Origin of the sequence: Rhodoferax aquaticus (genome assembly GCF_006974105.1) — a bacterium.
GTDB classification, from domain to species: Bacteria; Pseudomonadota; Gammaproteobacteria; order Burkholderiales; family Burkholderiaceae_C; genus Allorhodoferax; species Allorhodoferax aquaticus_A.
Genome location: NZ_CP036282.1, coordinates 1,307,269 through 1,364,552, shown reverse-complemented (window position 1 = coordinate 1,364,552; position 57,284 = coordinate 1,307,269). Strand labels below are relative to the sequence as shown.

Sequence of the window (57,284 nt, the reverse complement as noted above, 5' to 3'; positions counted from 1 at the left end):
CAAAATGAAGCAAATATTCATCATTTGACTTAATTTGTGATCACAAATACCATTGCGGCCAATTTAACCACCGGCCATAGCCATGAGCGACAGCATTACCCAGTTTTTGAGCGACAACCGTATCCATGAGGTGGAGTGCGTGATACCCGATATGACGGGGATTGCGCGGGGCAAGATCTTGCCTAAGGACCTGTTTTTGCAAGCGGGCGAGATGCGCCTGCCCAAGAGCGTGCTGCTCAACACCGTGAACGGCCAGCAGCCGGACAACGGCCCGTTTGTGGGCGAGACGGACCCCGACATGGTGTGTATGCCCGATGTGAGCACGGTGCGCATCGTGCCTTGGGCGGCGGAGCCCGTGGCCGTGGTGATTCACGATTGCCAAGAATTCGATGGCTCGCCGGTGCACCTGTCGCCGCGCGCGGTGCTGCGCCATGTGGTGTCTTTGTACGAGGCGCAAGGCTGGCGCCCGGTGGTGGCGCCTGAGATGGAGTTTTACCTGGTGGCCCGCCAACAAAACCCGCACGAGCCACTGCAGCCGCCCTTGGGCCGCACAGGCAAGCCCGAGGCGGGGCGGCAGTCGTACTCCATTGACGCGGTGAATGACTTTGACCCGTTTTTTATGGAGCTGTCGCAGTTTTGCGGCGTGCACCGCTTGGGAGTGGAGACGCTGATTCACGAAGCGGGTGCGGGCCAGATGGAGATTAACTTCTCGCATGGCGACCCTATGGATTTGGCCGACCGGGTGTTTTTGTTCAAGCGCACAGTGCGTGAAACGGCGCTGCGCCACGGCATTTTTGCGACCTTCATGGCCAAGCCCATGGAGCGCGAGCCCGGCAGTGCCATGCACATTCACCAAAGCATTGTGGATGCGCACACCGGCGACAACATCTTCAGCCTGGCCGATGGCTCGGCTAGCGCGCACTTTGCCCACTACATTGGCGGGCTGCAAAAGTATGTGCCCCAGGTCATGCCCATGCTGGCGCCCTATGTGAACTCATACCGGCGGCTATCGCGCTTTATGTCGGCGCCCATCAATGTGCAGTGGGGCCACGACAACCGCACCTGCGGCATACGCATACCCAAGTCATCACCGCAAGCGCGACGGGTTGAAAACCGCGTGCCCGGTGTGGATGTGAACCCCTACCTAGCCATGGCGGCCACGCTGGCCTGTGGCTACCTGGGCATGATGGAAAAAATCAAACCCTCAGACCCCATGGACAGCAGTGCTTGGAACTTGGATTACGAGCTGCCCAACCACCTGCAAGACGCCATCACGCGCATGCGCCAATGCGATGCCTTGTCCTCGGTGCTGTGGCCTGAGTTCACCACGGCGTTTTGCGCGGTTAAGGAGCTGGAATACGCCACCTACAACCGCGTCATCAGCTCGTGGGAGCGTGAGCATTTGTTGCTGTTGGTTTAAGGAGCACCACCATGTCACACACTGCTACCCGCAACGGGCTTTCTGACGCCAACTTGCAGCGCATGGCCGAGCGCGAACGCGCCCACTTCGTTGCCAACAACCCACGCTCACAAGCCTTGGCGGCGCAGGCTGCACCGCACTGGCTGTTTGGTGTGCCGCTGCACTGGATGAACGACTGGTCCACCCCCTTTGCCTTGCACGTAGCCCATGCCCACGGTGCCTTGGTCACCGATGTAGACGGCCACACCCGCGTGGATTTTTGCCTGGGCGACACCGGCGCCATGTTTGGCCACGCGCCCGCCCCGGTGGTGCACGCGGTGCAAACCCAAATGGCCAAGGGCTGCACCACCATGCTGGCCACGGCCGATGCGGCTTGGGTAGGCGCAGAGCTAGCCCGCCGTTTTGGCCTGCCCATGTGGCAAAGCGCCATGACCGCCAGCGACGCCAACCGCTTCTTGCTGCGCTGGGTGCGCGCCGCCACCGGGCGCAAAAAGTTGCTGGTGTTTAACGGCTGCTACCACGGCACGGTGGATGACGTGTTTGTGGACTTGGTCGGCGGCAAGCCGCAGCAACGCGACAGCTTGCTAGGCCAGGTGCAAGACCTCACCCAATACACCGTGGTGGTGGAGTTCAACGACCTGGCCGCGCTAGAGGCAGCGCTGGCGGCTGGCGACATTGCCTGTGTGCTGGCCGAGCCGGTGATGACCAACATTGGCATGGTGCTCCCCGAGCCCGGGTATTGGGAGGCCGCGCAAGCCCTCATACGCCAACATGGCGCCATGCTGATCTTGGACGAGACCCACACCCTGAGCAGCGGCCCCGGCGGCTATGCAGCCACCCACGGCCTGAAGCCCGATGCCTTGGTGTTCGGCAAGCCCATAGGTGGTGGTGTGCCCTGCGCGGTGTACGGCTTTAGCGCAGAGCTGGCCCAGCGCGCGATGCAAGCCAAGCGCGATGCGCCGCCCGGCCACTCGGGCATAGGCACCACGCTCACCGCCAATATGCTGGCCATGGCCGCCATGCGCGCTACCTTGGGCGAGGTAGCTACCGACACTGCCTTTGCCCACATGCTGCAACTGGCGGGCGCCATGGCAGAGGGCTTGCGCGCCAGCATTGCCCGCCACAGCCTGCCCTGGTGCGTGACGCAGGTAGGTGCGCGCTGCGAGTTTCAGTTTGCGGCGCAGCCACCGCGTAACGGCACGCAGGCGGAACACATGCTGGACTCCGAGCTAGAGCAACTGATTCACCTTGCGCTGCTCAACCGCGGTGTGATGATCACGCCGTTTCACAATATGCTGCTGGCAAGCCCCGCCACCACCATGGCCGATGTGCACAGCCTGCTGAGCGCGTTTAACGATGTGCTGGCCAAGCTAACTGCACCTTAAAGCCTTACCCTGTTTGACCCCCATGAGCCAGCCCGCCACCACCAACCAAGAGCACACTACCTACGCCACGCTGCGCCAGTGGATCACGGTGGGCAAGTTTTTGCCCGGCGAGCGGCTCAAGATTCGGGACGTCGCTGCAGACTTAGGCATTGGCGTCATGCCCGTACGCGCGGCGCTGCAGCGGTTGGCGGCCGAAGGCGCACTCAGCTACAGCCCTAACCGGGGTGTAGCTGTGCCCAAACTCACGCGGGCTGAGTTTGACGATGTGCTGCAAAACCGCTTGCTCTTGGAGGGTGAAGCGGCAGAGCGCGGTGCCCTGCGCGCCAGCGATGCCGACCGCTCTGCCCTGCAGGCGCTGCTAAGCGAGATGGAAGCAGCACTGAAGGCGGGGGACGCCAAAGGCTACCTAGACGCCAATGAAGACTTCCATGTGCGGCTGTACCAAGCCGCAGGCTCCCCCACCCTGATGGACCTGATTGAAACCGTGTGGCTCAAAGTTGGGCCGCTGTCCAACCAACTGTTTGAAGACCCGCAAGCTAGCCATGTGCTCAACGATGCGCATGTGGACTTGGTGCGTGCCCTAGAAACCCGCAATGGCGCGGCGGCGCGGCGGGCCATTGAGCGTGACTTGTTTGTAGCCGGACAGTTTTTACGCCAGCGCTGCGAGGCTTGAACGCCGGAGTCTGAGTCAGACCAAAGATTGGGGCCGCTCAATCATCTGCTGGTAGACCATGCTCTGCAGAATCATTTGGTCATTAGCGGCCAAATTGTTGAACTCCAAGCCAAAGTGCGCCAGCGATGAGCCGCCTTGGTTCAGCACCTCGTCACCAAACACGGCACGCACGGTGGCCACCAGCGACAGATGGGCTTCAATGTTGTGCAGCTTGAGTTTGAACGACAGGCGAATGCTGTCACCGGGTACTGCCAAGTTGCGCCGGGCGTCTAGCAAAGCACCGTTGGCGCTGAGGTTGGAGATCACACCGGGCAAATCATGGCCGCCTTCTTTCTCGGTGTTGACCTTGGCAATGATTTTGGTTTTGACGCGTGGCGCCTTGCGGATCACGGTGCCCTGCACTTCCTTGGGAAAGGTGATGTGCAAGTAGGGGTACGGCAGCTTGCACACCCGCTGCACATCGCACGCAAAGCCAAAGGCGTTTTGGCTAGAAAACACCCGCATGACCAACTGGTCGCCCTCGATGAGCTGCAAGCGCACGGCATTGGCAGTGGCGGGCGTGGTGACCAACATGCTCACATCAGGCACATAGCCAATCAGACGCACGGCGCAGCGCTCGACGGACAACTTGGTAGGCGGCTGGGCCTGCAAGCGGTCGCCCACCTTCAGGTTCATGGCCTCAAATGGGAACGTGGTTTTGGTGGCTTCGGCGCTGGCGTCTGCAGGCGGCAGCTCTGGCAAGGGCTCTAGTGGGACGGGGGCAGCCTGCAAGGCATCGTCAGAGTGGTCGGCAGGTTCGGGGCTCAGGCTCATTCAGTAAGGGGCGCAATGGCGTCATACGGGGTAAAGGGTGCACACATCATTAGGCCAAGCGGCAGTGGCGTCAATAGCAAGGCTCACCCTAGAGCGCTGGTGCAGCCAATGCACCACAAAGGTCGCTAGTCCCTGTGGTCGCTCTGCCCCAGCGGGTAGCGCGGACTACAGCCCCGCGAGCCTGCGCAGGCCAGGTGGGTCCACCAAATTCAGCACACGCCCAGAGCCGCTGATGAGGCGGCGCTCCCTGAGGTGGCGCAGCGCGCGCGACAAGGTCTCAGGCGCAATGCCGAGTTGCGCCGCAATAGCGCGCTTGCGCAGTTGCAGTTGCACTGCACAGTCCCCTTGTGCCGTTTCACTGGCGTTGCGCAGCAGCCATTCAGCGCAGCGGGCTTCCGCGTCTTTGGCCAAGCGACTCACTGCCATCTCAAGCTGCTGCCGGTGTGAATTCACCAGGTCACCCAGCACGCCACGCAGAGGTGGGCCATCACTGGCGAGGGTCGCGTGGAAGTCTGCCAAGGCCACACGGCGCAGCATCACCGGCCCCAGCGCTACCGCATCTACGGCGCTGGGCAGAGACAGCAGGGCTTGACTTGCGTCGAGCCACGCAGGGCCATCCACCGTGCCAAGTTGGTGCTCCAAGCTTGCGGGAACGTCTGGGTTATTGGCAGCGCGCACGGTAGGTAGTACGCCAAGCGCCACCCGCCCCGACACCACATAGACGGCATGCTGCTGCGCCTCGCCACGGCGCTGCAAAACCGCGCCAGCGGCGTAACGCTCGAGGTCTGCAAAAACAGGCGGAGTAAGGCTTCGTACCAACATGCCCCGCACTGTGCCGTGCAGGCACGGCGCTTGTTTTGATAGAGATCAAACTTCACGCAGGCCCTGCCTCGGAGCACGGCCCAGCCTTGATGCGGCGCAAACTCAGCGCATCAGAGCACCAAAATGGCCCTGAAATCATTCACGTTTGTAAAGGTCGGGCCGGTGATAAACAAAGCGCCCAAGGGGTCGAAGTAACCATAGGCATCGTTGCGGTCTAGGTAGTCATCTAGCTTCATGCCCTTGGCTTGCGCTTGCTGCAAGGTGGTGGGCGTGACAAATGCGCCTGCGTTGTCTTCCACGCCGTCAATGCCGTCCGTATCCGCCGCCAAGGCCCACACACCCGGCTGGCCTTGCAGCGCTTGGGCCAGCCCCATACAGAACTCGCCTGCGCGCCCGCCCCGCCCCTTGGCGGCACCCGGCGCGCGTGGGCGCAAGGTGACTGTAGTTTCGCCGCCGCTCAAGATCACACACGGTTTGGCAAAAGGCTGCCCGCTGCGGGCCACTGACCTCGCCAAAGCCGCGTGTACCTTGCCCACCTCGCGCGACTCACCTTCTATCTCGTCGCTCAGCACATAGGCCTGCACGCCCGCAGCGCGCGCGGCCTGCGCGGCGGCTTGCAGCGACTGCGCAGGTGTTGCCATCATGTGAACTTCGTGGCCAGCAAACACCGCGTCGCCGGGCTTGGGAGTTTCCAAGGCGCCACTGCGGAGTTGCTGTGCCAAGGCCTCGTCTATCGCAATGCCGTAGCGCTGCAATATGGCCAGCGCTTGGGCGCAGGTGCTGGGGTCAGGCACGGTGGGGCCGCTGGCAATGACGTCAGGCTCGTCACCCGGAACATCGCTAATCAGCAGTGTGACCACCCGGGCCGGGGCGCAGGCTGCTGCCAAGCGCCCACCCTTGATGCCTGAGAGGTGCTTGCGCACGCAGTTCATCTCTTGGATGGTGGCGCCGCTGGCGAGCAGGGCCTTGTTGATGCGTTGTTTGTCTTCCAAAGACACGCCGCCGCCCTCCCACTGCGCGGGCAGCGTGAGTAAGGAAGAGCCGCCGCCAGAGATCAGGCAAATCACCAAATCGTTTTCAGTCAGGCCGCGCGCAATTTCCAAGATGCGCTGGGCGGCGGCCAAGCCTGCAGCGTCGGGCACAGGGTGGGCGGCCTCCACCACTTCAATGCGACAGGGCGGCAAGTTTGCGCTGCGCGGCGGCGTGTGCTCGTAGCGTGTAACCACCAAACCCTCCAAGGGCTGGTCTTGCGGCCAAGCGGCATCCAATGCATGGGCCATGGCGCCGCCCGCTTTGCCAGCGCCCAGCACCACCGTGCGCCCCCCTTTAGCTGGTGGTTGGGGCAAATAGCTGGCAGTATGTTGCGCAGGCAAAGCCCGCTGCACTGCCACGCCGTACAAATAGGCCAAAAAGCCTTGGGGATCGGTCTGGGGATCGGCACATGGCGCTTCCAAAGCGACGGACGTGGGGTTGGAAGGGTTTGTCATGGTTGGTTATAAATTATGTTTTGTATACAATCAGTGTATGCACATTTTGGCATTTTGACAAAGACAAAAATGACAACTCTCCTGATTCACAAGGCCCGCTGCGTCGCCACGTTTGACCACGCTGACCCTACGCTTGCCACCGAGCTGCGCGACGCCAGCATTCTGATTCGGGACCACCGCATCGAGTACATAGGCCCCAGCAGCGGCCTGCCGCAAGGAGCCTTGCAAGCCGATGAGGTGATTGACGCCAGTGGCCACTTGGTCACACCGGGCTTGGTGAATACCCACCACCATATGTACCAGAGCCTGACGCGCGCCATCCCCAGTGTGCAAAACGCAGAGCTGTTTGGTTGGCTGCGCGGCCTGTACCCCATCTGGGCGGGCCTCACGCCAGAGATGGTGCATGTGAGCACCCAAATTGCTATGGCAGAGCTGCTGCTCTCGGGCTGCACCACCAGCAGCGACCACCTCTACATCTACCCCAACGGCGTGAAGTTGGACGACAGCATTCACGCCGCCCAAGACATCGGTATGCGCTTTGTGGCTACGCGCGGCAGCATGAGCGTGGGCCAAAGCAAAGGGGGCCTGCCCCCGGACCGCGTGGTGGAAGACGAAGCCTTCATCCTCAAAGACACGCAGCGCCTGATTGAAACCTTTCACACCACGGACCACGGCAGCATGGTCAACGTGGCGGTGGCACCCTGCTCGCCCTTTAGCGTGAGCCAAGACCTGATGCGCGAATCGGCCCTGCTGGCCCGCCGCTACGGTGCGCGCTTGCACACCCACTTGGCCGAAAACGACCACGACCTGGCCTACAGCCGTGAGAAGTTCAACTGCACGCCCACGCAATACGCCCAAGACCTGGGCTGGCTGGGCAGCGATGTGTGGCACGCCCACTGCGTGAAGCTCGACGACGAAGGCATCAGCCTGTTTGCCGCCACCCGCACCGGCGTGGCGCACTGCCCTTGCAGCAATATGCGCCTGGCCAGTGGTATCGCGCCGATTCGCCGCATGCTCAATGCCGGCGTACCTGTGGGTTTGGGCGTAGACGGCAGCGCCAGCAACGACGCGGCCCATATGGTCAACGAGGCACGCCAAGCCATGTTGCTGGCCCGCGTGGGCCGTGCCATGCAGCCACCAGAAACCCGCCTGCTGGCCAACGGCGAACGCAAAACCTTTTTTGGTTGCGACCTGGGCCCAGCAGAGATGACCGCACGCGATGTGCTCAGCGTGGCCACCCGCGGCGGGGCCCAAGTGCTGGGCCGCAGCGACATTGGGCACTTGGCGGTGGGCATGTGTGCGGACCTGGTGCTGTTTGACCTGAACACCCTGAGCTTTGCCGGTGGCGCGGTTCACGACCCCATTGGCAGCCTGCTGCTGTGCGCCAGCCCGCAGGCGGACTATACGGTCGTGAACGGCAAAATAGTAGTGCGCCAAGGCCAGCTGGCCACCGTGGACCTGGGGCCGCTGATGGAGCGGCACAACGCCATGGCGATGCAACTGGCGCAAGCGGCGGCGTAATCTAGGCCAGCAGGCAGCAATAACGCAGACGCTCCTAAAATGGGAGCATCTTGCGCAACATGCATGGGCGCTAGAGGCCAATTTAGTTAAATAACTATAGGCATAAGAAACAACTTAGCGTACCAGGCAGGGGCGCTTGGGATCGAACTTCCAGCCGGGGATCAGGTACTGCATGGCCATCGCGTCGTTGCGTGCGCCCAAGCCGTGCTGGAGGTAGAGCTGGTGGGCTTTTTCCACTTCAACCATGTCCAACTCCACACCCAAACCGGGCGTGGTGGGCACCGCAATTTGGCCGCCCACAATCTGCAGCGGGTCTGTGGTCAGGCGCTGGCCGTCCTGCCAGATCCAATGGGTGTCAATGGCTGTGACCTTGCCGGGTGCAGCGGCCGCGACATGGGTGAACATGGCCAGCGACACGTCAAAGTGGTTGTTGGAATGCGAGCCCCAGGTCAGGCCCCAGGTCTGGCAGACCTGCGCCACGCGCACCGAGCCCTGCATGGTCCAGAAATGCGGGTCAGCCAAGGGAATGTCCACCGACTGCAAGGCCAGCGAATGCGCCAGCTCGCGCCAGTCGGTGGCAATCATGTTGGTGGCAGTGGGCAGGCCGGTGGCGCGGCGGAACTCAGCCACGACTTCGCGGCCGGAAAACACGCCTTCGGCACCGCAGGGGTCTTCGGCGTAGGCCATCACGCCATGCAGGTCACGGCACAGGCGCACCGCGTCATTCAACAGCCAACCGCCGTTCGGGTCCAGGGTGATGCGGGCTTGGGGGAAGCGGGCATGCAGGGCGCGGATGGCCTCCACCTCTTCTTCGCCGCGCAGCACACCGCCCTTGAGCTTGAAATCCTGAAAGCCGTAGCGCGCAAAAGCGGCCTCGGCCAAACGCACCACGCCGTCGGCGTCCATGGCTTTCTCGTGGCGCAGGCGCTTCCAGTCATCTGCCTGATCCGGCTCGCTGATGTAGGGCAAGTCAGTCTTCTGGCGGTCGCCCACATAGAACAGGTAGCCCAGCACCGCGACGCTGCTGCGCTGTTGGCCGTCACCCAACAAGGCCGCCACCGGCACGCCCAGGAATTTGCCCAGCAAATCGAGCAAGGCACTTTCCACCGCGGTGACCGCATGAATCGCCACGCGCAGGTCAAAGGTCTGCAGGCCACGCCCCTCGCTATCGCGGGCGGCAAAGGCTTCGCGCATGCGGTTGAGGATGGCGTTGTAGTTGCCAATCGACTGGCCCACCACCAAGGAGGCAGCATCTTCCAGCGTCTGGCGGATCTTCTCGCCGCCGGGCACTTCGCCCACACCGGTGTTGCCGCTGCTGTCGGTCAGGATGACGATGTTGCGGGTAAAAAACGGTGCGTGGGCACCGCTCAGGTTCATCAGCATGCCGTCATGGCCGGCAACCGGAATGACGCGCAGAGCAGTCACCACAGGGGCGCCGCGCACAGAGGGGTTTTCAGACGAAGTCATGGTCAATCTCCATTGCGGGGCGCTCGGAATGGAAGGATGGGTGGCGCCCCTACAGATCAGTCATCATACAACTAAACCGCGTCAGCCTGCGACTTTCTCAACCGGTCTTTGCTGTTGGCCAAGTGGGTGCGCATGGCCGCGCGGGCGGCATCTGCATCTTGGTTGCGGATGGCGTTGAAGATGTATTCGTGCTCACCATGCACGCGCCGCAAGTAGGCCAGGCGCCCTTCCGGCGCGCTGCTGGCGGTGTTGATGCGCGTGCGCGGAATGATCATGGTACCCAGGTAGGTCATCAAATCCGCAAAGTGGCGGTTGCCTGTGGCCTTGGCAACTTCCATGTGAAAGCTGAAGTCAGAAGGCACGGCATCCGAGTCTTCTTCAATGGATTTTTGGAACGCATCCAGCATGGATTGCATGGCCTGCAAGTTGGCCTCGGTGCGGCGCTGCGCGGCAAGGCCAGCCGCCTCGGTTTCCAGTGAAATACGCAGTTCCAGCAGGGCAATGACGTCGGCGACGGTGGCAAAGTCCACATCTGCGATTTGAAAATTCGTACTACTGGGAGGCAGCAGCGCAAAGGTGCCAACGCCATGCCGCGTTTCCACCAAACGGTTGGCTTGCAAGCGGGAAATAGCCTCGCGCACCACGGTGCGGCTGACATCAAAACGCCCCATGATTTCTGTCTCCGTGGGCAGTTTGTCGCCAGGCTTGATGCCGCCTTCTCGAATACTGAGCGCCAGGCTCTCCACAACTTCATTGACCAGGCCTTTGGCCCGCCGTGGGCGTACTTCCTCGTGCTTTTCAGCCATTGCAGCAGATGCACTCGGCATCCTAGGGGTTTGCACTAGGTCCATAGAAAAATCCTTGACGCGGTCTCAACACTGGGCACAATCTAACACATCAGACAACGTATGACTGACCATTAAACTCTCATTTTCATGACAATTAAAGTACACCACACTTTGCTAATGACCGGTGCCGCAGGCGGCTTGGGCACAGCCATGCGGGACCGTTTGAAGGCCAATTGCGAGGTGTTGCGCCTCTCTGACCGCCAAGATTTTGGCCCTGCCCGTGCAGGCGAAGAGATGATGCTGGCGGATTTGGCCAATGCGCAACAAGTAGACGCCGCTGTAGACGGCGTGCAGGCCATCGTGCACTTTGGCGGCATGTCGGTCGAAGGACCGTTTGAGCCCATCCTGCAGGCCAACATTCTGGGTGTGTACAACTTATACGAAGCCGCACGCAAGCATGGGGTAAAGCGCGTGGTGTTCGCCAGTTCTAACCATGTCACGGGTTTTTACAAGCAAAGCGAGACCATCACCCTCAACCACCCTGCCCGCCCTGACAGTCTGTACGGCGTGAGCAAAGCCTTTGGTGAAGACCTCTCGCGCATGTACTTTGACCGCTATGGCATTGAAACCGCGTGCCTGCGCATCGGCTCCTCCTTTGCGGAGCCACGCGACCGCCGCATGCTGGCGAGCTGGCTCAGCTTTGACGACTTGCACCGCTTGGTCACCGCCTGCCTGACCACGCCGGTGCTCGGGCACACCGCCATCTTTGGCGTATCCGACAACGCGGTCGCTTGGTACGACAACGCCGCCGCACGCCATGTGGGCTTTGTTCCACAAGACAGCTCTACGCCGTTTCGCGAAGCCGTGTATGCACGCACGCCAGAACCCGATGTCACAGACCCGGCGGTCATTTACCAAGGCGGCGGCTTCCTGTTTCAGGGCGAGCCCATGACCGCGCATTTGGCCCAGCCCAAGAAGTCTTGAGGCACCGGGTGAATCCAACATCAACCCCTTGGCACCTTGCCAGCACCACCCGCGACACAGTGGGCGAGTGCCCTGTGTGGCATGTGGCGACCCAAGCGTTGTTTTGGGTAGACATTGAAGGCCAGCGCATCCATCGCCTCGATTGGGCGAGTCGCCAACAGGCCAGTTGGAGCGTCCCCGAGCGTGTGGGCTGTATCGCGATGAGCACCCGGGGCACGGTGATTGCCGCCATGGAATCGGGGATCTTTGAACTGGCCCTCACCGATGCGCCAACAGCACAGGTCACGCGCTTGGCAACGGTTGCACACCCCCAAGCCAATATGCGCTTCAACGACGGCCGCTGCGACGCGCAAGGCCGCTTCTGGGCGGGCACCATGGTGCAAGACATGCGCTTGGCAAGCCCCGCAGGTGGCATTTACTGTTTTGACGAAAACGGCTTGCGTGGCCCATTGCTGCAGGGCTACATCACGCCCAACGGAATGGCATTTAGCCCTGAGGGCAACACCGCCTATCTGTCTGACTCACACCCCACGCGCCTGAAGATTTGGCAGCACAGCTTCAATGGCACCGATGGAAGCTGGGGCCCTCAGGTGGAGTGGGTCAACATGGCAGAGCACCCGGGACGCCCGGATGGTGCGGCCGTGGATGCTGACGGTTGCTACTGGATTTGCGGCATTGACGCGGGCCAGCTCCACCAATTCAGCCCGCAAGGCGAGTTGCTGCAATCCATTGCGCTGCCCATGAGCAAACCCACCAAATGCGCGTTCGGTGGTCCAGAGCTACGCCACCTGTTTGTGACATCTCTGCAACCCGCAGCGCCCACCCAAGGATTCGACGCTTCGCTCGACGGTGCCCTGCTGGTGCTAGAGCCCGGCGTACAGGGCCTGCCCGAACCACTGTTTTCCCGTTTTCCCGTCCGTTAAATCAACTATTCCCCTAGAGGAGACACGCATGAAACTCGTACCCACCGTCTTGGCCGCTGCAGTGGCCGCATTGAGCTTGGCAGCCCACGCTACCGAATTCAAGTCTGCCGACATCCACAACTCGGACGACTACCCCACCGTGACCGCCGTCAAATTCATGAGTGAAGAGCTCAAGAAGACCTCGGGCGGCAAGCACAGCATCAAAGTGTTCAACAAGGGCGCTTTAGGCACCGAGAAAGAAACCATCGACCAGGTGAAGATCGGCGCGCTGGACATGGTGCGCGTCAACATCAGCCCTATGAACTCGGTGTGTGCCAAGACCAACATCCCGGTGCTGCCTTTCTTGTTCCGCTCGGTAGAACATTTGCACAAAGTGCTGGACGGCCCGATTGGGGAAGAAATCGCCAAGGACTGTGAAGCCGCAGGCTTTGTGCTGCTGGCTTACTACGACTCCGGCTCACGCTCCATTTACAGCAAGAAACCCGTGAAGTCCGTTGCCGACACCAAGGGCATGAAAATCCGCGTGCAACAGTCCGACCTGTGGGTGGCCGTGGCCGGTGCCATGGGTGCCAACCCCACCCCCATGCCCGCTGGCGAAGTGCTCACAGCCCTGAAGACGGGCTTGGTAGACGCGGCTGAGAACAACTACCCGTCTTACGGCTCCGGCTTCCGCCATTTTGAGGCCGCGAAGTACTACAACAAGACCGAGCACTCCATGGCGCCTGAGGTGCTCTTGTTCTCCAAAATCTCATGGGACAAGCTGCCTAAGGGCGAGCAAGACCAAGTGCGCGCGGCCGCCAAGGCGTCTATCGCCTTCAACCGCCAAGCCTGGGCTGCCTACGAGAAGAAAGAGTTTGAGATGGTGAAAGCCGCCGGCACAGAGATTGTGGAAGTGGACAAAAAGTCCTTCCAGGACGTCATGGGCCCGGTGTACGACAAGTTTGCCAATACCCCTGACCTCAAGCGCTTGGTGAAGGCCGTGCAAGACACGAAGTAAGCGGCGACCTCGCGACCTCCTGGCACAGCGCCGGGAGGCGTCCATTTTTCACTGGAGCTTTTATGTACACCCGCTTCTGTGCCACCCTGTCCAAGCTCAGTCTGATGCTTGCGGTGGCGGGCCTCATCGTGTTGATCGCCTGCGTGCAATACCAGGTCATCGGGCGCTATGTGTTCAACGACACGCCCACCTGGGCCGAGGCTTTGGCCCTGCTGCTTGTGCTCTACATCACCGCGCTGGGCGTGGCCGTGGGCGTGCGCGACGCGGGCCACATCGGCATGGATTCCATCATCAGCTTGCTCCCCGACAGCCTGCGTTTGAAGCTGGAAATCGTGATCCATGTGCTTGTGGGCATTTTCGGCGCGCTGATGGCCTACAACGGCTATATCTGGGCCGCCCTGAAGTGGAACGACCAGAAGCCCATGCTGCCCATTCCCTCCAGCATGGACTACGTACCCCTCATCATCGCCGGCGTGTTGGTGGTGCTCTTTACGATTGAACATGTGATTGCCCTCGTGCAGGGCAAGGAAGTGGTGCCGTCATGGAACTGACTATTTTGGGTGTGAGCTTCGGCTTGCTGTTGCTGATCGGCGTGCCTGTGGGCTTTGCCGTGGGCCTGTCATCGGTGGCTACCATCATTGCTGCCGGCTTACCGGTCGCCGTGGTGTTCCAGAAGATGGTGGGGGGCATGCAGGTGTTCTCCTTTCTGGCGATTCCCTTCTTCGTGTTTGCCGGTGAACTAATGCTGCATGGCGGCATTGCCCAGCGCATCGTGCGCTTTGCCAACAGCCTGGTGGGCCACGTGCGTGGTGGTTTGGGCATGTCCAACGTATTGGGATGTACCTTGTTCGGCGGTGTGGCCGGATCACCGGTGGCCGACGTGTCCGCCATGGGCTCGGTCATGATTCCCCTGATGAAAAAGGAGGGCTACGACACCGACTACGCGGTGAACGTGACCACCCACGCCTCCCTGGTGGGTGCACTGATGCCGACCAGCCACAACCTGATTCTTTACACACTGGCCACCGCTGGCATTGCGTCGGTGAGTGTGCTTGGAATGATCTTGGCCTGCGTGGTACCCGCCCTGCTGCTGACCGGCTTGAACCTGCTCGCAGCCTACGGCGTGGCCATCCAACGCGGGTACCCGACACGGGGTGCCTTCCAAGGCTGGGGAGAGGTTTTCAATAGCTTTGTCGCTGCGCTGCCGGGCTTGCTGATTGTGGGAATCATCCTGGTGGGCATCTTGTCGGGCGTGTTCACCGCCACCGAGTCGGCAGCGACTGCCGTGCTGTGGGCTCTGCTGATCACCGCAGTAGCTTACCGCTCGCTGTCTTGGAATGACTTCATCAAGTCGTGCGCCAAGGCGTGCAAGACCACGGGTGTGGTGCTGTTCCTGATCGGCATCTCAAATGCATTCGGCTACTTCCTTGCCATGTACGAAGTGCCCGAGCGCACCGGTGAGTTGATGAGCACGGTGACCCAGAACCCCTGGATGATTTTCCTGATGATCAACATCGCCTTGTTCGTGCTGGGCACTTTCCTGGACATGGCCCCCACCCTGCTGATCTGCACGCCCATCTTTCTGCCCATTGCGCAAAAGTTCGGCATGGACCCCACCCAGTTCGGCGTGGTGATTCTGATCAATTGCGCGCTGGGCCTCAACACCCCTCCGGTGGGTACCACGCAAGCCGTAGGGTGCGCAATAGGCGGTATCTCCGTGGGTGAAGTCATGCGCTCCATCCTGCCGTTCTACGGCGCCTTGCTGGCCTGCATGATGTTGGTCACCTACGTGCCAGCGTTCTCTTTGTGGCTGCCCACGATGGTCTTGGGTCACTAAGCAATATGGCAGCGCCTCTCACCATCCGCATGCATGCGGCCGACAACGTCGCCATCGTGGCCAACGATGGTGGTCTGGCCGCCGGAACCGTGCTACCCGATGGACTGATACTGGTGGACCGCGTGCCGCAAGGCCACAAGGTGGCACTAGCGGCGATTGCCAAAGGTGCTGCCGTGCTGCGCTACAACGTGGCCATTGGCTATGCGCAGAACGACATACCAGCAGGCAGCTGGGTGCACGAGCGTCTGCTGCATATGCCTGAAGCGCGCTCGCTGTCCGAGCTGCCAAAGTCCACCGCCCCGGCGTGGAATGCCGAGCCGCTGGAGGGCTACACCTTCGAGGGCTACCGCAACGCCGATGGCTCGGTGGGCACGCGCAATATTCTGGCCATTACCACCACCGTGCAGTGCGTAGCCGGTGTGGTGGACTTTGCGGTGCAGCGCATCAAGGCGGAATTGCTGCCGCGTTACCCGCACGTAGATGACGTGATTGGCCTGGAGCACGCCTATGGCTGCGGTGTGGCCATTGACGCACCCGATGCCATCATCCCCATCCGCACGCTGCGCAACATCTCCAAGAACCCCAACTTTGGGGGCGAAGTGATGGTGGTGAGCTTGGGCTGCGAAAAGCTGCAACCCGAGCGCTTGTTCCCGGCAGGCAGTATTGCTATACAAACAGTAGCTGCTCACGCAATAGGCACGGCCGCAAGTGGCCAAAATACCCCCCACAACACGCCTGAACTCGATGTGGTGTGCCTGCAAGCCGAACAGCATGTGGGCTTCATGAGCATGATTGATTCGGTGCTGGCGTCTGCGGTACCCCACCTGGAGCGCCTGAACGCCCGCCGCCGCGAAACCATTCCTGCCAGCGAGCTGGTCGTTGGCGTGCAGTGCGGCGGCAGCGACGCATTCTCTGGCGTGACCGCCAACCCGGCCGTGGGCTTTTGCACTGACCTGCTGGTGCGCGCCGGTGCCACCGTGATGTTTTCGGAAACTACCGAAGTACGAGACGCCATTGAGCAAATGACCGCCCGCGCCACCACCCCTGAGATTGCCGACGCCATGGCCCGCGAGATGGCCTGGTACGACGCCTACCTGGGCCGTGGCCAGGCGGACCGCAGTGCCAACACGACCCCCGGCAACAAGGCCGGCGGCCTCTCCAACATTGTGGAGAAAGCCATGGGCTCCATCATCAAGTCTGGCACCGCGCCTATCAGCGGTGTGCTGTCGCCCGGCGAAAAGCTGCAGCACAAAGGCTTGCACTACGCCGCCACTCCGGCCAGCGACTTTATTTGCGGCACTTTGCAGCTGGCCGCCGGCATGAACCTGCATGTGTTTACCACGGGTCGCGGCACCCCTTACGGGCTGGCCGAAGTTCCCGTCATCAAGGTGGCGACCCGCACCGATCTGGCCCGCCGCTGGCACGACCTCATGGACGTGAACGCAGGAACCATCGCCGATGGAAACGCCAGCATTGCCGACGTGGGCTGGGAGCTGTTCCACCTGATGTTGGAAGTGGCCAGCGGCCGCAAAAAAACCTGGGCTGAACACTGGAAGCTGCACAACGCACTGGTGTTGTTCAACCCCGCCCCCATTACCTGAACCGCACGGATTGCGCCCTCACTCCATCGATTGATCCAAGGCTCCACCATGACCTACCCCACCCCTTACCGCCCCTTTCCCAATCAATTCAAAATCGATCTGCTGGCAGGCAAACGACTGATCGGCTGCTGGGCATCCTTGGCCAGCCCCATCACCGCCGAGGTTCTGGGCGTGGCTGGTTTTGACTGGATTTTGCTGGACGGCGAACATTCCCCCAATGATGTGATTACCTTTGTTCCGCAGTTGATGGCACTCAAAGACAGCGTAAGTGCGCCGTTCGTTCGCCCCACTAGCAATAACGCCATTGAGATCAAGCGCCTGCTGGACGCCGGCTTTTACAACTTTCTGGTGCCCTTCGTGGAATCTGCAGACGAAGCACGCCAGGCCGTTGCCGCCACCCGTTACCCGCCCGAGGGCATGCGTGGTGTGTCGGTGGCCCAGCGCAGCAACCGCTATGGCACGGTGGCTAACTACTTTCAGGAGGCCAACCAACACATGTGCGTAGCCGTTCAGATTGAGAGCCGCCAAGCGGTGGCCGCCACGGCAGAGATTGCTGCTGTGCCGGGTGTGGACTGCATTTTTGTAGGCCCCTCCGACCTGGCGGCCGGTTACGGGCATCTGGGCAATGCCAACCATCCCGAAGTGCAAGAAGCGATTGCCAGCGTGTTCGCCCAGGCCAAGGCGCAAGGCAAGCCCACCGGCATTCTGGCGCCTGTCGAAGCGGATGCGCGCCGCTACATGGACATGGGCGCGACCTTTGTGGCGGTAGGCAGCGACCTGGGGGTGTTTCGCAATGCTACGCAGGCTTTGCGGGACCGGTACCTTAGTTAACCACTTTTGGCGGTAAGGAGACTGGGCGGCAGCGCGTTCTGCTGCGTGTCCCCCGCCCTGCGGGCTCCTCCTTGACCTTCGCAGAACGCACTGCCACCCCATCACTTCGGTTGAACTATTTCTTTCACACTTTTTCACTCCAACACTATGACTACTCTCGGATTTATCGGACTTGGCATCATGGGCGCGCCTATGGCGGGCCACCTCCTTGCCGCTGGGCACACTGTTTACTTGAACACACGCGGCGCAGTACCGGCCCAGTTGCTAGAGGCTGGCGGTCATGCCTGCGCCAGCGCCAAAGAGGTGGCGCAAAAAGCCGACATCATTTTTCTCATGCTGCCCGACACGCCAGATGTGGAGCTGGTGCTCTTTGGCGCCAACGGCGTGGCAGGTGGTTTGAGCGCTGGCAAAACGGTGGTGGACATGAGCTCCATCTCGCCCATGGAGACCAAAGCCTTTGCAGCCAAGATCAATGCGCTGGCGTGTCAGTACATGGATGCCCCGGTCTCTGGCGGCGAAGTGGGTGCCAAGGCTGCCAGCCTGACCATCATGGTGGGTGCACAAGAAGCCACGTTCAATGCCGTGCTGCCCCTGCTGCAGCTGATGGGCAAAAACATCACCCTGGTGGGTGGCAACGGAGATGGACAGACCTGCAAGGTGGCCAACCAGATCATCGTGGCGCTGAACATTGCGGCGGTGGGCGAGGCCCTACTGTTCGCCAGCAAGGCCGGTGCCGACCCCGCCAAGGTGCGCCAGGCGCTCATGGGGGGTTTTGCCGCATCGCGTATTCTGGAAGTGCATGGCGAGCGCATGGTCAAGCGCACCTTCAACCCGGGCTTTCGCATCAGCCTGCACCAAAAGGATCTCAACCTGGCCTTAAGCGGTGCCAAGGCCATGGGCCTGGCCTTGCCACAGACGGCAGGCGCTGCCCAGCTCATGCAAGTGTGTGCCGCCCATGACATGGCAGGGCTAGATCACTCTGCCTTGGTGCGTGCTTTGGAGATCATGGGCGCGCACGAAGTGGCAAAGGCTTGAGCCCAGGAGCCTCCACAGCCGGTGACGACGGGCTCCGGTGAGAGCGGGGCAACGCTTCCCTCCAAAGCGCCGCCCTCCATAATGGCGACCCCATCACAGTAAGCAAATCCGCCATGCCCACTTTAGACATCGCCCTGACCTTCTTCGCCACCTCTGTCGTACTCGGCCTCACGCCCGGACCAGACAATGTGTTTGTGCTCTTGCACTCTGCGGTGCACGGCAAGCGCGCGGGGTTTGTGGTGGTGCTGGGCTTGTGCACCGGCTTGCTGTTGCACACGGCGGCGGTAGCGCTGGGACTGGCCGCGCTGTTTGCGGCGTCTAGCAGCGCGTTTACGGTGCTCAAGCTGTGCGGCGCGGCTTACTTGGTGTACCTGGCTTGGCAAGCATGGAAGGCACCCGTGGGCCCGTTGAGCGCCCAGTCATCAGGTGCCTTAACGGACCGCCAAACCTACCTGCGCGGTGTGGTGATGAACATCACCAACCCCAAAGTCGCCATCTTTTTCTTGGCGTTTTTGCCCCAGTTTGCCAACCCTGCACAAGGCGATGTGGCATTGCAAATTTTGGCGCTGGGCGGCTTGTTCATTGCCGCAACCTTGTGCACTTTTGGCAGCATTGCCTTCTTTGCCGCCAGCTTTGGCCGTTTGCTGCAAAGCTCCACCAAAGCGCAGCAAGTGCTCAACCGCGTGGCCAGCGTGGTGTTCGTTGGCTTGGCCGTGCGTTTGGCGACGGTACAGCGTTAACTGCGGGGGGCCTGGGGTGCATCAGGCCTGCGTCCTGATGCGATCCTAACGCGCCAAGTGCTACGCTTTGCGCACGATGCAAACGCCAATGAGTACTTCCCGCTTAATCTCTTTAAACACACAGCGCTGGCTCGCAGCTCTGCTCATTTTGGGAGGTGCGACAGCCATAGGTTTCTTAGCAGACACCCACACCTCATTGACGAACCAGGCCATGGTGTACGTGTTGGCGGTAGTGTTCGCAGCCTACGCGCTGCGCTGGGAACAGTCCGTCGCTTGTGCTGTGGGTGCGGTAGGTGCGTTCAATTTCTTCTTTGTACCGCCACGTTGGACCTTCGAGGTGGCCAGCCACGACCATTTACTGACCGTGGGCGCCATGTTGCTAGTAGCCTTGCTGGTCAACCATCTAGTAGCCAAGCTACGTGATGAGACGTTTGCAGCACGCATAAACGAGACTCGGGCGCTGCAACTTCAAACGCTTGCGCAAGTGCTGTCGAACACCGAGAGCCAAGAGGAGGTGATTGCAGAGGGTATCCGTTCGCTTGACCAAGCATTTACAGGCACCAATACCCTCTTGGTTTGCACTGAGCAAGGTGAGCTTGCAATTCCCAGCGAAATAAGCGTCCATGACATGGACGGTTTGCGCTGCTGTATGCGCGAAAAGGCCGTGCTTGGCCCGGGAACGGGTCGCTGGCCCGGGTTGGACGCTTGGTTCATACCTCTGTTTGCGCACGAGACACTGCAAGGCGCTGCGCGTATAGCTCCCGCCTTAGCAGCAGATTCACCTGGCCGCGCGCATGCGCAAGCCCTGTGCGCCTTGATCGCACAGGCGCTACATAGGCTGCAAATGCAGACCACACTGCTGCAAGCAAAGACCCAGGCTGACCGACAACAAATACAAAGCACGTATGTCGCGGCTATTTCACATGACCTGCGCACCCCTTTAGCGGCTTTGGTAGGTTCGGCCAGTGCCTTGCAAACGCAGTACCACAAACTCTCACAAGCTGGAAAAGACCGCTTGCTAGAAGCCATCGTGAGGGAAGCCCGTTACCTCAACCAAGTGTCAGAAAACACGCTGCAGCTACTCCAGCTCGAAAATGCACCCAAGGCCATTCGCAAAGACTGGCAGTCTATGGAGGAAGTGGTGGGCGCAGTGCTCACACGCATTCGCGCACAAGACACCACGCGCCGCATCCACTGCACGGTTGCCCCCGGTATCCCCTTGGTACAGGCCGATGCGGTGCTGCTAGCGCAACTCATCTCCAACTTATTGGAAAACGCGCTGAAGTACAGCGACCAAACCATTGAACTCGTGGTGGCAGCCGATGCAGGCAACTTGGTGCTTTTGGTGAAAGACCGAGGCCCGTGCATTCCCCCAGAAAAGTACCAGGCTATCTTTGAGCCTTACTCGCGCAATGACCAATCGGGCCAGCGCGGCACGGGCTTGGGGCTTGCACTGTGCAAGGCTATTGCCCAAGCGCATGGTGGCACCTTGGGCTTGCGACGCAGGGCCCACACCGGCAACACCTTTGTATTCACCATGCCACTGGGTATCGCGCCAGAGATGGCGGAGGAGACGCTTGTATGAGTCTGCAGGTCTTGGTGGTCGAAGACGACCGGGAAATACGCTCGCTGATGCAAACCAGCCTCAGTCTAGAAGGCTTTGACATCCAAACGGCGGTCTCACTCAGCGAGGCACGCGCCATGGTGCAACATGCGCTGCCTGATTTGATCGTGCTCGATTTAGGGCTGCCCGATGGGGACGGTATTGCCTTGCTTCGTGAAGTGCGCAAACGCTCGAACCTGCCTATCGTCGTGGTGTCGGCTCGACACCAAGAGACCCAAAAGATAGAACTCCTGGACGCGGGTGCGGACGATTACCTCACCAAGCCATATAGTGTTGCGGAGCTTTTGGCCCGCATGCGTGTGGCCTTGCGGCATCGAGGTACCAGCCTAGCCGCCGCCGTTACCCACCATGTGGTTGATGATTTATCCATAGACCTAGCACTTCGCCAAGTACAGGCCCAAGGGCAAACTATTCATTTGACACCCACCGAATTCAAGCTTTTGGCAAGGCTGGTGCGCAGCGCTGGACGCGTGGTCACCCATCACCAACTCCTTGCGGACGTGTGGGGGACTGAGTACACCGAGCACACCCATTACCTGCGCTTGTATATGGGCCAACTGCGCGCCAAGATCGAAGCAACACCCGCTGAGCCGCGTCACCTTTTGACGGAGACGGGCGTAGGCTACCTACTTGCAACCCACTAACACTTCTGGGCGGGGCACTTATGCGTTCCTAACGCGACCCTTGGCACAGTGAGGGTGTGTGTAACAACCGTTAGAACGTATGGCAAAGCATAGTCACAGAGAAAGCATGGCAGCCCTCACCCTGGGTGCCTTAGGAGTGGTGTACGGTGACATTGGCACCAGCCCTCTGTACACCATGAAAGAGGTCTTTGGACCCAGCAGCCACATCAACCTAGACCCGGCCAACTTGATTGGCGCGGTATCGGTCATTTTCTGGGGTCTGATGATGGTGGTGACCCTGAAATACGTGCTGCTCATCTTGCGGGCCGACAACCGGGGGGAAGGCGGCATCATGGCGCTGACGGCCTTGGCTGCCAAGGCGGCAGGTGATACCGGCAAGCGCCGCACTGCGCTTTTGCTCTTAGGCGTATTCGGAGCAGCACTGTTTTATGGTGATAGTGTGATCACCCCGGCAATCTCCGTGCTCAGTGCGGTCGAGGGCTTGGAAGTGGTAACGCCGGCGTTTAAACCTTACGTGTTGCCCATCTGCGCGGCAGTGCTGATCAGTCTGTTTGCGATGCAACGCTTTGGCACAGCGGTGGTCGGCAAGATATTTGGCCCCGTCATTGGCGTGTGGTTTGTGGTGCTGGCGGTCGCTGGCATCAACCAAATCATGCAAGAGCCCGTCATTCTGACCGCACTCAACCCTTGGCACGCAGTACGTTTCTTGAGCCAACAAGGGTGGCACGTGTTTGTAGTGGTCGGCTCCATCGTGCTGGCGCTTACGGGCGCTGAGGCCTTGTACGCCGATATGGGACATTTCGGTAAGCGCCCTATTCAGTTCGCGTGGACGACATTTGTATTGCCTGCATTGGCTCTGAATTACATGGGCCAAGGCGCTTTGCTCATGCGCCAGCCTGAAGCGGTCGACAACCCCTTCTTCTACCTGTTCCCCCCAGCTTTGCTGCTGCCCGCCGTCGTGCTGGCCACGCTGGCTACGGTCATTGCATCGCAAGCCGTGATATCTGGCGCCTTTTCCATGACAAAGCAAGCGGTGCAACTCGGGCTACTCCCCAGAATGGCGGTGCATTTCACTTCGGCCAAAGAGGCGGGCCAGATTTACATGCCTGAAGTCAACTGGGTCTTGTTGGTGGCGGTTCTGCTTGCCATGGTGGGTTTTGGCAGCTCTTCTGCGATGGCCGCTGCGTACGGTATAGCGGTCACCATCACCATGTTGATCACCACGCTGCTGACCTTTTTTGTCATCCGCCAAGGATGGAAACTGCCCTTACCCGTCGCCATCGTGGCGACCACCGTATTCCTGACCTTGGATGGATTTTTGGTGATTGCCTGTTCGCTCAAATTCTTCCAAGGTGGCTGGTTCCCCCTGGTGCTGGGTTTGGGCATATTCACCATCATGGCTACATGGCGCCGAGGCCGTGAGCTGTTGATTGAAAGCATCCGCCAAGACGACCCCCAACTCTTGCCGTTCATCACCGCGTTGTCGCACGACAGCATCCATCGGGTGTCACGTACCGCGGTCTACGCTGTGGCCAACCCCAGCACCGTGCCCCAGGCCTTGATGCACAACCTCAAGCACAACCAGGTGCTGCATGAGCGCAATCTCATTGTGACGGTCGTCTTTCACGACGTGCCTTGGATTGCCTTTGACGAGCGGGTTCAACTAGAAGCGTTGGTTCCAGGGTTCTGGAAAGTACAAATCAACTACGGCTTCAAGAACACCCCAGATGTACCCAAAGCACTGGAGCTGTGCAAAGCACAAGGGCTGTCGATTAACCTCTTTGAGACCTCTTACTTCTTAAGCCGAGAAATCGTGGTGCCCACCAAAGGCCATGGCATGGGACACTGGCGTGAGTCGTTCTTTGCGCTGATGGCCCGCAACTCGGGCAGTGTCGCTGGCTTCTTTAAGTTGCCCAACAACTGTGTCGTTGAATTGGGCACGCGGGTACAAATATAGGACACATTGGGACGTCGGTACAGCGCTAAGCGCCCTCTGCACACAAAGCTAAAAGGCGCTGCGCGGCGACGTTGGGGGGTGCGTCCAATGGCGCGTGCCTGCGAATCAAATAGTGGGCGAGTGGGTTAGGCACATCAAAACCCTCCAACACCACGAGGCCCTCGCCTAGGCTTTGTGGGCCGTGCATCGCGCGGTTCCACAAGGCGACCCCGAGGCCATGCTGCGCAGCCTCTAGGCATTGGCCATAGTCGGAAAAGCTGCGATCCGCCTCTTTTTGTCGCCAGCGCGGCACGTAGCGCTTGGCCCAGGCACGCCAACCTGCGCTGTCCGCCACATGCAGCAGAGGCAACTTGGCCACCGCTTGCGCATTGCCAGCTATTCCGGACGTCAGCAGTCGCGCAGACACCACGGGGCAAAGCGTTTCATTGAACATTTTTTGCTCCACACCAATGCCCCAGTTGCCCAAGCCATAACGCACCACCAAGTCGGTTTCACCGTTCACCAAGTCCGCATGGCGCCAATCGGTTTGCACCTGCATGCGCAAGCGCGCCGGCGTGTCTTCAATGTGTACCAGGCGTGGAATGAGCCAGTACCGGGCAAACGACGGCGTGACCGAAATGCGCACCTCTGGCACACTGGTCTGGCGCTCTGCGCTACCTGCTAACGAATCCAATTGCGCGAGGGCATGCTCGATGCGCGCCAAGATGCGCTGCCCTACCTCATTGACCAGCACCCCTCTGGCTTGGCGTTGAAAAATCTTCTGGCCAGCCCAATTCTCCAACACATCCACCCGCCGACTGATGGCCGCGTGGGTCACCCCCAGTTCTAGCGCTGCGGCAGAGAAAGAACCTGTTTTATGGGCCATTAGACCCGCCAACAGGCTATCTATGGGCGGAAGTTTTTGGAGCGAGCTGTGCGTCATGCGTACAGCATATCGCCTGCTGAGCGCCTAGGTCAATGCGCCGCTAGCACCTACATTGGACAACCAATCAGCAGACCACAGCGGCAGCACTCAGGCTGCCAACCGTGGTGGTTTGCGTACCCATCTACACAACTCTTTTTTCTAGGCGTTTGTCATGTCATATGCAGTAGCAGTCGGTGGAGCCACCGGCAACGTAGGCCAGGAAATGGTCAGAATGCTAGAGCAGCGCAACTTCCCTGTTGCCTCGTTTGTGCCCTTGGCGTCGGCCGCATCCGTAGCTGCGGGGCGCAGTGTGCGGTTTAAAGGCGACGACGTGCCCGTGCAAGACTTGGCCTCATTTGATTTTTCTCAAACCGATTTCTTGTTTTTGTCCACCGGCGCTGCCAACTCGCGCGAGCTCAGCCCAGGAGCCGCAGCTGCAGGCTGCATCGTCATCGACAACTCGTCCGCGTTTCGCATGGCCCCGGATGTACCCCTGGTGGTGCCCGAAGTTAACGCTGCAGAACTTGATAGGCCCGAATGGCGCGCCACTGGCATATTGCCGGTGGCCAACTGTTCCACCATCCAAATGGTGGTGGCACTCAAGCCTTTGCACGATGTCGCAGGTATTCGTCGTATTGTGGTGTCTACCTACCAAGCGGCCTCAGGTGGGGGGCGCAAAGTTCTGGACAGGCTGCATGCAGAAGTCCAAGCTGGCGTGACAGACATTCAGACACTGAAAAGCCAATCCAACGCTGCCACCCTGCAGGCAACAGACAAGCCGATTGCCTTCAATGTGGTGCCCCACATCGACGTGTTCTTGGACGATGGGCGCACCAAAGAAGAGTGGAAGATGGAAGTGGAGACTCGCCGCATTCTGGGTTTGCCAAACCTTGCTGTGTCGGCCACATGCGTGCGCGTACCGGTGACCGTGGGGCACGCCGAGGCGATCAACGTGGAGTTTGAGCGCCCCATGGACGCCGAGATGGCGCGCGAGATTTTGCGCACCGCTCCCGGTATCGTGGTGGTAGACGAGCCCCGGTTGGGCGGCTACGCCACGCAGTTAGACGCAGCGGGCCAAGACGCCGTGTATGTGTCCCGCATACGCAATGACCCCAGTGCGCCCAACTGTATCAACCTCTGGGTGGTAGCAGACAATGTGCGCAAGGGCGCTGCGCTCAACGCAGTGCAAATGGCGGAAGCTTTGATCGCCCGCGGCGCAACGCCACCGCGTGGCTAAATGACAAATACCTAGCGGACAATAGCCACAGCGACCCGACCGGCGTCTCGCGCCGATGTTGGCGCTACCGCGCTTTCGCATGCAAGAAAGAAATTGATGAATATCGGAATTGTTTACTCCCTGCTGGCCTACATGATTTGGGGCTTGTTTCCGCTGTACTTTAAGCAGCTCTCCCATGTGCCCGCATTGGAAGTGGTGATGCACCGCACGGTGTGGTCACTCTTGTTTGTGATGTTGCTTTTGCTGGTACTCAAACGCTGGGCATGGATGCGCGACTTGGCACGTCAGCCCAAGGTGCTAGCAGCGTTTGCCGTCTCGGCCTTGCTGCTCTCTAGCAACTGGCTCATTTACGTGTGGGCGGTGCAAAACCAGCATGTGCAAGACGCCAGCCTAGGCTACTTCATCTTGCCTCTGGTCAACGTGGCCTTGGCGTTTATGGTGCTCAAAGAGCGGCCGCGTAGGGGCCAGTGGGTGGCGGTAGGCATTGCGACAGTTGGTGTGCTGTGGCTCACCATCCAAGGCGGCCGCCTTCCTTGGATTGCGTTGTTGCTGGCGCTAACCTTTGGGGTCTATGGCCTGCTGCGCAAGGTGGCAGTGCTGGGCCCCTTGGAGGGTCTAACGCTAGAGACCATGATGCTCACACCGATTGCCTTGGTCTACATGGGCATGGGTGTGGCGCAGGGCAACAGTGTGCTGCTGCAAGGCGACTGGGGCACCAACGCCTGGCTCATGGTGGCGGGGCCGCTCACGGCCATTCCTTTGCTGTTGTTTGCTGCAGGTGCGCGCCGCATACCCATGACCACCGTGGGCATCTTGCAATACGCCTCGCCCAGCATCTTGTTTGTGCTGAGCATGTTGGTGTTTCACGAGCCCATCCAAAGCAGCCGCTTGGTCGGCTTTGTCTTCATTTGGGGGGCCTTGGTGGTGTACACCCTAGAGAGCCTGCGCTTTAGTCGGCAGGCCGCCGCTGCAAAAAGCGCGAACGCCTAGTTCACGGACGCGCCTGATTCAAACCATTGTTTGACCAAGGTGCGCTCTGCGTCCGTGATGCCGGTGGCATTGTTCATCGGCATGATTTTGGTCACCACCACCTGCTGGTACACCGCTTGTGCGTGGCTGGCCAAAGCCTGCGGCGAATCCAAGCGCACATTCTTCATTTGCACCGCCTCACCATGGCACATATAGCAACGCTGTGCCAGCACGGGTTGCAGTTCTTTGTAGCCAATTTGGCCTGCAGCACCCGTGGAAGCTGCACTTACAGCTACTGAATTAGTAGCAGATGCACTGGGAGCTACAGGCTCAGGCTTGAGCCACACAATCACCGCCACAATGGCCACCACACCCACTGCCGCGTAAGGCCAAGGGTGGCCGTTGCGGCCAAGCTTGAAGCCATGGCGCATGACGAAGAACTGGCGAATGGCCGCGCCCGCGAACATCATCAAAATCAACACCAGCCAGTTGTGCGGATGGCTGTAGGTAAAGCTGTAGTGGTTGCTCAGCATCGCAAACAACACCGGCAAGGTGAAGTAGGTGTTGTGCACGCTGCGCTGCTTGCCGCGCTTGCCGTGGATGGGGTCAATCGGATTGCCCGCCTTGATGTCGGCTACCACCGTTTTTTGGCCGGGGATGATCCAGAAGAACACATTGGCACTCATGCTGGTGGCAATCATCGCGCCAATCAGCAAGAAGGCTGCGCGCCCCGCAAACCAGTGGCAAGCCAACCAAGCCGCCACGCACACCAGCAAGGCAACCAGCGCACCCACTATTGCGTCGCCATTTTTGCGCTGCCCGAACACGCGGCAAATGCCGTCATACGCCAGCCAAAACACCACCAAGAATGCCAAGGCCACCACGATGGCAGAAGAAGGCGCCCAGTCCATGACCGACTTGTCGATCAAATACGTCCCCGCGCTCCAGAGGTAGGACACTGTGAACAAGGAGAAGCCGGTTAACCAGGTGCTATAGCTCTCCCAATAAAACCAATGCAAATGTTTGGGTAACTGCGGGGGAGCGCCCAAGAACTTCACCGGGTGGTAAAAGCCACCACCATGCACGGCCCACAACTCGCCGCTCACGCCTTGGCGCTTGAGGTCGGGGTCTTCGGGCGGCGTGAGGCTGCTGTCCAAAAACACAAAATAGAACGAGGAGCCAATCCAAGCGATGGCAGTGATGACGTGGACCCAGCGCAGCAGCAGGTTGGCCCAGTCCAGCAGATAACTTTCCATAATTTCAACCCCAAAGGTGCGGGCCAAAATGCCCGCATGTATTGCATCCTGCTCACCACTGCGGGCGCTGTAAGCAGTATTTAGGCCACGAACACAGATGCACCTTTGGGCACCCCAGCTCCGCTGCGACCGATGGCCAAAGTGTATACAGTTTTTGTCTAAAACCCAAGCATTCGCGCCTGACTACAACTCTAAAGCGCCCCCGTGTTTACCCTAGTCAGGCCCGACCTGCAGCAGCTGCGCAGCTACTGCAATGGCAATGATTTCGGGCCGCTTGTCCTGAATGCCAGGCACACCAATCGGGCAGGTGACATGGTCTAGCTCTGCGGGGGTAAAGCCACGTGCTTCTAGCCGCTTGCGAAAAGTCGCCCACTTGGTCTTGCTACCAATCAGGCCGATGTAGGGCAAGTCCCCCTGCGCGCGTTGGCGGGCCAGACAGTCCGCCACGATGCTCAGGTCTTCGGCATGGCTAAAGCTCATGATCAGCACCCGCGAACCAGGGGCCAGATCAGCCACTGCCGCCTGCACGGGCTCGCTGTGTTCGGTGCGCACATGGGCAGGCACCGCGGCAGGAAAAATCTCGTCACGGCTGTCAATCCAATGCACCGCCATGGGCAACTGGCCCAAGACCTGCACCAAGGCCTTGCCTACGTGCCCGCCACCAAACAAAGCCACGGGTACCAAGTGGTCCGCCAAGCGCTGCGCCAGCGCGGCGCTAGCGCTTGCGCAGACACGCTCAAAGCGCAAATGCACCTCGCCACCACAACACTGCCCTAGGCTGGGGCCCAAGGCATAGCGCACCAAATTTTCTGCCGTATCGTGTGGGCGGGGCACTTGCGCAAGCAGTGTGCGGGCGTGGGCAATGGCATCCAACTCCAAATGCCCGCCCCCTACGGTTGCGACCAAGGTATCGGCAAAGACCGCCATCCACGTGCCCGCCTCTCGGGGCACCGAGCCACGGCTGGAGGCCACCGTGATGAGCACTGCGTCTTCTGTGCGCAGGCGGTCTAAGAATTCAGAAATCAAACGCACGGTGTTTACCTCGGCTTACCTTTTACACTGCGGCTATGGCTTGGAGCCACGGCAAAATCCGGGCACAGTATGCCTTTAAACACACAGTTGGACGGAACCTCTGAATGACTTTACCCACCTTGCCCGCCGGTTTGAAGCCAGAACCAAGCAAAAACCGATACGGGTCTTTGCCGCAATGGCGTGCCGCCCTGGCCTCTGCCCTTTTGGTACTGGCCAGTGGATGCGCCACACGCCCAGAGCCGCCTGCACCGCCCCCAGCCCCTGTGGCCCCCACGCCTGAGCCGCCGCCAGCGGAACCGGTCAAGCCCAGCCGCCCTAGCGTGCCAAGTGGCCCACCCTCGACTGCCAACAGCATTCTGCAGTTCCGCTCGGAAGTGGCCAACCACCTCTACCAGAACTACCAGGGCAGGATCTACAAGGGGAAAATGCCTCCACTGCTCTATGCCGTAGGTGTCACGCAAGTTGACATCGATGCGCGCGGCAACGTCAGCAACGTGCGCTGGATGCGAGCTCCATCGCACGCCCCCGAAGTGATGGCTGAGATCGAGCAAATGGTCCGCAAGTCTGCCCCATTCCCAGCACCTGTGCGCTTAGGCAACGTCACGTACACCGAAACATGGTTATGGCACAAGAGCGGGCAGTTCCAGCTGCACACGCTGAGTGAGGGGCAGTACTAAACATCCGCTTAGCGCCACACAGCAAAAAGCCCCAAGTGAATGAATCACATGGGGCTTGCATTTGGCGGAGAAGGAGGGATTCGAACCCTCGGTAGGGTCGCCCCTACGCTTGATTTCGAGTCAAGTACATTCGACCACTCTGCCACTTCTCCTGAATTCGCGTCGGTCGAAACGAAGCGTGGATTCTATCAGGCCTTGAGGGCCGCCATTCCGCCCATGTATGGGCGCAAGACTTCAGGCACGGTGACCGAGCCATCGGCGTTTTGGTAGTTCTCTAGCACCGCGACCAAAGTGCGCCCCACCGCCAGGCCAGAGCCGTTCAGGGTGTGCACCAGTTCGTTCTTGCCTTGGGCGTTTTTGAACCGCGCTTGCAGACGACGTGCTTGGAAGGCTTCCATATTGGAGACCGAGCTAATTTCACGGTAGGTATTTTGCGCGGGTAGCCACACTTCCAAGTCAAAGGTCTTGGCGGCACCAAAGCCCATGTCGCCCGTGCACAGGCTCATGACGCGGTAGGGCAAGCCCAGTTTTTGCAAAATCGCTTCCGCGTGGGTGACCATGGCGTCCAAGGCTTCGTAGCTCTTTTCGGGATGCACGATTTGCACCATTTCCACCTTGTCAAACTGGTGCTGGCGAATCAAACCACGGGTGTCGCGGCCATAGGAGCCCGCTTCAGAGCGGAAGCATGGCGTGTGCGCCGTGAGCTTGATGGGCAAATCGGCCTCAGGGGTCACCACATCGCGCACAAAGTTGGTCAGCGTTACTTCGCTGGTGGGAATCAGGTAGAGCGCAGCGTTGGCTTCTGCGCTGGCGTCAGGCCCACCGTCTTGGCCACCTTTATTGGCGGCAAAGAGGTCTTCTTCAAACTTGGGCAGTTGGCCCGTGCCGCGCAAAGTGTCTGCGTTGACGATGTAAGGGGTGTAGCACTCTTGGTAGCCGTGCTCTTGGGTTTGCACGTCGAGCATGAAGGCGCTCAAAGCGCGGTGCAGGCGGGCCATTTGCCCTTGCATCACCGTAAAGCGAGAACCTGTGAGCTTGACGCCCATGTCAAAGTCCAGCCCCAGAGGTTCGCCCACGTCCACATGGTCTTTGACCGGAAAGTCAAACGCCTTGGGGCCTTTGCCGTCGGGGCTCCAGCTGCGCACCACCACATTGCCCGTCTCGTCACTGCCTACCGGCACGGACGCGTGGGGCAAGTTAGGCACGGCCAGCAGCATGGATTCCATGTCGCCTTGAATGGCGTCCAACCGGGCGGCAGAAGCCTCCAGCTCGGCTTTCAAGCCCGCCACTTCCGCCATCGCGGCATCGGCTTCGGCGTGTAGGCCCTTGCCTTTGAGCATGCCAATTTGCTTGCTCACGGTGTTGCGCTTGGATTGCAGCTCTTCGGTGCGCGTTTGGATGGTCTTGCGCTCTGACTCCAGGGCGGTAAATGCATCCACATTCAAAAAGGCCTGAGGCGTCTTGCGGCTCTCCAAACGGGCAATCACAGTGCCCAGGTCTTTGCGCAATAGGGTAATGTCTAACATGGCGATTGGTATTCTTTGGTTTCAGGGGTAAATAGGCCTCTAGCGCCCTATTTTATTGCGCAAGCAGCTACAAAACATATAGCAGCTTGCCACGCGTTATTCGCTGGCTTGGTCGATCCGCAAGCCTTTGGGTAGCGGAAATTTTACGGTTTCCTCAATGCCGTCCATCTTGCGGACCGACACAGCGCCCAAGGCTTTGATGCGGTCGATCACGGCCTTCACCAAGATCTCAGGGGCCGAGGCTCCCGCCGTCAGGCCCACCCGGGATCGACCTTCAAACCACTCGGCTTTTAGCTCATCCGCATGGTCCACCATATAACTCTCGGTGCCCAGTTTCTTAGCCACTTCGCGCAGGCGGTTGCTGTTGGAGCTGGTGGGGCTACCCACCACGATCACGATGTCTACCTGCGGGCTCATCACCTTCACCGCGTCTTGGCGGTTCTGGGTGGCGTAGCAAATGTCTTGCATCTTGGGCTTTTTGATCAGCGGAAAGCGCGCCACCACGGCGGCCGTGATGTCTGCCGCGTCATCCACGCTCAAGGTGGTTTGGGTCACCACGGCCAGCTTTTCGGTCTGGCTCGGCTGGATGTGCGCGACGTCAGCCACGTCTTCCACCAAATGGATGCCGCTATCGAGCTGGCCCATGGTGCCCTCCACCTCGGGGTGGCCCTTGTGGCCGATCATGATGAATTCAAAGCCCTCTTTGTGCAGCTTGGCCACTTCCACGTGAACCTTGGTCACCAACGGGCAGGTGGCATCAAATATCTGGAAACCCCGGCGCTCCGCCTCGCGCTGGATAGCCTGGCTCACACCGTGGGCCGAGAACACCAGCGTGGCGCCCGGTGGCACATCGTCCAGCTCTTCGATGAAGATGGCGCCGCGCTCTTTGAGGTCGTTCACCACATAGGTGTTGTGCACGATTTCGTGGCGCACGTAGATGGGCCGGCCGAACTTGGCCAATGCTCTTTCCACGATCTCGATGGCGCGGTCCACGCCAGCACAAAAGCCGCGCGGCTCGGCCAAAATAATTTCTTGCGGCAGTATCACAGCAGTCATAGCACACCAATCAATTGAACTTCAAAGGTCACGGCTTGGCCCGCCAAGGGGTGGTTGAAGTCGAACAACACGGCCCGCTCTGCCCCTTCGCCCCGCAGTTGCAGCACCACACCCGCAAACTGGCCTTGGCCATCGGGCGTGGGGAATTGCACCACATCGCCCACGTTGTAGGTCTCCAGCGGGTCGCCCATTTGCGTGAGCACCTTGCGCGCCAGCCATTGCTGCATGTCGGGGTTGCGCTCGCCAAATGCAGCGCCGGGCGGCAGCTCAAACGTGCTGCGCGCGCCCTCCTCCATGCCCATCAAACAATTCTCCACTGCGGGTGACAGCTCGCCCGTGCCCAGGGTCAGGGTGGCAGGCTTGCCGTCAAATGTATTGATGATGTCGCCCGCAGGGCCACCCAAGCGGTAGTGCAGCGTGAGAAAGGAGCCCGGTTGAACACGGGCAAGCGTAGATGTCATAAAAGTCCCGATAAACTGGGCCCTATTGTAGAAAGCCACGAAAAGCCTTGGCAAAACCTGCCCTAGATGCCCCGGACGCCTGCAACTCGCCCACCACAGCCCTGACCTTGATAGCTCTGCAAGACCTCCCCCTAGAAGCCCAACCGCGCGAAAAATTGCTCGCACGTGGCCCTAGTACGCATCTGAGATGCAGAGTTGTTGGCCATTTTGTTGCGCACCGGCATTGCGGACAAGGGCGTGTTGCAGATGGCCGAAGAACGGCTGCAACTCAAAAACAATAGCGCCTCATGCAGTACCGACGGGCGCCAGGGCGGTTTTTGCGGCATAGCTGGCTGGCTGCGCGTTACCGCCGACAAGCTCAAGCGGGCCAAAGATGCTTGGAAAGCAACTACCTAACAAGGGGCTAACAGGGTCGACGTTGCGACCTCACTTTACGTACTTGTCATGGATCTTCTGAATCGTCCCATCGGCCCGCATTCCCGCAATAGTTTTGTCAACTTGAGGCAGCATCGCGACATAGGGTGATTTTTTGCTGACCAGCAGATAGAACTTTTTGGAGTCCAATACGTTGGTCGCTGCCACAACTTTGGCAAGGCCATCATTGCCCGGGTTCGCTGCTTTAAGTTCATTGAGCACATATTGCGTTGGTAGCTGCATCTGAACAAAAACATCCCCACGTTGCGCAGCAAGCTTTAGCAACACTTGCGAGAAATTTCCACCGCGATCGACATCAAACCCTGCAAGGTTTTTCTCGCCCCAACCATCGCCCAAATAGTCAAGCACCTTCAAACCCTTCAACTCGTCGAGTGTCTTCGCGCTCATGATTTGTTGAAACTTGGCACTGTCGCTTTTGGCGAACGCAACCCACTGATGGGTCGCAAGGGCTTCGGTGTTGGCGACTGCTATGAGCTCGCGGGTAGGTGTAGCCACGGTAATCATGGCGTCCGCGCCCCCATGCTCCACTAGCATTTGCGCTCTGGCCCACGGATAGCCTTTGATGAGGTATTTGACATTCATGCGATTGAACGCCTCTTGCAAGATATCAACATAGATACCCACAAACTCCTTTTTCTCGTTACGAAATCCGAAGGGGGCTTCGTCTTCGTCCCCTGCAAAATGGAAGGGGCGGACTTGGGCCACTGCCACCTGCAGGCTCAACAAAAAAAACACAAGAAGCGCATAACCCACTCTGAGGGTTGAGTTCCGCATTTCTGTTTCCTTCCTTGTTACTGAGTGATAGCTAACATTCAACTGGGACCGAAGGCCGTTTGCCGCCGCTTACGACTCGATGTGTTAACAGTTATCCAAACAGTATGCGCGATACATCAGGGCAACCGCATAAAGCATGCCACGAAGTACCCACTGGCGCACCGGCAGGCTGGGAAAAACGTGATCGCTCAGTTGCGCCGCAGTCTCCACCAAACGCTGGGGGTTGCCTGAGGGGTAGACTCCCCGGCCCTTGCAAGAGAAGGCGATGCAGTAGTCATGCCCACAGTCGGCACAGCGGTGTGCGTTGCGCGTGGCGGGGGTTGTAAAGTTTGGGCTGGGCGACGCACATGTTGCAATGCCCCACTAGGCAATGCACGTAAAGGAATACTGAGGTAACAAACAGCATTCACCAGAGACATGCATGTCGTCAAGCACCCACAGCCATGCGGTGAATGCCATACCCAACTTGCACAAAGCAGTGACAGCACCTATGCTGTCATCATGATCCCAGTCGTTATCGATACCAACGTGTTTGTCGCGGGCCTGCGCTCTGGGGGCGGGGCATCGAGGGCGGTGTTGCGCAGGGCTTTGGGGGGGAACTTGCAGCCTTTGTTCGGCAATGCCCTGTGGATGGAGTACCACGACTTGCTAGAACGCCCGGTGTGGGGTGATACCACCACGGCGCAGGAGCGGCGCGACGTGCTGGCCGCGTTGGCGCGCCAAGGGCGCTGGGTGACGGTGTATTACGGTTGGCGACCCAATTTGCCCGATGAGGCGGACAACCATTTGATAGAGCTGGCCCTAGCAGGTGGGGCGCAGGCCATCGTCACCCATAATTTGCGGGACTTGCGCGGAGGTGAATTGCGTTTAGATAGGCTGCGGGTACTCACACCCGCGCAATGTTTGGAGGAATGGACATGAGCACTTTGACGATACGACTGCCCGACGACACAGCCCAGCGACTCAAGACGCTTGCGCAAAGCCGGGGCCTCTCGATGAATAAGCTGGTGGAGCAGCTCAGCGCCCATGCGCTGTCTGCCTGGGACACCGAGAACCATTTCCGCGCTATGGCTGCCACGGGGGACGTGCAAAAGGCGCTAGCCGTGCTGGACCGGCTGGATGCGGCTGACGCTGCAAATGCACAAACCTCGTCTCGCTAGGACAACTCGCCCTGCCTGCCAAGCCTTAGCCCATGCCCCTCAAAGACCTCCCCCTAGAAGCCCAACCGCGCGAGAAGTTGCTCGCACGTGGCCCTGGTGCGCTCAGTGACGCGGAGTTGTTGGCCATTTTGTTACGCACCGGCATAGCGGGAAAAGGCGTGTTGCAGATGGCCGAGGAACTGTTGCAACTCAAAAACAATAGCACCTCACGCAATACTGATGAGCGCCAGGGCGGTTTTGGCGGCATCTCGGGCTTGCTGCATGCCACGGCAGATGACCTCAAGCGCGTCAAAGGCTTGGGGCCTGCCAAGCGGGCCGAGATTGTGGCGGTGCTCGAACTTGCCCGCCGCGCCATGGCCCAGCGCCTGCAAGAGCGCGAGGTATTTACCGACCCGCAGGCCGTGAAACACTACCTGCAGCTGCACCTGGCCGCCAAAGGACATGAGGTGTTTGCCGTGCTGTTTCTGGACAGCCAGAACAGGTTGCTGGCCATGGAAGAGCTGTTTCGCGGCACGCTCACGCAAACCAGTGTGTACCCGCGCGAGGTGCTTATCCGCGCGCTGCACCACAGCGCGGCCGCCGTGGTGCTGGCGCACAACCACCCCAGCGGCATCGTGCAGCCCAGCCGTGCCGACGAGGCGCTCACGCAAACGCTCAAAGCCGCCTTGGCTTTGGTGGATGTGCGGGTGCTAGACCACATCATCGTCGGGCCCGGACACGCCTTGTCGATGGCGGAGCACGGTTTGCTATGAAAGAAAGGGCCCTGCGCGTCGCTTCACTGGCAGACCTCAAGCTGGTCAAGAAAGAGCTTGCGGCCCAGGCCAAGCGTGAGGCAGAAGCCGCAGCGCTAGAAGCGGCTGCGGCCAAAAAGCTGGCGGCTCAGCGCAACCTGTTTCAAGCGGCTGCGGGCCAGGTGACGCGCTTGCACAGCAAGCCGGTCGCCAACCTCAAGCCGAAACCACCGGCCCCTGAGCCCAAGCAACTGCAGTTAGACGAGGCCGCAGCCCTGCAAGAGGCCTTGAGCGATGAAGTAGATGTGAGCACCCTGCTGGACACGGACGAGCACTTGAGCTTTCGCCGCCCCGGCGTCGGCCAAGATGTGGTGCAAAAACTGCGCAGAGGCATTTGGAGCATTCAACGCCAAGTCGATTTGCATGGTTTGCGCAGCGACGATGCCCGCGAAGCGTTGGGTGCATTTATTCGCGAGGCCCACAAGCATGGCATTCGCTGCGTGCGTGTAGTGCACGGCAAGGGGCTTGGTTCACCCGGCAAGACGCCGGTACTCAAAGACAAGGTCCACCGTTGGTTGGTACAAAAGTCAGAGGTCATCGCCTTTGTGCAAGCGCCGCGCGCACACGGTGGTGCGGGCGCGCTCATGGTGCTGCTGCAGCCCAAACGCAACTAGCCTACACATTTCGCAATGGGTGCTAGACGCCTTGGTTGCGCATCCAATCCGCGGTTTGAAAAAACGACGCGTTCAGTCGCGTGCGCAAATCCGTATCTAGTTGCGCATCGGCCATGGCTTGGTCCATACAGGCGAGCCATTGGTCGCGCTCCAAAATGCCGATTTTGAAAGGCAAGTGGCGCGCCCGCAAGCGCGGATGGCCAAAACGCTCCACATAGTGCTGCGGACCGCCCATCCAGCCGCACAAAAACCAAAACAGCTTGTCGCGGGCATCGTCCAGAGTGGACCCGTGGACGGCGCGCAAGGCCAGGAATCGAGGTTCCAACTCCATCAGGTCATAAAAACGGTCCACAACCGTGCGAATGGGTGCTTCGCCACCAATCCAATCGAAGGCGCTTCGCTGCTGCGTGTTTTCATCATCCATGAGATTTTTTTTGAAGGGTACGTAAGGGTAACTACAGCGATAGGTCGCAAAGCTTAGACGATACTATGCGTTGCTTGGCGCTGCCGCCTGCGCTGCAATAGCCCTAGCCAAGCAAGATCCATGATCCAAATTTTGGGAGTAATTGCAAGTATGCAAATCCACCGACCACTATGGCGTGCGTTGGGCCTTGTCGCCCTTGCGCTTGCGCCCATTCTGTCTCAGGCCCAACAGGCCGCACCGGAACCTGTGGGCTATGTCAAAACCGTGACCGGCGAGGCGTGGGTAAGCACGCAAGGTGCGCGCGTGAAGGCTGAGCCGGGCACTGCCATCCTCATGGGCAGCCGCCTAAAGACAGAGAAAGAGTCGTCCTTGGGCGTTACCTTTAAAGACAACACGGTCATGTCATTTGGACCTACCACTGAACTCACGGTAGACGAGTATCTCTATGCACCCGCCCAAAACAGCCTGCGCTTAGACGTGAGCTTGATCAAAGGCACGCTGAACTACATATCAGGCGTCATTGCCAAGCTCCGCCCCGAAGCCGTGAGTGTCAAAACACCTGCGGGAATCATTGGTGTGCGCGGTACCCAATTTGTAGCCCGTGTGGAGGAAGCGCAATGAAGCACCCCCTAAAAACAAGCCTGGTGGCGATGGTGCTGCTTGGCGCTGCGCTGCTGACCGGCTGCGCAGGCCCCGGCTCATACGTGGTCTTGCTGCCCAGTCCCGATGGGACGGTCGGCAAGGTCGTAGTGCAAGGCAAGGCAGGGGAACAGCTGCTCACCGAAGGTCAGTCCGGCGCCAAGCTCGATGGATCAGCCCCACCGTTCGCGGTCAAATCAGAAGACTTGCAACGCGACTTTGGCGCCGCCATGGCGGCCCGCCCCCCACTGCCTGAGCGCTTTTTGCTCTACTTTGAAGTGGGCGGCTCAGAGTTGACCGCACAGTCCAAAGCCTTGCTGCCGGAAATTCTGGCACGCGCAAGCAGCCGAAAATCCTTGGATCTCTCGGTCATCGGGCACTCTGACACGCAAGGTGCTGCAGATGCCAACGAAGCCTTGGCCCTGAAACGTGCGAACGCGATTGCCGAACAGTTGCGCCAGCTAGGCTTGAAGGATGCCGTCATCAGCGTAGAGTCCCACGGCGAGCGCAACTTGCTGGTGCCAACCCCTGACGACACCCCAGAACCGCGCAACCGTCGGGTCGAAATTACGCTGCGCTAAGCCCAGTCCCCCGTCCAAAACAAAGGGCCCCAATGGGCCCTTTGTTTTGGACGGGGGACACGCAAGTGCTACTTTGCTGCTAACACAATCACATCATCCACCGCGCCTTGCAGCAATCGGTGGTGGTGGAGCGCTACCAATGCATCCTCTGGGTAAGCCATATGCAGCGCGGCAAACTGACTGCGGGCCTGCTCCAAGTTGTAGTCCGCCCCGGTTTGCAGGCTTGCCATCGCTTGGGCATAGGCTGCGAGGGGGGCGCATTGATTAAGCTCCACCGTAGCCCAAGGCTCACACACGGACAGAGGCACACTTTTACCCTTCAACACCAGTTGACCCACCAAGCGCACGGGCACCGCACCACAACCGTCTAACAGGGCTTGGGACACACACACGCGGGTACCCAGATGCTTGTTGACACTCTCCAACCGTGCGGCCGTATTGACCGGGTCACCCAAAGCGCGGTAATCAAAGAGCGTAGTGCCACCGAAATTGCCCACAATCACTTCACCACAATGCACGCCAATACGGGTAGCACCCCAAGCCAAGCCTTTGGCATGCAGCTGGGCCGCATAGTGGGTGGCAAAGCGGTCCATCTCCAGTGCGCAATCCAAAGCACGCCGGCGATGGTCCAGCTGTGGCAAGGGGGCAGAAAAGAGGACTGCAATAGCGTCCCCCACGATACGGTCTAACGTGCCTTCGTGCTTGAACACGATGGCCAACATGCCGTCCAAGTAGGCGTTAAGCAGCGACACGGCTTGGGTCGGCTCGCCTTGCTCCATCATGCGCGTAAAGTCGACCAAGTCCGTGAAGATAAAGCTGCAAATCTGGCGCTGTCCCCCCAAGTGCAGTTGCTCTGGATGGGCCACCAAATGCGCCACGCGGTTAGGCGACACGTAGCGTGAAAACGCCTTGCGCAACCAGCGTTGCTCGCGCTCACTGACAAAGTGGTGCACCGCGCTGCCCACACTGAAACTTAGCGCAATCGCCAGCGCGGGGTTCACCACATCCAACAGCAAGTGGCCATGCACGAACGCCCCCCACGCGGCAAGCGCAAGCAAGGCCCACAAACCCAAGGCAAACACCGTCGCGCGGCGGGCGGTCGACTTCAAAGCGACCACACCTGCCGCCAAAGCCCCAACAAAGAGGAACAAGGCCTCTGCGGCGGTGGCCCATCCAGGGCGCTGCAAGTCATAACCCAAGAGCAATTGGTCCAGGGCTTGCGCATGGGCTTGCACACCGGGCATCAGCGCTCCCATGGGGTTCACGCGCAAATCCAGCAAGCCTGCGGCAGAACTGCCAACCACCACCAAGGTGCCCTTCAACGCGCCTTCGGGCAAACGCCCTTGCAGCACCTGTGCGGCCGACACGGTGTGCGCTGCGACCTCCGGGGCATAGTGCAGCCACATTTCTCCGCTCTCTGAACTGGGGATACGCTGCTCACCGATGCGCAGTTCTTGCAGCGCTGCATCCTGGCTGCGCAACAGGTAGTTGCGCTGGCCCATCGAGACCCGCAGCATTTCTGCGGTTAGGGAGGGCACAACCGCAGCATTCAAGCGGGTCAACAAAGGGATGCGGCGCACCACCCCATCCCCATCGGCGGAAAAGTTCAAAGCCCCTAGTCCGCTGGCTGCAGCTGCCAGCGCCGGAAGGGGCCACACACCTTCGTCATAGCCCAAAAAATCTATCTGTCCCGGTGCATTTCCTGTGTTCACGATGCTAAAGGGCAGCACTGGCCGCGGCATCTCAACCGGAAAGCCTTGGCCACTGCGAGACAAACTGGCGCCCAACACCACGGAAGCCTGTCGCAGACTCTCAGCCAAAAGGGTGTCGTGGTCAGGCAAGCTGCTTAGCAAGGCAGTCGTTTCAGGCCTGCCCCATAGCTGAGCCATCGCCAAAGGGGAGGTGCGATCGGGCTCAGCCAGCAGTACATCAAAGCCGATCACTTGCACACCCGCGCGCTGCAGCTTCTCGATCAACCCCACCAAGCGGGTACGAGGCCAAGGCCATTGGCCATAGGCTTTCAGGCTGGCTTCGTCAATATCGATTACTCGCACCAAAGCACTGGTTTGGCTGCGGGGGTACCAACGCTGGAACTGGTCAAACTGTGCCAAGCGCAGGCTTTGTAGCGCCAAAGGCTCCAACAGCCACACCATCCAGCATCCCAAGCACACACACAGCACCAAGGCCACCCCGCCAGCGCGGGACACATGCCCTGACAGTCTGCGGCTCAGGCTGTTGGCTGTCACGGTTTAGGTAGGCAACAAGTGGTCAATTTCCTGCTGCATGGTTTTGGTGAGCTGCACATACTTTTTGAGCTTGTCTGTGTTGTCCCGCAGACGCTCCCCCATACGGATGGAAATTGCCATCATTAGCTTGGCACAGATGCGGGGTTCATCCTTGAGCAGTTGCATCAAGCTGTCGCGGGTTAACACTGCACAGCTCAAGTCAGTGCTAGCGGTGCACGACGCCGAGCGCGGCAGACCATCCATAAGTCCCACGTCGCCGTGGATACTGCCAGGGCCCAAGACGGTCACGGTAATCGGTGAAACACGGCTGACCACAATGCTTTCCACGGTCACTTCCCCATCCAACACCAGCACCATAAAACCGGTGTTGGCTTCGTCGCCTTCTTTGATAAAGACGGTACCCTCCGCGATTTGCTGGGGGCGCATATAGCGCACTACGACACGCGCTTCCTTCAAGTCCAGCTGCATCATGGCCGAAGGCGCAGCCAGTAATTCCGCCGCCATGGTCAAGGTGGGAAAGCCGCCCGCTGCTTGCCGCTCCACGGCACTTAAGTGGGTGCGGGTGTCGTCAGAGACTGACTTGCGAAACAGCTTATTGAACATGGAACATGGGTAATGGCAAATAGACGCGCCATTATGGGGGGTGGGCAAGTCCAGTTCGCGCACGGCCTGCGATGTCTGCGCCGCTGCGCGTGCATCAGCTTATGGCAAGCTGGAATTGGGCAGGGCGCTTAAACGCAATACCGCAATACCGCAATACCGAAGTGTGCCCCTGCGTGTCATGCGGGTACCTTAACTCGATGCCCGGCGCAGGGTTTCAACCACGGGGCGGCGCAGCACATCGCGCAGGCCCCACCAACCTGCAGCCAAAGCCAGCACAGCACCAGCTATCGCGCCCAGCAGGGGCACCCACAAGGACACCACCCACTCAAACTCGAACACGTAATGTGCCAAGGCCCAACCCACCACACTGGCAACCAGCGAAGCGAGACCCCCCGCAAGCAGCCCAACGCCGGCTAACTCGGCCCGCTGAACCTGCCGCAACAGGCTGTTTTGCGCGCCCACCGCACGCATGATGGCAAACTCCCGGGCACGGTCTTCGCGGGTAGCAGTGACCGCAGCAAACAAAACCACAAGCCCTGCAGCCAAGGTGAATCCAAACAAGAACTCCACCGCACGGATCACCTGGTCCAGCACACGCTGTATTTGGTTGATGGTGCTGCTCATATCTACATTGGTGATGTTGGGGAACTGGCGCACCAAGGCATTGTCAAAACCCGCAAGCTCTGGCGCCTTAAACGCCCCCATATAGGTACTAGGCACGTCCTTGAGGACAGACACCGGGTACATCACAAAGAAGTTGGCACGCATAGAGCCCCAGTCCACCTTGCGCAGGGAGGTAATCTTGGACTCGGTTTGCATGCCCCCTATGTCAAAGCGAACACTGTCGCCCAACTTGAGGTTAAGGGTCTTCGCAATGCCTTCCTCCACACTGACGGCACCCTCCTCTTCCTCCGCCCAGCGACCGGCGATGATGTCGTTGTTGGCGGGCTTGGCCGCACTGTGCGAGAGGTTGAACTCGCGGTCAATCAGGCGTTTGGCGCGGTCATCGCTGTAGCTGTCCGGATTGACGTTTTGGCCGTTGACCGCAATCAAGCGCCCCCGAATCATGGGGTACCAATCAAACTTGCTCACACCCGCACCGTTCAAGGCTTTTTGAAAAGCGTCCGACTGCTCAGGCATCACGTTAATGACGAAGCGGTTGGGCGCATCCGGCGGGGTGGCCTTGCGCCAGCTGCTGATCAAATCCGTGCGCAGCAGCACCAGCAGCACCAAAGCCAAAAGCCCCACCGACAAGGCACTCACCTGCACCACGGTGTAGGCGGGCCGCGCCGACATCTGGCGGGTGGCCAGTACCAACCAGCGGGGGGCCGTGGACTCATTCACGCTGCGCCGCAACAGCTTCACCGCACACCAACTCAAGCCAGCAAACACCAGCACCGCCACGGCAAAGCCCCCCACCGCAATCAAGCCCAAGGTCAAATCACTGCTAACGGCCAATAGCAAGGCCGCAAAGCCCAGCACCCCCAAGGCCAACACGCCTGCTGACGCGGGGCGCAGGTTGCCCACATCCCGGCGAATCACACGCAAGGGCGGCACTTGGGCCAGCTGCAGCACCGGTGGCAAGCCAAAGGCAAAGAGTAGGGTCAAGCCCATGCCCATTCCCAATAGCGCAGGCCAGAGCGTAGCCGCGGGGAGCGCCGCATCCACCAAGCCCGCCAGCAACATGACAAAGAGGTAGTGCACGCCATAGCCAATGGCGACGCCCATCGCACTGGCCACCACACCGACCAAGGCAAATTCGTAGGCATAACTCGCCGCAATGGTGCGCTGGCTCAAGCCCAGTACCCGCAACATAGCGCAATCGTCCAAATGGCTGGCGGCAAACGCCCTAGCAGCCAGCGCCACAGCCACCGCACTTAACAAGGCGGCTAGCAAGGCCACCAGGCTCAAGAACTTGTTGGCGCGATCCAGGGTTTGGCTCATCTCTGGGCGCCCGCTTTGTAGCGACTCCACCCGCACCCCACGCAGCACCCGCTCAGCTTGCGCCACATCCGCCTTGAGCCGAGCGTCCGCCCAACGCACGTACTCCTTAACCGGCAAATCCGCCCCTGCAACCGCCATCCGGTACGTAATCCGACTGGCGGGCTGCACCAGTTTGGTGGCAGCCAAATCGCCCTTTTGAATCATCACACGGGGTGCAAAGTTCATGAACCCAGCCCCTCGGTCAGGCTCAATGACGATGACCGCCCCAATCACCAACTGGCTGTCCCCCAAAAGCAAGGTGTCGCCAACTTTCAAACCCAAGGCATCCAACAGTGGCGCGTCCACCCAGGCCTGCCCGGGCGCTGGAATTTCCCGCGTGGGCGCATCGGCTTGGCCGTCTTTAGACGCAATGCGCAAATTGCCGCGCAAGGGGTAGCCGGCTTCCACCACTTTCAGGCCCACCAACTTGGCTGCGCCACCTTGGCTGTCGCTCGCCCGCGCCATGGTAGGGAAGGTTTGGGTCTGCACCATGTCCAGCCCCAAGGCCTTGGCCTTGTCTACCAAATCTGCGGGAGTGGGGTTATCACTGGACACCACCGCGTCGCCGCCCAAGAGTTGCCGCGCATCGCGCTCTAAGCCGCCTTTGAGTCGATCGGCAAAAAACCCTACCGCCGTGACGGCAGACACCGCGAGGGTGACCGCCACAATGACCAAACGCAGATCACCGGAGCGCAGATCGCGCCAAAGAGTGCGCCAGCCAAGGCGCCAGAAAGAGAGGTTCATGTCGCTACCTTAGCACCCTTGCGGCAAACAGGTGCAGGGCAACGGGGCTTGTACGGCGCAAGTTTGGGGCTTTTAGGCGAGCACATTGCGGCGGTCGCGCACCGCCGCCAACGCGCTACGGCGCTGTCGGGTCTTGCGCCGGGGTGTACAGCACCGCACGCGGCGCGCGGCACAAACCCCACAAGTGCAAACCAGCGCGCTGCGCCATGGCCACGGCCAAATCCGTGGGGGCCGAAATGGTGGCCAGCATAGGCACCCGCAAGCGCACACACTTGCGCACCAGCTCATGGCTGGCGCGACTGCTCATCAGCATCCAACCCGACTCATACGGGCGGCCCTGCTGGGCCAAGGCTCCCAGCACCTTGTCCAAGGCATTGTGGCGGCCTACGTCTTCCATCACCAGGGCCAACTGCCCGTCAGCACCCACCCATGCAGCGGCGTGTAGCGAACCACACAGGGCATTGAGTTGCTGCAAGGGCAACATGGCACGAATGGCGTCAAAAATTTCCTGCGGCTGCACACGGCGCGCCCAAGGCTGGTCAGGCATGGCCGGAGGACTCAAATCCAATGCCTGCAAGCTGTCCAGCCCGCACACCCCGCAGCCGGTGCGCCCGGCCATGCTGCGACGCTGTGCTTTCAAGCGCACAAAGCAGGCAGCGGCGATCTCTAGGTGCACTTCCACCGCAGGCTGGCCACAACTCTCTGATCGCAGCACCTCCATGCCAAAGCATTGGCTGGGCGAGTCCAAAATCCCTTCGCTCAGCGCAAAGCCCAGCGCGAAGGCCTCCAAGTCCTGCGGTGTGGCCATCATGACCGCGTGCGATATTCCGTTAAAGACCAAGGCCACCGGCAGTTCGGCGGCCAGCGTATCGGTCTGCACCAGCCCTTGGGGCACGCGCACAACGCTGCGGGCGGACACAGCCGCCGGCAAGGTGTGCGCCCATGGCTCACCCGTGCTCGAACTGTGCGACATGGGCGCGCCCCGCTTCAGTGAGTGAGGCCATCCAACGCTCGTCTTGGAGTTCTAGCCGCACCCAGCCAGGACCCGCCTGGGTGCCCAGCGTTGCATCGCCCAGCAGCGTGAGCGTGCGCATGATGCTGCTTGCGCCCTGCCCAAAGCGCTTGCCCAGCCGTGGAACAGAAACAGGCGCTTGCTGCTGCGCTAACTCCAACAGCAGGGTGTGGGCAAGGTCAACACTCATACGCCCATCGCCACTGGCGACTTATGCGGAAGCATGAGCACCGGAATGCACTTGGAAGTCGGGGTGCCTGCATTAGCCGCCACTGCAGACAGGGGCACCAACGGATTGGTCTCGGGGTAGTAGGCGGCCACGCATCCGCGTGGGATGTTGTATTCGACTAACTTGAAACCACGGGCAGTGCGCTCTTGGCCATCGTCCCACACGGTCTGAAAGTCAATCCAATCCCCGCTCTTGAATCCCAGGGCCCGGATGTCTTGCGCATTGGCCATCACCACCCGGCGCTGCCCGTACACACCGCGGTACCTGTCGTCATTTCCATAAATGGTGGTGTTGTACTGGTCGTGGGAGCGTGTGGTCATCAGCGCAAATACGATGGCATCGCCTTTGCGCGCCCTGGCCCGCCGCAGCGGTGTATCCGTAGGGACTGCATGCGTCTTGAACACTGCCTTTTGCGATGGCGTGGCCCACACGCGCTCGCTCGCGGTATTGCGCAAGCGAAAGCCCCCGGGCACCCGAATACGCGCATTGAAGTCTTTGAAGTCAGGGAAAACCGCCTCGATCTTGTCGCGTATGCGTTGGTAGTCTTCCACCATCCACAACCACGGCGTTTTGCTGCGCCCCGCCAGCGTGGCCGCAGCGAGCCGGGCCACGATTGCAGGCTCCGACAGCAGCATGGCGGATGCCGGCGGATTGATGCCCATCGACAGGTGCACCATGCTCATGGAATCCTCCACCGTCACGCCTTGCGGGCCACAGGCTTGCATGTCGATTTCGGTTCGCCCTAGGCAGGGAAGAATCAAGGCCTCTTTGCCGTGCACGATATGGCTGCGATTGAGCTTGGTGGTCACATGCACCGTCAAGTCGCAGTTGCGCAGCGCCTTCCACGTCTGCACGGTGTCTGGCGTTGCCGCTGCAAAATTTCCACCCAGCGCGAAAAAAACTTTGCCCCGCCCATCCAACATGGCCTGAATCGACTCCACCGTGTTGAAACCCTGCGCACGCGGTGGCTCAAAGTCGAATACCCTTTTCAGACTATCCAATAGCGCGACCGGCGGAACTTCCCAAATACCCATGGTGCGGTCGCCCTGCACATTGCTGTGACCGCGCACAGGGCACAAGCCAGCACCCGCACGGCCGATGTTTCCACGCATCAATAGCAAGTTGGTAATCATCTGAATCGTGGCCACCGAATTCTGGTGCTGGGTAATGCCCATGCCCCAGCACGCAATCACGCTCTTGGCCTCGCGGTACACATCGGCCGCCGCGCGCATGTGCGCCACGCCCAAGCCCGATTCGGCTTCCAAGAGACTCCAAGACTCTGCGCGCAAATCGTTGAGCAGCGCATCAAAGCCTAGGGTGTGCTCAGAAATAAAGGTCGTATCCAGCACATCCAGCCCTTGGTCTTGCAACTCGACCAAGTGCTTCATCATGCCTTTGACAAACGCAAAATCGCCGCCTATGTCCAGCTGAAAGTAATGGGTGCTGATAGCGGTTCCACCCCCTGTTGCCATTTCTAGCTTGTTTTGGGGGTCTGCAAAACGCTCCAGTCCGCGCTCGCGCAGGGGGTTCACGCTCACGATGCGCGCTCCGCGCTTCGCCGCTTGGCGCAGTTCGCCCAACATACGCGGGTGATTGGTACCCGGGTTCTGGCCAAAAACAAAGATAGCGTCTGCCTGCTCAAAGTCTTGCAGTGTGACCGTGCCCTTGCCGACGCCCACGCTCTCGCGCATACCACTGCCGCTGGGCTCGTGGCACATATTGGAGCAATCCGGGAAGTTGTTGGTGCCATATTCACGCACAAACAACTGGTACAAAAATGCGGCCTCGTTACTGGCGCGGCCCGAGGTGTAAAAAATCGCCTGGTTCGGGTCCGGCAAGCCATTGAGATGCTTGGCAATCAGTGCAAATGCATCGTCCCACGTGATGGCTTTGTAGTGATCCGTGGCGGCGTCATAGACCATGGGCTCGGTGAGGCGCCCCTGGTCCTCCAGATAGAAATCACTGTGTGCGGCAAGCGCAGTCACGGTCTGGCCCGCAAAGAACTCCGCAGTCACGCGGCGCGCTGTGGCCTCCGCAGCCACGGCTTTGGCACCGTTTTCACAAAACTCAAACGTGGATGCATGGTTGCGGTCAGGCCAAGCACAGCCGGGGCAGTCAAAGCCATCGGGTTGGTTGGCCGATAGCAGCGTCTTTGCGCCCAGGATCGGAATCTCTTGTTTGAGAAGCGCCTTGCCCACGCTGCGCAAGGCACCCCACCCACCGGCGGGACCCTTGTATTCTTCAATCTTCTGCTCAGTCATATCACCTCACTGCGATGGACCAGTTCCACCCTGTCAGCCTCAGCCGGCAAGCGCACGCCTAGCTTGCTGGCACTCAGGTGTTCTTGCTGATGCTGATGGTCGGAAACTTGGAGGAATAGTCTTTGTTTTTGGCCGCCACACCCAAAGCCACACGACGCGCAATGGCCTTGTAGATTGCCGCCACTTCGCCGTCTGGGTCAGCCACCACCGTGGGCTTACCACCATCGGCCTCCACGCGGATTTGCATGGCCAAGGGTAAGGCACCCAAGTAATCGGTGTTGTACTGAGCCGCCATATGTTTGCCACCATCGGCCCCAAAGATATGCTCTGCGTGGCCGCACTGGGTGCAGATATGAACCGCCATGTTCTCCACGATGCCCAAAATCGGCACGCCGACCTTCTCAAACATGCGGATGCCTTTACGCGCATCTAGCAGGGCAATGTCTTGGGGGGTGGTGACCACCACGGCACCCGTCATAGGCACCTTTTGCGACAAGGTGAGCTGAATATCCCCTGTGCCTGGCGGCATGTCGACAATCAGGTAGTCCAAGTCTTTCCACGCAGTTTGGCGCAAGAGCTGCTCCAGGGCTTGCGTGGCCATGGGGCCGCGCCAGATCATGGCCTCGTCTTGCGCCACCAAGAAACCGATGGACATGACTTGCACGCCGTAGTTCTCCATGGGCTCCATGGTTTTGCCATCTTCTGACTCCGGCCGCCCGCTGATCCCCATCAACATGGGAACGCTGGGGCCATAAATGTCAGCATCCAACAAGCCTACGCGCGCGCCCTCAGCGGCCAGCGCCAAGGCCAAGTTGGCCGCGGTAGTGCTTTTGCCCACGCCCCCTTTGCCAGAGGCCACGGCCACGATGTTCTTTACACCGGGCAGCAACTGCACGCCGCGCTGCACCGCGTGTGCAGCCACGTTAAGCCGCGCAGTGATGGCGACTTGGCCCACCCCCGCTACCGATAAGGCGGCCGAACGCAATGCGTCCTCAAAGGCAGGCACTTGGCTCTTGGCCGGGTAGGGCAGCTCCAAGTCAAACTGCACTGCGCTGCCCTGAATGCGCAGGTTTTTGATGCATTTGCTGCTGACAAAGTCTTTGCCGGTGTTGGGGTCTACCACGCCCTGCAAGGCGTCCATGATGCTTTTATCTGACACGTCCATAACTTACTCCTAGATACCCCAAGTCTAGCGAACCTCCCTGAGCCGCATCCACCGCAGGGACTCTGACGCGTATGCCCCAGGCCGCTGCGGGTTGACACCGTTTTATCGCTGGTTTACAAGTGCTTACGAATCACCATAATGAGCGCTATGCCAAACGAATCGCCACTTCCTAGCACCGTAGGATTGCTACTGACAGGCGGTGGCGCACGCGCGGCCTACCAGGTCGGTGTGTTAGAGGCCATTGCCGATCTACGCAAAGCGTGCGGCCAAGGAGAAGGTCCCAATCCCTTTCCCATCATCACCGGCACCTCTGCCGGAGCCATCAACGCGTCGGCCTTAGCCTGCGGGGCTGACGACTTTGACGGCGCGGTGCGGCAAATCGCCCATACGTGGCGCAACTTCCAAGCCCAAGACGTGTACCGGGCAGACCATATCAGCATGCTGCGCTCCGGGGCGACCTGGATCACCTTGCTGTCGTTTGGTTGGCTGGTGGCCAAATGGCGCAGACTCAAGCCCAGATCTCTTTTGGACAACGCGCCGCTCAAAGAGCTGCTCGACAAACTGGTGCCGCTGGAGCGGCTCCCCTTTCTCATTCGCAAAGGCGCATTGCGCGCCTTGGCGGTCACGGCCTCCAGTTACAGCTCTGGCGACCACGTCACTTTTTTTCAAGGCGACCGTCGCATCATGCCGTGGACCCGCATGCAGCGTTTTGCAGTGCGGGACCGTATCACCCACGCACACTTATTGGCCTCCAGCGCCATTCCGTTTGTGTTTCCCGCCACCGACCTGCACATCAATGGCAACACCGAATACTTTGGTGATGGCTCCATGCGCCAGAGTGCGCCGGTGGCAGCCGCTATTCATTTGGGAGCAGACAAGATAGTCGTGGTGGGCGCAGGCCGCATGCACGAACCCAAGAGCGAAGCCCACTTGCACACCACAAGCACTTACCCGTCGATTGCGCAAATCGCCGGCCATGCGCTCTCCAACATATTTTTGGATGCTTTGGCGGTGGACGTGGAGCGTGTGCAGCGCATCAACCAAACCATCAAACTCGTTCCAGAGCATGCCCGGCTCTCCAGCGCGCTGCGCCCCATCGAGTTGCTGGTGATTGCGCCCAGCCAACGCTTGGACGCGGTGGCTGCCCGCCATGTGGGGGACTTGCCCCATGCGGTGCGCACCATGCTCGGTGCAGTTGGTGTGTCCTCAGCCAAAGCGGACGTAAAAGGTGCAGCGCTGGCCAGCTACTTGCTGTTTGAATCCAACTACACCACCGAACTCATGCGCCTGGGCTATGCCGACACCCAAGCCATGCGCGCTCAGGTGCTGGCCTTCTTTGGCTGGACCGACCCATTGGCCGTTTCAAACGCCCAAGACCATGTCCCAGAGCCGCCTGTAGAGCGCCGCATGGACCCTTTGCGTCTGCGCTGAAAGCCTGCCTCACCGCGCAACCCTTGCGGTGAAAACACCGCTGCGCTTCACCGCAAAAAAAGTCTGCGCATTCGGCCGAACCGGGGGTTTTGCCATGTTCCAATTACATTTTTTTACAAGATGGAAACAACGTGGAACGCGCGGACTTCATTCACCTCGTAAGACTCAGCGAACATGCCAGCGCTGAAGACAGCCAAGCCTACCGACGTGGCGTGGCCATGTTCGCGTTTGTGGGCTATGCCTGGGTGATTGGATGCGTTCTCATTGCCGCCGCAGCGCTGTGGTGGCTTGCGAGTGATTGGAAAACAGGGCATGTCAATGGTGGGCGCATTTGGTTGACCATCGCTGCTGCAGGCTTGCTGTGGTCAAGCTTGCGTGCCTTGTGGCTGCGCCTCGAAGCCCCGAGCGGCATTGAAATCACAGCCGACGATGCGCCCTTGTTATTCGAAGCCTTGGCCAAAATTCGCAAACGTATCAAAGGCCCCGCCATCGACAAAGTGATTCTGGACGATGCCTTCAACGCCAGCATCACCCAGATTCCACGCTTTGGGCTGTTTGGCGGCGCACGCAACTACCTGACCATTGGGCTACCGCTCATGTTTGCATTGGACCGGTCGCGTTTGTTGGCCGTATTGGCGCACGAGTACGGTCATTTACGCGGGGGGCACGGCGTGCTGGGCGCATGGATCTACCGAACCCGCATCACCTGGTTCAAACTGCACAACGCCATGGGAGCCAGCGGGAACTTTGCAACGCTGCTCTCCCACGGTTTCTTTCGCTGGTATTTTCCGCGCTTCAATGCGCGCACCTTTGCCTTGGCGCGGCAAGACGAGTACGAGGCAGACCGCATTGCGGCCAAGCTGCTGAGCAAAGACATCATGGGCGCGTCCTTGGTCGAGATTGAAGTCAAAGGTGCCTGGCTGCGCACCGAGTTTTGGCGTCGGCACTGGTTACAAGCCAATAGCAGTTCCACGCCCGTCGGCCCCTTCAAAGAAATGGCCAAGCTTTTGACCGTGCCACCAGAGCCGACGTTTGCCGCGCAAGCCTTGCAAGAAGCCATGCGCAGGCTCAGTGACATTGACGACACGCACCCGGTCTTGCGCGACCGCCTGCATGCCCTGCACCAAACACCGCAACTCCCAGCGTGGTCCTCCAACCGCGCGATCAAACTGCTGGGGCCCAAGGCGGACCACTGGATCAGCGAGCTGGATCGGCAATGGCGCAAAGACAACCGGCACGCGTGGTCGCAACACCATGCCTACTTGGGCCGCATGCGGGAACGTGCCCAAACCCTCATGGCCAGCGTGCAGCGCAACAGTGCCGACGAGCTGGTGGAGCTCGCGCAGTTGCAACGCCGCTTAGACCCCACGGCGAATGTGCAAGTCTTCTACGAGCGGGCATTACGCCTGTCTCCCAGCCATGGAGGGGCTTTGCGCGGGCTGATCCACACGCTGCCTAGCGATGCAGTGGACGCACGCCTCAGCTACTTGGAGCAGTTGTTTGAAGCCAGCATGACGCACCGTTGGTGGGCCAGCAAAGAAGCCACCCACACGCTAGAGATAGCGCTGCGGGCTAACCAAGATGTAGCGCCTGCGCTGAAAACGTGGCGTGCGCGCCTCAAAACCAGCGAAGAAGCCGAAGAACGCGCCTGGCAAGAACACATGGGCAGCGATTTTTTCCAAAGCATTGCGGCCCATGACCTCAATAGCTATGAAGTCTCGGAGCTGCGTGACGACCTCCAACGCATCCCTACCATCAGCCGCGCTTGGCTGGTCTGCAAGCGTCTGCGTGAGTTCCCGCAGCGACGCTGCTACACCTGCTTTTTGGAGCTACCAGGCATGGACGACCAAAGCCGCTACGACCTGTGCCGCTCGCTAGAGACCAGTTTGTCCCTGCCCGGCAGCGTGCTCGTGCTGTGGGCGGGTCACTCACCCACATTGCAAGACATCCAAGCCAAGGCGTTTGCCCCTGTGTTTGTGCAATCAGCCCGCAAAGCCTAAGGCGCTTTGCACAGCGTGGTGCAGGCCACCCAAGGGCCGCGCATCGGCCTACGGAGGCTGGGCGGGGGACCGGACTAAAATCGGGGCTGTCTCTTGAAAGCACTTTGCCCCATGCCACGCCAACTCTTCGTCACCACCGCCCTCCCCTACGCCAACGGCAACTTCCACATCGGTCACATCATGGAATACATCCAGGCCGACATCTGGGTGCGGTTCCAGCGCATGCAGGGCAACGCGGTGAACTTCTGTGGTGCGGACGACACGCACGGCGCGCCCATCATGATTGCAGCCGAGAAGGCCGGAGTAACGCCAGAGCAGTTCGTGGCCAACATCGCTGCAGGCCGCAAGCAGTACCTGGACGGCTTTCACATCAGCTTTGACAACTGGCACAGCACCCACTCGCCCGAAAACACCGAGCTGGCCCGCCAGATCTACCGCGACTTGCGCGACCGCGCCGATGGCAGCCTGATTGAAGTGCGCACCATCGAGCAGTTCTTCGACCCCGAGAAGAACATGTTCTTGCCCGACCGCTACATCAAAGGCGAGTGCCCCAAGTGCCACGCCAAAGACCAGTACGGCGACAACTGCGAGGTGTGCGGCTCGGTCTACGCGCCTACTGACCTGATCAACCCCTTCTCGGCACTCTCCGGCGCCAAGCCCGAACTCAAAAACTCTGAGCACTACTTCTTCAAGTTGTCTGACCCGCGCTGCGTGGAGTTTCTGGAGAAATGGACGCAAGGCCCCGATGAAAGCGGCAAGCCACGGCTGCAGCCCGAAGTGGCCAACAAGATCAAGGAATGGTTCAGCGTGCGCACCAACCCGGACGGCACCACCAGCGAAGGCCTGGGCGACTGGGACATTTCGCGCGACGCGCCCTACTTCGGCATCGAGATTCCCGACGCGCCAGGCAAGTACTTCTATGTGTGGCTGGACGCGCCTGTGGGCTACCTAGCATCTCTCAAGAACTGGTTTGACAAAGGCGGCCCCAAGGCCAAGCACGGCGACACGCGTAGCTTTGACGAGTACATCGCCGCCGCTGACACCGAGCAGTACCACTTCATTGGCAAAGACATCGTCACTTTCCACACCCTGTTCTGGCCCGCCATGCTGAAGTTCAGCGGCCGCAAGACGCCCAACAACGTGTTCGTGCACGGCTTCCTGACGGTGAACAACGGCGAGAAAATGAGCAAGAGCCGCGGCACCGGCCTGGACCCGCTCAAGTACCTGAGCTTAGGCATGAACGCCGAGTGGCTGCGCTACTACCTGGCGGCCAAGCTGAGCGCGCGCAATGAAGACATCGACTTCAACGCCGACGACTTCATGGCGCGGGTAAACAGCGACCTGATTGGCAAATACGTGAACATTGCTTCGCGTGCGGCGGGCTTTCTGACCAAACGCTTTGATGGCAAGTTGACCAACGATTTCGGCACCACCGGCGCAACCCTACTGGCCGAAGTGCGTGGCGCCAGCGATGCACTCGCCCAGATGTACGAAGCCCGCGAATACGGCAAAGCCACCCGCGAGATCATGCTGCTGGCCGACAAGGTGAATGCGTATGTGGACCAGAACAAGCCTTGGGACTTGGCCAAGGACGTGGCCAACAACCAGGCGCTGCACCAGGTGTGCTCGGTGCTCATCAACACCTTCGCCACACTCACACGCTACCTCTCGCCCGTGCTGCCCGGCTTGGCGCAAGCGGTGCAAGGCTTTGTGGGCGTGGACATGCAGCAGTGGAATGTGGCTGGCGATGTACAAGCCATCCAACCCTACCAACACCTGATGCAACGCGTCACCCCCGAGCAACTCGACGCACTTTTCGAGCCCAAAGAGGCTCCTGCGCCCGTGGATATTGCGCAAGCAGCTCCTAAAAAAGCAGCAAAAGCAGCGCCCGCAGCCATTCCCGCCGACCCCAACGCCCCCGGTGGCGAGGCCTTGGCGCCCACCATCAGCATTGACGACTTCGCCAAGATCGACCTGCGCATTGCCAAAATTGTGAACTGCGAAGCGGTGGAAGGCTCCACCAAGCTGCTGCGTCTCACCCTCGATGTGGGCGAGAAGAACGCCGAGGGCCAGCCCACCACGCGCAATGTGTTCAGCGGCATCGCCAGCATGTACCAACCCGAAGCCTTGGTAGGCCAGCTCACCGTGCTGGTAGCCAACTTGGCACCACGCAAGATGAAGTTCGGCATCAGCGAAGGCATGGTCATGGCGGCCAGCCATGCAGATGAGGGCACCAACCCCGGCATCTACATCCTCAACCCCTGGCCCGGCGCGCAGCCCGGCATGCGCATTCACTGAGCCCTGCACACAGCCCGGCACCGCAATGATCCCTTTGATCCGTGGCTGGGTTGATGTTGAGCGCACCCCTCACACCAATGCGCGCCTCGGCATGACTTTGGCGTTTGTGGCCGGGGCGGCCAACGCAGGCGGCTTTTTGGCTGTGGGTCAATACACCTCGCACATGACCGGTGTGGTCTCCAGCATTGCGGACTCGCTGGTACTCGGCAATGTGTCCATTGCCTTGGCAGGGGCTGCCATGTTGTGCGCCTTTGTCTTGGGAGCCATAGCTACCACCTTACTGGTGAACTGGGGCCTGCAACACCAACTCCACAGCGCCTACGGCCTGCCCTTGTTGGTGGAAGCTGCGCTCTTACTGCTGTTCGGCAGCGCCATCAACCTAGCCGCGCATTTGTTTGTGCCGCTCACCGTGGTGCTGTTGTGCTTCATCATGGGCTTGCAAAACGCGGTGATCAGCAAGATATCGCGTTCGGAAATTCGCACCACCCACATCACCGGCTTGGTGACCGACCTGGGCATTGAATTGGGCAAGATGGTGTACATCAACACATCCGCAATCCATCCCCCGGTGCAAAGCAACCCCGACAAACTGCGCCTGCAGTCCACGCTGATTGCGGCATTTTTTATCGGTGCCATGCTAGGTGCCACCGGGTTCAAACATGTAGGCTATGTGACCACGGTGCCACTGGCATTGGCATTGCTGGTCTTGACCCTGCGCCCCCTCTGGACAGACGCGACTGAGCGTTGGTCCAAGGCTTAGGCCTTAACGCCCAGACGCGCTCTTAGTCCACTGTGCGAACCGTTCGCCCCACCTTTTTTTACCTCCTCCCGGATTGGCCATGAACGCAACTGCGTCCCGCACCCCTACTTTCGTATTTGATGTTGTCATTGTTGGCAGCGGCTTGGCGGGTCTAAGCGCCGCCTTACTCCTGCCGGCGACCACACGCATTGCCATCATCACCAAGAGCGCTGTGCGCGAAGGCTCTAGCGGCTGGGCGCAAGGTGGCATTGCCGCGGTGTGGGACAAGTCCGACAGCTTTGCCGCCCACATTGACGACACCTTGGTGGCCGGTGCGGGCCTGTGCGACTTGGCCGCCACGCAGCTGGTGGTGGAGCAAGCGCCGCAAGCCATTGCCTGGCTGCAAAAGCTGGGCGTGCCGTTCTCGCGTGAAGACGGCGAGCTGCACCTCACCCGCGAAGGCGGCCACAGCGCCCGGCGCATCGTGCATGCCACCGACGCCACAGGCGCGGCCGTGCAACACACGCTGATTGAGCAGCTGCAAAACAGCGCCAACATCACCCTGTTTGAAAACCACACGCTGGTGGACCTCATCACCACCACCAAGCTGGGCCTGGAGCCCGATGCGCCCACGCGCTGCTTAGGCCTGTACGCGCTAGACAACACCACCGACGAAGTCGTCACCTTCCAAGCGCCGCACACGCTCTTGGCCTGTGGCGGCGCTGGCAAGGTCTACCTCTACACCACCAACCCCGACACCGCCACCGGCGACGGCATTGCCGCAGCGTGGCGCGCAGGCTGCCGGGTGCAAAACATGGAGTTCATCCAGTTTCACCCCACTTGCCTCTACCACCCGCATGCCAAGAGCTTTTTGATCAGCGAAGCGGTGCGTGGCGAAGGCGGGCGTTTGCTGCTGCCCGATGGCACGCGCTTTATGCCCGCGCACGACCCGCGCGCCGAGCTGGCCCCGCGTGACGTGGTGGCCCGCGCCATTGACTTTGAGATGAAAAAAGGCGGCTTTGACTGTGTGTACCTGGACATCAGCCACCAGCCGCTGAGCTTTATCCAAGAGCACTTTCCCAACATTTATGCCCGCTGCTTGGAGCTGGGCATCGACATGTCTAAGCAGCCCATCCCCGTGGTGCCTGCCGCGCACTACACCTGTGGCGGGGTGCTGGCTGACTTGCAAGGGCGCACCGATGTGGCCGGCCTGTACGCCATTGGCGAAACCGCCTGCAGCGGCTTGCATGGTGCCAACCGTTTGGCGTCTAACTCCTTGCTAGAGTGCATGGTGTTTGCGCGAGCAGCTACACAAGTCATAGCAAATAACCTAACAACCACGGGCAGCGCCACGGTGCAAACCGTGCCGGTGTGGGACGACAGCCGCGTCACCGATGCCGACGAGAGCGTGGTCATCTCCCACAACTGGGACGAGTTGCGCCGCTTTATGTGGGACTATGTGGGCATTGTGCGCACCAACAAACGGCTAGAGCGCGCAGGCCACCGCATTGCGCTGCTGCAAGCCGAGATTGATGAGTTCTACGCCCACTTCCATGTGAGCCGCGACTTGCTAGAGCTGCGCAACTTGGTGCAAGTAGCCGACCTGATTGTCAAAAGCGCCCAAGCCCGCCACGAGAGCCGTGGCCTGCACTTCAGCCGCGACTATCCCGCGCTGTTGGACGCCGCCGTGCCCACCACCTTGACGCCGCTGTAGCGCACGCCCAGTTACGGGCCGGGAACACGCTGCGCCGGGGCGCAGCAAGGTTGACCTAAGTCAAACCACGGTTGGCCCAACGCGATAGCCTTAGGTGGGAGATTCACACCATGCTGCTATCCACACACCCAAGCTCGCCAGCGTCCGCCAAAGTAAGAGAACTATTGGCGCGCCACCACCACGCGCCCAGTGCCTTGGTACAAATGCTGCGCGAGCTACAAGCCGCCCTAGGGTGGCTACCTCCAGCCGCGCTGCAGGAGCTTGCCAGCGGTTTGGGTGTCACGCTGGCCCATGTGCAAGGGGTGACGGGTTTTTACCGCTTCTTTCACACCCGCCCCGTGGGTGACTACCGCATTCTGTTTAGCGACAACATCACCGACCACATGCTTGGCAGCCGGGAGTTGATGGCCGATCTATGCCAACGCCTAGGCGTAGCCCCGGGCCAGACCCGGGCCGATGGCCGTGTCAGCGTGGCCACTGCCTCATGCACCGGCCACTGCGACCAAGGCCCCGCCCTCTTGATCAACCACCACCAGGTGCTCACCCAGCTCGACAGCGCCCGCGTCGCAGAGATGGCACGCTTGGTGGAAGCGCAGGTTCCGGTCACCGACTGGCCTAGCGCGTGGTTTGACACCCAAGACCAGGTGCGCAGAGCCGACGTACTGCTAGGCCCCGCGCTGGCTCCCGGCCTAGCGCTGGCTGCCGCCGTAGCGCGCGGCCCGGAAGGCATGCTGCAAGAAATCACGCAGGCCAACTTGCGCGGGCGTGGCGGCG

At 60.2% G+C, this 57,284-nt stretch carries 51 protein-coding genes, 1 tRNA gene and 1 pseudogene (1 of these 53 running past the window's edge); 32 read left to right on the top strand and 21 right to left on the bottom strand.

Translation table 11 applies throughout. The annotated features are described in order from the left end of the window. Positions 1-82: 82 nt before the first annotated feature. The 3 genes from EXZ61_RS06400 to EXZ61_RS06390 are packed head-to-tail and all read left to right on the top strand — an operon-like array spanning position 83 to position 3,478. Complete coding sequence (locus tag EXZ61_RS06400; RefSeq protein ID WP_142810158.1) at positions 83-1,420, top strand: glutamine synthetase family protein; 1,338 nt, start codon at positions 83-85, stop codon at positions 1,418-1,420. A gap of 11 nt (positions 1,421-1,431) precedes the next feature. After that, on the top strand, positions 1,432-2,805 hold the full coding sequence (locus EXZ61_RS06395; RefSeq protein ID WP_142810156.1) for an aspartate aminotransferase family protein: 1,374 nt from the start codon (positions 1,432-1,434) through the stop codon (positions 2,803-2,805). Positions 2,806-2,827: 22 nt separating this feature from the next. Beyond that, positions 2,828-3,478, top strand: coding sequence for a GntR family transcriptional regulator (locus tag EXZ61_RS06390; RefSeq protein ID WP_142810153.1), 651 nt, complete (start codon positions 2,828-2,830; stop codon positions 3,476-3,478). 15 nt (positions 3,479-3,493) lie between these two features. On the opposite strand, the gene EXZ61_RS06385 is transcribed toward EXZ61_RS06390, so the two are convergent. From EXZ61_RS06385 to EXZ61_RS06375, 3 genes are all read right to left on the bottom strand, one after another. Next, positions 3,494-4,291, bottom strand: coding sequence for a flagellar brake protein (locus EXZ61_RS06385; protein WP_142810151.1), 798 nt, complete (start codon positions 4,289-4,291; stop codon positions 3,494-3,496). A 165-nt stretch (positions 4,292-4,456) separates the two neighbouring features. Beyond that, on the bottom strand, positions 4,457-5,113 hold the full coding sequence (locus tag EXZ61_RS06380) for a Crp/Fnr family transcriptional regulator (RefSeq protein ID WP_142810148.1): 657 nt from the start codon (positions 5,111-5,113) through the stop codon (positions 4,457-4,459). A gap of 110 nt (positions 5,114-5,223) precedes the next feature. After that, on the bottom strand, positions 5,224-6,600 hold the full coding sequence (locus tag EXZ61_RS06375) for a glycerate kinase type-2 family protein (RefSeq protein ID WP_142810147.1): 1,377 nt from the start codon (positions 6,598-6,600) through the stop codon (positions 5,224-5,226). Between the two features lie 69 nt (positions 6,601-6,669). Here EXZ61_RS06375 and EXZ61_RS06370 point away from each other — a divergent pair, with 69 nt between their 5' ends. Next, positions 6,670-8,121, top strand: coding sequence for an 8-oxoguanine deaminase (locus tag EXZ61_RS06370; protein WP_142810144.1), 1,452 nt, complete (start codon positions 6,670-6,672; stop codon positions 8,119-8,121). A gap of 114 nt (positions 8,122-8,235) precedes the next feature. Here EXZ61_RS06370 and gudD read toward each other — a convergent pair whose 3' ends face one another. Together gudD and EXZ61_RS06360 are read right to left on the bottom strand one after the other, a co-directional pair. Continuing rightward, on the bottom strand, positions 8,236-9,588 hold the full coding sequence (gudD, locus tag EXZ61_RS06365; RefSeq protein WP_142810141.1) for a glucarate dehydratase: 1,353 nt from the start codon (positions 9,586-9,588) through the stop codon (positions 8,236-8,238). Between the two features lie 71 nt (positions 9,589-9,659). Continuing rightward, positions 9,660-10,394: a FadR/GntR family transcriptional regulator gene (locus EXZ61_RS06360; protein ID WP_237219162.1), complete on the bottom strand. Its 735-nt coding sequence runs from the start codon at positions 10,392-10,394 to the stop codon at positions 9,660-9,662. A 129-nt stretch (positions 10,395-10,523) separates the two neighbouring features. Here EXZ61_RS06360 and EXZ61_RS06355 point away from each other — a divergent pair, with 129 nt between their 5' ends. From EXZ61_RS06355 to EXZ61_RS06300, 12 genes are all read left to right on the top strand, one after another. Next, positions 10,524-11,360, top strand: a complete 837-nt coding sequence (locus EXZ61_RS06355; protein ID WP_142810135.1) for an NAD-dependent epimerase/dehydratase family protein — start codon at positions 10,524-10,526, stop codon at positions 11,358-11,360. Positions 11,361-11,368: 8 nt separating this feature from the next. Further along, a complete protein-coding gene (locus EXZ61_RS06350; RefSeq protein ID WP_178084839.1) occupies positions 11,369-12,283 on the top strand; it encodes an SMP-30/gluconolactonase/LRE family protein in 915 nt (304 codons plus the stop codon). Positions 12,284-12,311: 28 nt separating this feature from the next. After that, a complete protein-coding gene (locus EXZ61_RS06345) occupies positions 12,312-13,280 on the top strand; it encodes a TRAP transporter substrate-binding protein (RefSeq protein ID WP_142810130.1) in 969 nt (322 codons plus the stop codon). 62 nt (positions 13,281-13,342) lie between these two features. Further along, positions 13,343-13,831 carry a TRAP transporter small permease gene (locus EXZ61_RS06340; RefSeq protein WP_142810127.1) on the top strand — a complete coding sequence of 163 codons (489 nt, stop codon included), beginning with the start codon at positions 13,343-13,345 and terminating at the stop codon, positions 13,829-13,831. Further along, positions 13,822-15,117: a TRAP transporter large permease gene (locus EXZ61_RS06335; protein WP_142810125.1), complete on the top strand. Its 1,296-nt coding sequence runs from the start codon at positions 13,822-13,824 to the stop codon at positions 15,115-15,117. The genes EXZ61_RS06340 and EXZ61_RS06335 overlap by 10 nt, the downstream gene beginning before the upstream one ends. 5 nt (positions 15,118-15,122) lie before the next feature. Continuing rightward, positions 15,123-16,718 (top strand): galactarate dehydratase, encoded by a 1,596-nt coding sequence (gene garD, locus EXZ61_RS06330; protein ID WP_142810122.1) that lies wholly within the window; start codon positions 15,123-15,125, stop codon positions 16,716-16,718. A 48-nt stretch (positions 16,719-16,766) separates the two neighbouring features. Next, the gene (gene garL / locus EXZ61_RS06325) at positions 16,767-17,549 is read left to right on the top strand and encodes a 2-dehydro-3-deoxyglucarate aldolase (protein ID WP_142810119.1); all 783 of its coding nucleotides are present in this window, start codon (positions 16,767-16,769) and stop codon (positions 17,547-17,549) included. Positions 17,550-17,696: 147 nt separating this feature from the next. After that, the gene (locus EXZ61_RS06320) at positions 17,697-18,584 is read left to right on the top strand and encodes a 2-hydroxy-3-oxopropionate reductase (RefSeq protein ID WP_142810117.1); all 888 of its coding nucleotides are present in this window, start codon (positions 17,697-17,699) and stop codon (positions 18,582-18,584) included. Positions 18,585-18,697: 113 nt separating this feature from the next. Further along, complete coding sequence (locus EXZ61_RS06315) at positions 18,698-19,324, top strand: LysE family translocator (protein ID WP_142810114.1); 627 nt, start codon at positions 18,698-18,700, stop codon at positions 19,322-19,324. Between the two features lie 88 nt (positions 19,325-19,412). Next, the gene (locus tag EXZ61_RS06310) at positions 19,413-20,909 is read left to right on the top strand and encodes an ATP-binding protein (RefSeq protein ID WP_142810111.1); all 1,497 of its coding nucleotides are present in this window, start codon (positions 19,413-19,415) and stop codon (positions 20,907-20,909) included. Continuing rightward, entirely contained in the window at positions 20,906-21,592 is a 687-nt protein-coding gene (locus tag EXZ61_RS06305) for a response regulator (protein WP_142810109.1), read from the top strand. The genes EXZ61_RS06310 and EXZ61_RS06305 overlap by 4 nt, the downstream gene beginning before the upstream one ends. A gap of 79 nt (positions 21,593-21,671) precedes the next feature. After that, a complete protein-coding gene (locus tag EXZ61_RS06300; RefSeq protein WP_142810106.1) occupies positions 21,672-23,549 on the top strand; it encodes a potassium transporter Kup in 1,878 nt (625 codons plus the stop codon). 25 nt (positions 23,550-23,574) lie between these two features. Here the strand turns inward: EXZ61_RS06300 and EXZ61_RS06295 are convergent, their stop codons facing one another. Further along, entirely contained in the window at positions 23,575-24,414 is an 840-nt protein-coding gene (locus EXZ61_RS06295) for a LysR substrate-binding domain-containing protein (protein ID WP_168224713.1), read from the bottom strand. Positions 24,415-24,625: 211 nt separating this feature from the next. On the opposite strand from EXZ61_RS06295, the gene EXZ61_RS06290 reads away from it, so the two are divergent. Both EXZ61_RS06290 and rarD read left to right on the top strand, forming a co-directional pair. Next, positions 24,626-25,690: an aspartate-semialdehyde dehydrogenase gene (locus EXZ61_RS06290; protein ID WP_142810103.1), complete on the top strand. Its 1,065-nt coding sequence runs from the start codon at positions 24,626-24,628 to the stop codon at positions 25,688-25,690. 96 nt (positions 25,691-25,786) lie between these two features. Then, complete coding sequence (rarD, locus tag EXZ61_RS06285) at positions 25,787-26,680, top strand: EamA family transporter RarD (RefSeq protein WP_142810100.1); 894 nt, start codon at positions 25,787-25,789, stop codon at positions 26,678-26,680. On the opposite strand, the gene EXZ61_RS06280 is transcribed toward rarD, so the two are convergent. Continuing rightward, positions 26,677-27,915, bottom strand: coding sequence for a urate hydroxylase PuuD (locus EXZ61_RS06280; RefSeq protein WP_142810097.1), 1,239 nt, complete (start codon positions 27,913-27,915; stop codon positions 26,677-26,679). The two genes, rarD and EXZ61_RS06280, sit on opposite strands and share 4 nt — an antisense overlap. Positions 27,916-28,128: 213 nt before the next feature. Further along, a complete protein-coding gene (gene xdhC / locus EXZ61_RS06275; RefSeq protein ID WP_142810095.1) occupies positions 28,129-28,947 on the bottom strand; it encodes a xanthine dehydrogenase accessory protein XdhC in 819 nt (272 codons plus the stop codon). Between the two features lie 104 nt (positions 28,948-29,051). Between xdhC and EXZ61_RS06270 the strand changes: the two genes are divergently transcribed. After that, the gene (locus EXZ61_RS06270) at positions 29,052-29,624 is read left to right on the top strand and encodes an energy transducer TonB (RefSeq protein WP_237219106.1); all 573 of its coding nucleotides are present in this window, start codon (positions 29,052-29,054) and stop codon (positions 29,622-29,624) included. A gap of 62 nt (positions 29,625-29,686) precedes the next feature. Here EXZ61_RS06270 and EXZ61_RS06265 read toward each other — a convergent pair. From EXZ61_RS06265 to EXZ61_RS06250, 4 genes are all read right to left on the bottom strand, one after another. Next, a tRNA-Ser gene (locus EXZ61_RS06265) sits at positions 29,687-29,776 on the bottom strand. Positions 29,777-29,812: 36 nt separating this feature from the next. Continuing rightward, on the bottom strand, positions 29,813-31,150 hold the full coding sequence (gene serS / locus EXZ61_RS06260; RefSeq protein ID WP_142810093.1) for a serine--tRNA ligase: 1,338 nt from the start codon (positions 31,148-31,150) through the stop codon (positions 29,813-29,815). Positions 31,151-31,246: 96 nt separating this feature from the next. Beyond that, positions 31,247-32,206, bottom strand: a complete 960-nt coding sequence (gene ispH, locus EXZ61_RS06255) for a 4-hydroxy-3-methylbut-2-enyl diphosphate reductase (RefSeq protein ID WP_142810090.1) — start codon at positions 32,204-32,206, stop codon at positions 31,247-31,249. After that, positions 32,203-32,667 (bottom strand): FKBP-type peptidyl-prolyl cis-trans isomerase, encoded by a 465-nt coding sequence (locus tag EXZ61_RS06250; RefSeq protein ID WP_142810088.1) that lies wholly within the window; start codon positions 32,665-32,667, stop codon positions 32,203-32,205. Before EXZ61_RS06250 ends, ispH begins: the two co-directional genes overlap by 4 nt. A 110-nt stretch (positions 32,668-32,777) precedes the next feature. On the opposite strand from EXZ61_RS06250, the pseudogene EXZ61_RS06245 reads away from it, so the two are divergent. Then, positions 32,778-33,039 (top strand): annotated as a pseudogene (locus EXZ61_RS06245) (UPF0758 domain-containing protein); the annotation flags it as partial. Positions 33,040-33,093: 54 nt separating this feature from the next. On the opposite strand, the gene EXZ61_RS06240 reads toward EXZ61_RS06245, so the two are convergent. Continuing rightward, positions 33,094-33,876 carry a substrate-binding periplasmic protein gene (locus EXZ61_RS06240; RefSeq protein WP_142810083.1) on the bottom strand — a complete coding sequence of 261 codons (783 nt, stop codon included), beginning with the start codon at positions 33,874-33,876 and terminating at the stop codon, positions 33,094-33,096. Positions 33,877-34,377: 501 nt separating this feature from the next. Between EXZ61_RS06240 and EXZ61_RS06230 the strand changes: the two genes are divergently transcribed. Genes EXZ61_RS06230 through EXZ61_RS06215 form a run of 4 tightly spaced genes read left to right on the top strand, consistent with a single transcriptional unit; the run spans position 34,378 to position 36,441 of the window. Next, positions 34,378-34,797 (top strand): putative toxin-antitoxin system toxin component, PIN family, encoded by a 420-nt coding sequence (locus EXZ61_RS06230; protein ID WP_142810081.1) that lies wholly within the window; start codon positions 34,378-34,380, stop codon positions 34,795-34,797. Further along, positions 34,794-35,036, top strand: coding sequence for a ribbon-helix-helix protein, CopG family (locus EXZ61_RS06225; RefSeq protein WP_142810079.1), 243 nt, complete (start codon positions 34,794-34,796; stop codon positions 35,034-35,036). The genes EXZ61_RS06230 and EXZ61_RS06225 overlap by 4 nt, the downstream gene beginning before the upstream one ends. 32 nt (positions 35,037-35,068) lie before the next feature. Further along, positions 35,069-35,788 carry a RadC family protein gene (radC, locus tag EXZ61_RS06220; protein ID WP_142810077.1) on the top strand — a complete coding sequence of 240 codons (720 nt, stop codon included), beginning with the start codon at positions 35,069-35,071 and terminating at the stop codon, positions 35,786-35,788. Further along, positions 35,785-36,441, top strand: a complete 657-nt coding sequence (locus EXZ61_RS06215) for a Smr/MutS family protein (protein ID WP_142810075.1) — start codon at positions 35,785-35,787, stop codon at positions 36,439-36,441. The genes radC and EXZ61_RS06215 overlap by 4 nt, the downstream gene beginning before the upstream one ends. Positions 36,442-36,463: 22 nt before the next feature. Here the strand turns inward: EXZ61_RS06215 and EXZ61_RS06210 are convergent, their stop codons facing one another. Next, positions 36,464-36,865: a group II truncated hemoglobin gene (locus EXZ61_RS06210; RefSeq protein WP_142810072.1), complete on the bottom strand. Its 402-nt coding sequence runs from the start codon at positions 36,863-36,865 to the stop codon at positions 36,464-36,466. Between the two features lie 120 nt (positions 36,866-36,985). On the opposite strand from EXZ61_RS06210, the gene EXZ61_RS06205 reads away from it, so the two are divergent. Both EXZ61_RS06205 and EXZ61_RS06200 read left to right on the top strand, forming a co-directional pair. Then, positions 36,986-37,486 carry a FecR family protein gene (locus tag EXZ61_RS06205; protein ID WP_237219105.1) on the top strand — a complete coding sequence of 167 codons (501 nt, stop codon included), beginning with the start codon at positions 36,986-36,988 and terminating at the stop codon, positions 37,484-37,486. Beyond that, complete coding sequence (locus EXZ61_RS06200) at positions 37,483-38,085, top strand: OmpA family protein (protein ID WP_142810070.1); 603 nt, start codon at positions 37,483-37,485, stop codon at positions 38,083-38,085. Before EXZ61_RS06205 ends, EXZ61_RS06200 begins: the two co-directional genes overlap by 4 nt. 68 nt (positions 38,086-38,153) lie before the next feature. On the opposite strand, the gene EXZ61_RS06195 is transcribed toward EXZ61_RS06200, so the two are convergent. The 7 genes from EXZ61_RS06195 to apbC form a co-directional block, all read right to left on the bottom strand. Then, a complete protein-coding gene (locus EXZ61_RS06195) occupies positions 38,154-40,331 on the bottom strand; it encodes a CHASE2 domain-containing protein (RefSeq protein ID WP_237219104.1) in 2,178 nt (725 codons plus the stop codon). Positions 40,332-40,334: 3 nt separating this feature from the next. Continuing rightward, the gene (locus EXZ61_RS06190) at positions 40,335-40,934 is read right to left on the bottom strand and encodes a cyclic nucleotide-binding domain-containing protein (protein WP_142810067.1); all 600 of its coding nucleotides are present in this window, start codon (positions 40,932-40,934) and stop codon (positions 40,335-40,337) included. A 189-nt stretch (positions 40,935-41,123) separates the two neighbouring features. Then, entirely contained in the window at positions 41,124-43,661 is a 2,538-nt protein-coding gene (locus EXZ61_RS06185; RefSeq protein ID WP_142810064.1) for an ABC transporter permease, read from the bottom strand. A gap of 115 nt (positions 43,662-43,776) precedes the next feature. Next, the gene (fdhD, locus tag EXZ61_RS06180) at positions 43,777-44,634 is read right to left on the bottom strand and encodes a formate dehydrogenase accessory sulfurtransferase FdhD (RefSeq protein ID WP_142810062.1); all 858 of its coding nucleotides are present in this window, start codon (positions 44,632-44,634) and stop codon (positions 43,777-43,779) included. Next, positions 44,609-44,863 carry a hypothetical protein gene (locus EXZ61_RS06175; protein ID WP_142810060.1) on the bottom strand — a complete coding sequence of 85 codons (255 nt, stop codon included), beginning with the start codon at positions 44,861-44,863 and terminating at the stop codon, positions 44,609-44,611. The genes fdhD and EXZ61_RS06175 overlap by 26 nt, the downstream gene beginning before the upstream one ends. Beyond that, a complete protein-coding gene (locus tag EXZ61_RS06170) occupies positions 44,860-47,163 on the bottom strand; it encodes an FdhF/YdeP family oxidoreductase (protein ID WP_142810058.1) in 2,304 nt (767 codons plus the stop codon). The genes EXZ61_RS06175 and EXZ61_RS06170 overlap by 4 nt, the downstream gene beginning before the upstream one ends. Positions 47,164-47,236: 73 nt before the next feature. Then, the gene (apbC, locus tag EXZ61_RS06165; RefSeq protein WP_142810055.1) at positions 47,237-48,328 is read right to left on the bottom strand and encodes an iron-sulfur cluster carrier protein ApbC; all 1,092 of its coding nucleotides are present in this window, start codon (positions 48,326-48,328) and stop codon (positions 47,237-47,239) included. 138 nt (positions 48,329-48,466) lie between these two features. Between apbC and EXZ61_RS06160 the strand changes: the two genes are divergently transcribed. From EXZ61_RS06160 to EXZ61_RS06135, 6 genes are all read left to right on the top strand, one after another. After that, positions 48,467-49,759 (top strand): patatin-like phospholipase family protein, encoded by a 1,293-nt coding sequence (locus EXZ61_RS06160; protein ID WP_425353611.1) that lies wholly within the window; start codon positions 48,467-48,469, stop codon positions 49,757-49,759. A gap of 131 nt (positions 49,760-49,890) precedes the next feature. Continuing rightward, positions 49,891-51,759: a M48 family metallopeptidase gene (locus tag EXZ61_RS06155; protein ID WP_142810049.1), complete on the top strand. Its 1,869-nt coding sequence runs from the start codon at positions 49,891-49,893 to the stop codon at positions 51,757-51,759. 111 nt (positions 51,760-51,870) lie between these two features. Further along, the gene (metG, locus tag EXZ61_RS06150) at positions 51,871-54,057 is read left to right on the top strand and encodes a methionine--tRNA ligase (RefSeq protein WP_142810047.1); all 2,187 of its coding nucleotides are present in this window, start codon (positions 51,871-51,873) and stop codon (positions 54,055-54,057) included. Between the two features lie 25 nt (positions 54,058-54,082). After that, on the top strand, positions 54,083-54,817 hold the full coding sequence (locus EXZ61_RS06145; protein WP_142810044.1) for a YoaK family protein: 735 nt from the start codon (positions 54,083-54,085) through the stop codon (positions 54,815-54,817). A gap of 79 nt (positions 54,818-54,896) precedes the next feature. Then, a complete protein-coding gene (gene nadB, locus EXZ61_RS06140; RefSeq protein ID WP_142810042.1) occupies positions 54,897-56,510 on the top strand; it encodes an L-aspartate oxidase in 1,614 nt (537 codons plus the stop codon). Positions 56,511-56,620: 110 nt separating this feature from the next. Continuing rightward, positions 56,621-57,284, top strand: partial view of an NAD(P)H-dependent oxidoreductase subunit E gene (locus tag EXZ61_RS06135; protein ID WP_142810039.1) — the start only. Its footprint extends 1,148 nt past the window's final position; only the first 664 of its 1,812 coding nucleotides appear in the window; it begins with the start codon at positions 56,621-56,623; its stop codon lies off the right edge, out of view.

Bases quoted from the DNA above. Each gene is read 5' to 3' on its own strand.
- EXZ61_RS06160 (WP_425353611.1), top strand. From the start codon at position 48,467: ATGAGCGCTATGCCAAACGAATCGCCACTTCCTAGCACCGTAGGATTG.
- EXZ61_RS06210 (WP_142810072.1), bottom strand. From the start codon at position 36,865: ATGGATGATGAAAACACGCAGCAGCGAAGCGCCTTCGATTGGATTGGT.
- EXZ61_RS06250 (WP_142810088.1), bottom strand. From the start codon at position 32,667: ATGACATCTACGCTTGCCCGTGTTCAACCGGGCTCCTTTCTCACGCTG.
- fdhD (WP_142810062.1), bottom strand. From the start codon at position 44,634: ATGTCGCACAGTTCGAGCACGGGTGAGCCATGGGCGCACACCTTGCCG.
- EXZ61_RS06315 (WP_142810114.1), top strand. From the start codon at position 18,698: ATGCCCACTTTAGACATCGCCCTGACCTTCTTCGCCACCTCTGTCGTA.
- EXZ61_RS06370 (WP_142810144.1), top strand. From the start codon at position 6,670: ATGACAACTCTCCTGATTCACAAGGCCCGCTGCGTCGCCACGTTTGAC.
- EXZ61_RS06215 (WP_142810075.1), top strand. From the start codon at position 35,785: ATGAAAGAAAGGGCCCTGCGCGTCGCTTCACTGGCAGACCTCAAGCTG.
- EXZ61_RS06170 (WP_142810058.1), bottom strand. From the start codon at position 47,163: ATGACTGAGCAGAAGATTGAAGAATACAAGGGTCCCGCCGGTGGGTGG.
- EXZ61_RS06295 (WP_168224713.1), bottom strand. From the start codon at position 24,414: ATGGCCCATAAAACAGGTTCTTTCTCTGCCGCAGCGCTAGAACTGGGG.
- EXZ61_RS06305 (WP_142810109.1), top strand. From the start codon at position 20,906: ATGAGTCTGCAGGTCTTGGTGGTCGAAGACGACCGGGAAATACGCTCG.
- EXZ61_RS06200 (WP_142810070.1), top strand. From the start codon at position 37,483: ATGAAGCACCCCCTAAAAACAAGCCTGGTGGCGATGGTGCTGCTTGGC.
- EXZ61_RS06355 (WP_142810135.1), top strand. From the start codon at position 10,524: ATGACAATTAAAGTACACCACACTTTGCTAATGACCGGTGCCGCAGGC.
- apbC (WP_142810055.1), bottom strand. From the start codon at position 48,328: ATGGACGTGTCAGATAAAAGCATCATGGACGCCTTGCAGGGCGTGGTA.
- EXZ61_RS06280 (WP_142810097.1), bottom strand. From the start codon at position 27,915: ATGGAAAGTTATCTGCTGGACTGGGCCAACCTGCTGCTGCGCTGGGTC.
- EXZ61_RS06185 (WP_142810064.1), bottom strand. From the start codon at position 43,661: ATGAACCTCTCTTTCTGGCGCCTTGGCTGGCGCACTCTTTGGCGCGAT.
- EXZ61_RS06290 (WP_142810103.1), top strand. From the start codon at position 24,626: ATGTCATATGCAGTAGCAGTCGGTGGAGCCACCGGCAACGTAGGCCAG.
- garD (WP_142810122.1), top strand. From the start codon at position 15,123: ATGGCAGCGCCTCTCACCATCCGCATGCATGCGGCCGACAACGTCGCC.
- EXZ61_RS06360 (WP_237219162.1), bottom strand. From the start codon at position 10,394: ATGGCTGAAAAGCACGAGGAAGTACGCCCACGGCGGGCCAAAGGCCTG.
- EXZ61_RS06300 (WP_142810106.1), top strand. From the start codon at position 21,672: ATGGCAAAGCATAGTCACAGAGAAAGCATGGCAGCCCTCACCCTGGGT.
- EXZ61_RS06385 (WP_142810151.1), bottom strand. From the start codon at position 4,291: ATGAGCCTGAGCCCCGAACCTGCCGACCACTCTGACGATGCCTTGCAG.
- EXZ61_RS06400 (WP_142810158.1), top strand. From the start codon at position 83: ATGAGCGACAGCATTACCCAGTTTTTGAGCGACAACCGTATCCATGAG.
- garL (WP_142810119.1), top strand. From the start codon at position 16,767: ATGACCTACCCCACCCCTTACCGCCCCTTTCCCAATCAATTCAAAATC.
- nadB (WP_142810042.1), top strand. From the start codon at position 54,897: ATGAACGCAACTGCGTCCCGCACCCCTACTTTCGTATTTGATGTTGTC.
- EXZ61_RS06395 (WP_142810156.1), top strand. From the start codon at position 1,432: ATGTCACACACTGCTACCCGCAACGGGCTTTCTGACGCCAACTTGCAG.
- EXZ61_RS06310 (WP_142810111.1), top strand. From the start codon at position 19,413: ATGAGTACTTCCCGCTTAATCTCTTTAAACACACAGCGCTGGCTCGCA.
- EXZ61_RS06335 (WP_142810125.1), top strand. From the start codon at position 13,822: ATGGAACTGACTATTTTGGGTGTGAGCTTCGGCTTGCTGTTGCTGATC.
- gudD (WP_142810141.1), bottom strand. From the start codon at position 9,588: ATGACTTCGTCTGAAAACCCCTCTGTGCGCGGCGCCCCTGTGGTGACT.
- EXZ61_RS06225 (WP_142810079.1), top strand. From the start codon at position 34,794: ATGAGCACTTTGACGATACGACTGCCCGACGACACAGCCCAGCGACTC.
- EXZ61_RS06190 (WP_142810067.1), bottom strand. From the start codon at position 40,934: ATGTTCAATAAGCTGTTTCGCAAGTCAGTCTCTGACGACACCCGCACC.
- EXZ61_RS06380 (WP_142810148.1), bottom strand. From the start codon at position 5,113: ATGTTGGTACGAAGCCTTACTCCGCCTGTTTTTGCAGACCTCGAGCGT.
- EXZ61_RS06145 (WP_142810044.1), top strand. From the start codon at position 54,083: ATGATCCCTTTGATCCGTGGCTGGGTTGATGTTGAGCGCACCCCTCAC.
- EXZ61_RS06340 (WP_142810127.1), top strand. From the start codon at position 13,343: ATGTACACCCGCTTCTGTGCCACCCTGTCCAAGCTCAGTCTGATGCTT.
- rarD (WP_142810100.1), top strand. From the start codon at position 25,787: ATGAATATCGGAATTGTTTACTCCCTGCTGGCCTACATGATTTGGGGC.
- EXZ61_RS06375 (WP_142810147.1), bottom strand. From the start codon at position 6,600: ATGACAAACCCTTCCAACCCCACGTCCGTCGCTTTGGAAGCGCCATGT.
- serS (WP_142810093.1), bottom strand. From the start codon at position 31,150: ATGTTAGACATTACCCTATTGCGCAAAGACCTGGGCACTGTGATTGCC.
- EXZ61_RS06270 (WP_237219106.1), top strand. From the start codon at position 29,052: ATGACTTTACCCACCTTGCCCGCCGGTTTGAAGCCAGAACCAAGCAAA.
- metG (WP_142810047.1), top strand. From the start codon at position 51,871: ATGCCACGCCAACTCTTCGTCACCACCGCCCTCCCCTACGCCAACGGC.
- radC (WP_142810077.1), top strand. From the start codon at position 35,069: ATGCCCCTCAAAGACCTCCCCCTAGAAGCCCAACCGCGCGAGAAGTTG.
- EXZ61_RS06175 (WP_142810060.1), bottom strand. From the start codon at position 44,863: ATGAGTGTTGACCTTGCCCACACCCTGCTGTTGGAGTTAGCGCAGCAG.
- EXZ61_RS06205 (WP_237219105.1), top strand. From the start codon at position 36,986: ATGATCCAAATTTTGGGAGTAATTGCAAGTATGCAAATCCACCGACCA.
- EXZ61_RS06230 (WP_142810081.1), top strand. From the start codon at position 34,378: ATGATCCCAGTCGTTATCGATACCAACGTGTTTGTCGCGGGCCTGCGC.
- EXZ61_RS06390 (WP_142810153.1), top strand. From the start codon at position 2,828: ATGAGCCAGCCCGCCACCACCAACCAAGAGCACACTACCTACGCCACG.
- EXZ61_RS06320 (WP_142810117.1), top strand. From the start codon at position 17,697: ATGACTACTCTCGGATTTATCGGACTTGGCATCATGGGCGCGCCTATG.
- ispH (WP_142810090.1), bottom strand. From the start codon at position 32,206: ATGACTGCTGTGATACTGCCGCAAGAAATTATTTTGGCCGAGCCGCGC.
- EXZ61_RS06240 (WP_142810083.1), bottom strand. From the start codon at position 33,876: ATGCGGAACTCAACCCTCAGAGTGGGTTATGCGCTTCTTGTGTTTTTT.
- EXZ61_RS06345 (WP_142810130.1), top strand. From the start codon at position 12,312: ATGAAACTCGTACCCACCGTCTTGGCCGCTGCAGTGGCCGCATTGAGC.